Origin of the sequence: Pseudarthrobacter sp. SSS035, assembly GCF_023273875.1 — a bacterium.
Lineage (GTDB): Bacteria > Actinomycetota > Actinomycetes > Actinomycetales > Micrococcaceae > Arthrobacter.
The window spans coordinates 288358-344574 of sequence record NZ_CP096882.1 but is presented as its reverse complement, the minus strand read 5'-3'; the positions used below and the strand labels follow the sequence as shown (position 1 = coordinate 344574).

Annotated in this window: 59 protein-coding genes (1 of these 59 only partly in view); 48 read left to right on the top strand and 11 right to left on the bottom strand. The window is 65.5% G+C overall.

What is annotated here, in order from left to right; translation table 11 throughout:
- Nucleotides 1–100 precede the first annotated feature (100 nt).
- Nucleotides 101–586 (top strand): nucleoside deaminase, encoded by a 486-nt coding sequence (locus tag MUN23_RS01605; protein WP_248761784.1) that lies wholly within the window; start codon nt 101–103, stop codon nt 584–586.
- Nucleotides 587–601: 15 nt separating this feature from the next.
- Here the strand turns inward: MUN23_RS01605 and MUN23_RS01600 are convergent, their stop codons facing one another.
- Nucleotides 602–1759 (bottom strand): pyridoxal phosphate-dependent aminotransferase, encoded by a 1158-nt coding sequence (locus tag MUN23_RS01600; RefSeq protein WP_248761783.1) that lies wholly within the window; start codon nt 1757–1759, stop codon nt 602–604.
- Nucleotides 1760–1850: 91 nt separating this feature from the next.
- On the opposite strand from MUN23_RS01600, the gene truB reads away from it, so the two are divergent.
- The 10 genes from truB to MUN23_RS01550 all read left to right on the top strand — a co-directional run bounded on the left by truB (nt 1851) and on the right by MUN23_RS01550 (nt 11943).
- Nucleotides 1851–2834, top strand: coding sequence for a tRNA pseudouridine(55) synthase TruB (gene truB, locus MUN23_RS01595; RefSeq protein WP_248761781.1), 984 nt, complete (start codon nt 1851–1853; stop codon nt 2832–2834).
- Nucleotides 2835–2836: 2 nt separating this feature from the next.
- A complete protein-coding gene (locus MUN23_RS01590; RefSeq protein ID WP_248761780.1) occupies nt 2837–3190 on the top strand; it encodes a hypothetical protein in 354 nt (117 codons plus the stop codon).
- Nucleotide 3191: 1 nt separating this feature from the next.
- On the top strand, nt 3192–3662 hold the full coding sequence (locus MUN23_RS01585) for a hypothetical protein (RefSeq protein ID WP_248761779.1): 471 nt from the start codon (nt 3192–3194) through the stop codon (nt 3660–3662).
- Between the two features lie 185 nt (nt 3663–3847).
- On the top strand, nt 3848–4831 hold the full coding sequence (locus MUN23_RS01580; protein WP_248761778.1) for a bifunctional riboflavin kinase/FAD synthetase: 984 nt from the start codon (nt 3848–3850) through the stop codon (nt 4829–4831).
- Nucleotides 4832–4871: 40 nt separating this feature from the next.
- Complete coding sequence (gene kynA / locus MUN23_RS01575; protein ID WP_248761777.1) at nt 4872–5726, top strand: tryptophan 2,3-dioxygenase; 855 nt, start codon at nt 4872–4874, stop codon at nt 5724–5726.
- 20 nt (nt 5727–5746) lie between these two features.
- Nucleotides 5747–6982, top strand: coding sequence for a kynureninase (gene kynU / locus MUN23_RS01570; protein ID WP_248763956.1), 1236 nt, complete (start codon nt 5747–5749; stop codon nt 6980–6982).
- Between the two features lie 229 nt (nt 6983–7211).
- Nucleotides 7212–7481, top strand: a complete 270-nt coding sequence (rpsO, locus tag MUN23_RS01565; RefSeq protein ID WP_056348417.1) for a 30S ribosomal protein S15 — start codon at nt 7212–7214, stop codon at nt 7479–7481.
- A 248-nt stretch (nt 7482–7729) separates the two neighbouring features.
- Nucleotides 7730–9982, top strand: a complete 2253-nt coding sequence (locus MUN23_RS01560; protein WP_248763955.1) for a polyribonucleotide nucleotidyltransferase — start codon at nt 7730–7732, stop codon at nt 9980–9982.
- Nucleotides 9983–10106: 124 nt separating this feature from the next.
- Nucleotides 10107–11450, top strand: coding sequence for a pitrilysin family protein (locus tag MUN23_RS01555; protein ID WP_056348420.1), 1344 nt, complete (start codon nt 10107–10109; stop codon nt 11448–11450).
- Nucleotides 11451–11481: 31 nt separating this feature from the next.
- Nucleotides 11482–11943 carry a DUF1579 domain-containing protein gene (locus MUN23_RS01550; RefSeq protein WP_248761776.1) on the top strand — a complete coding sequence of 154 codons (462 nt, stop codon included), beginning with the start codon at nt 11482–11484 and terminating at the stop codon, nt 11941–11943.
- Nucleotides 11944–12030: 87 nt separating this feature from the next.
- Here the strand turns inward: MUN23_RS01550 and MUN23_RS01545 are convergent, their stop codons facing one another.
- Nucleotides 12031–12312, bottom strand: a complete 282-nt coding sequence (locus tag MUN23_RS01545; protein WP_248761775.1) for a hypothetical protein — start codon at nt 12310–12312, stop codon at nt 12031–12033.
- A gap of 431 nt (nt 12313–12743) precedes the next feature.
- Here MUN23_RS01545 and MUN23_RS01540 point away from each other — a divergent pair, with 431 nt between their 5' ends.
- Nucleotides 12744–13688, top strand: coding sequence for a helix-turn-helix transcriptional regulator (locus MUN23_RS01540; RefSeq protein WP_248761774.1), 945 nt, complete (start codon nt 12744–12746; stop codon nt 13686–13688).
- A 12-nt stretch (nt 13689–13700) separates the two neighbouring features.
- Here MUN23_RS01540 and MUN23_RS01535 read toward each other — a convergent pair whose 3' ends face one another.
- The 3 genes from MUN23_RS01535 to moaA all read right to left on the bottom strand — a co-directional run bounded on the left by MUN23_RS01535 (nt 13701) and on the right by moaA (nt 16866).
- Entirely contained in the window at nt 13701–15236 is a 1536-nt protein-coding gene (locus tag MUN23_RS01535; protein ID WP_248761773.1) for an HNH endonuclease signature motif containing protein, read from the bottom strand.
- Between the two features lie 156 nt (nt 15237–15392).
- Complete coding sequence (locus MUN23_RS01530) at nt 15393–15659, bottom strand: MoaD/ThiS family protein (protein WP_248761771.1); 267 nt, start codon at nt 15657–15659, stop codon at nt 15393–15395.
- Between the two features lie 4 nt (nt 15660–15663).
- Nucleotides 15664–16866 carry a GTP 3',8-cyclase MoaA gene (gene moaA, locus MUN23_RS01525; RefSeq protein WP_248761770.1) on the bottom strand — a complete coding sequence of 401 codons (1203 nt, stop codon included), beginning with the start codon at nt 16864–16866 and terminating at the stop codon, nt 15664–15666.
- A gap of 131 nt (nt 16867–16997) precedes the next feature.
- Between moaA and MUN23_RS01520 the strand changes: the two genes are divergently transcribed.
- The 7 genes from MUN23_RS01520 (at nt 16998) to MUN23_RS01490 (ending at nt 22852) form a co-directional block, all read left to right on the top strand.
- Nucleotides 16998–18695, top strand: coding sequence for a molybdopterin-dependent oxidoreductase (locus MUN23_RS01520; RefSeq protein WP_371875961.1), 1698 nt, complete (start codon nt 16998–17000; stop codon nt 18693–18695).
- 23 nt (nt 18696–18718) lie between these two features.
- Entirely contained in the window at nt 18719–20005 is a 1287-nt protein-coding gene (gene glp / locus MUN23_RS01515) for a gephyrin-like molybdotransferase Glp (protein ID WP_248761769.1), read from the top strand.
- Nucleotides 19993–20487 (top strand): cyclic pyranopterin monophosphate synthase MoaC, encoded by a 495-nt coding sequence (moaC, locus tag MUN23_RS01510; protein ID WP_058929482.1) that lies wholly within the window; start codon nt 19993–19995, stop codon nt 20485–20487. Before glp ends, moaC begins: the two co-directional genes overlap by 13 nt.
- Entirely contained in the window at nt 20484–21053 is a 570-nt protein-coding gene (locus tag MUN23_RS01505; RefSeq protein ID WP_248761768.1) for a molybdenum cofactor biosynthesis protein B, read from the top strand. Before moaC ends, MUN23_RS01505 begins: the two co-directional genes overlap by 4 nt.
- Entirely contained in the window at nt 21043–21504 is a 462-nt protein-coding gene (locus MUN23_RS01500; RefSeq protein WP_248761767.1) for a molybdenum cofactor biosynthesis protein MoaE, read from the top strand. Before MUN23_RS01505 ends, MUN23_RS01500 begins: the two co-directional genes overlap by 11 nt.
- Nucleotides 21505–21598: 94 nt before the next feature.
- Nucleotides 21599–22369 carry a 4-hydroxy-tetrahydrodipicolinate reductase gene (gene dapB, locus MUN23_RS01495; RefSeq protein WP_248761766.1) on the top strand — a complete coding sequence of 257 codons (771 nt, stop codon included), beginning with the start codon at nt 21599–21601 and terminating at the stop codon, nt 22367–22369.
- Between the two features lie 3 nt (nt 22370–22372).
- On the top strand, nt 22373–22852 hold the full coding sequence (locus tag MUN23_RS01490) for a hypothetical protein (protein WP_058929479.1): 480 nt from the start codon (nt 22373–22375) through the stop codon (nt 22850–22852).
- 66 nt (nt 22853–22918) lie between these two features.
- Here the strand turns inward: MUN23_RS01490 and MUN23_RS01485 are convergent, their stop codons facing one another.
- A complete protein-coding gene (locus MUN23_RS01485; protein ID WP_248761765.1) occupies nt 22919–24154 on the bottom strand; it encodes a heparan-alpha-glucosaminide N-acetyltransferase domain-containing protein in 1236 nt (411 codons plus the stop codon).
- Nucleotides 24155–24380: 226 nt separating this feature from the next.
- Between MUN23_RS01485 and MUN23_RS01480 the strand changes: the two genes are divergently transcribed.
- From MUN23_RS01480 to MUN23_RS01445, 8 genes are all read left to right on the top strand, one after another.
- On the top strand, nt 24381–24689 hold the full coding sequence (locus tag MUN23_RS01480) for a hypothetical protein (RefSeq protein WP_058929477.1): 309 nt from the start codon (nt 24381–24383) through the stop codon (nt 24687–24689).
- Between the two features lie 4 nt (nt 24690–24693).
- The gene (locus MUN23_RS01475) at nt 24694–25440 is read left to right on the top strand and encodes a carbon-nitrogen hydrolase family protein (RefSeq protein WP_248761763.1); all 747 of its coding nucleotides are present in this window, start codon (nt 24694–24696) and stop codon (nt 25438–25440) included.
- 121 nt (nt 25441–25561) lie between these two features.
- Nucleotides 25562–26470 carry a 4-hydroxy-tetrahydrodipicolinate synthase gene (gene dapA / locus MUN23_RS01470; RefSeq protein WP_248761762.1) on the top strand — a complete coding sequence of 303 codons (909 nt, stop codon included), beginning with the start codon at nt 25562–25564 and terminating at the stop codon, nt 26468–26470.
- A 41-nt stretch (nt 26471–26511) separates the two neighbouring features.
- Nucleotides 26512–28203 (top strand): ribonuclease J, encoded by a 1692-nt coding sequence (locus MUN23_RS01465; protein WP_056342897.1) that lies wholly within the window; start codon nt 26512–26514, stop codon nt 28201–28203.
- Between the two features lie 130 nt (nt 28204–28333).
- Nucleotides 28334–31255, top strand: coding sequence for a DNA translocase FtsK (locus tag MUN23_RS01460; RefSeq protein ID WP_248761761.1), 2922 nt, complete (start codon nt 28334–28336; stop codon nt 31253–31255).
- 9 nt (nt 31256–31264) lie between these two features.
- Nucleotides 31265–31900 carry a CDP-diacylglycerol--glycerol-3-phosphate 3-phosphatidyltransferase gene (gene pgsA / locus MUN23_RS01455; RefSeq protein ID WP_248761760.1) on the top strand — a complete coding sequence of 212 codons (636 nt, stop codon included), beginning with the start codon at nt 31265–31267 and terminating at the stop codon, nt 31898–31900.
- Between the two features lie 9 nt (nt 31901–31909).
- The gene (locus MUN23_RS01450; RefSeq protein ID WP_248761759.1) at nt 31910–32389 is read left to right on the top strand and encodes a CinA family protein; all 480 of its coding nucleotides are present in this window, start codon (nt 31910–31912) and stop codon (nt 32387–32389) included.
- 152 nt (nt 32390–32541) lie between these two features.
- Entirely contained in the window at nt 32542–32994 is a 453-nt protein-coding gene (locus MUN23_RS01445; protein WP_056342905.1) for a helix-turn-helix domain-containing protein, read from the top strand.
- Nucleotides 32995–33069: 75 nt separating this feature from the next.
- Here the strand turns inward: MUN23_RS01445 and MUN23_RS01440 are convergent, their stop codons facing one another.
- On the bottom strand, nt 33070–33639 hold the full coding sequence (locus MUN23_RS01440) for a MarR family winged helix-turn-helix transcriptional regulator (protein ID WP_248761757.1): 570 nt from the start codon (nt 33637–33639) through the stop codon (nt 33070–33072).
- 41 nt (nt 33640–33680) lie between these two features.
- Here MUN23_RS01440 and MUN23_RS01435 point away from each other — a divergent pair, with 41 nt between their 5' ends.
- The 6 genes from MUN23_RS01435 to dapF all read left to right on the top strand — a co-directional run bounded on the left by MUN23_RS01435 (nt 33681) and on the right by dapF (nt 39358).
- A complete protein-coding gene (locus MUN23_RS01435; protein ID WP_056343046.1) occupies nt 33681–33905 on the top strand; it encodes a DUF3046 domain-containing protein in 225 nt (74 codons plus the stop codon).
- 233 nt (nt 33906–34138) lie between these two features.
- A complete protein-coding gene (recA, locus tag MUN23_RS01430) occupies nt 34139–35197 on the top strand; it encodes a recombinase RecA (RefSeq protein WP_248761756.1) in 1059 nt (352 codons plus the stop codon).
- A gap of 181 nt (nt 35198–35378) precedes the next feature.
- Nucleotides 35379–35882, top strand: coding sequence for a regulatory protein RecX (locus tag MUN23_RS01425; RefSeq protein WP_371876025.1), 504 nt, complete (start codon nt 35379–35381; stop codon nt 35880–35882).
- Nucleotides 35883–35959: 77 nt separating this feature from the next.
- A complete protein-coding gene (gene miaB, locus MUN23_RS01420) occupies nt 35960–37504 on the top strand; it encodes a tRNA (N6-isopentenyl adenosine(37)-C2)-methylthiotransferase MiaB (protein WP_248761755.1) in 1545 nt (514 codons plus the stop codon).
- A gap of 3 nt (nt 37505–37507) precedes the next feature.
- Nucleotides 37508–38404: a tRNA (adenosine(37)-N6)-dimethylallyltransferase MiaA gene (gene miaA, locus MUN23_RS01415; protein WP_248761754.1), complete on the top strand. Its 897-nt coding sequence runs from the start codon at nt 37508–37510 to the stop codon at nt 38402–38404.
- Between the two features lie 9 nt (nt 38405–38413).
- Nucleotides 38414–39358 (top strand): diaminopimelate epimerase, encoded by a 945-nt coding sequence (gene dapF, locus MUN23_RS01410; RefSeq protein ID WP_248761753.1) that lies wholly within the window; start codon nt 38414–38416, stop codon nt 39356–39358.
- Here dapF and MUN23_RS01405 read toward each other — a convergent pair.
- Nucleotides 39339–39953 (bottom strand): class I SAM-dependent methyltransferase, encoded by a 615-nt coding sequence (locus MUN23_RS01405; protein WP_248761752.1) that lies wholly within the window; start codon nt 39951–39953, stop codon nt 39339–39341. The genes dapF and MUN23_RS01405 overlap by 20 nt on opposite strands.
- A gap of 440 nt (nt 39954–40393) precedes the next feature.
- On the opposite strand from MUN23_RS01405, the gene hflX reads away from it, so the two are divergent.
- Together hflX and MUN23_RS01395 are read left to right on the top strand one after the other, a co-directional pair.
- A complete protein-coding gene (gene hflX / locus MUN23_RS01400) occupies nt 40394–41959 on the top strand; it encodes a GTPase HflX (RefSeq protein ID WP_248761751.1) in 1566 nt (521 codons plus the stop codon).
- Nucleotides 41952–44009, top strand: coding sequence for an ATP-dependent DNA helicase (locus tag MUN23_RS01395; RefSeq protein WP_248761750.1), 2058 nt, complete (start codon nt 41952–41954; stop codon nt 44007–44009). Before hflX ends, MUN23_RS01395 begins: the two co-directional genes overlap by 8 nt.
- 74 nt (nt 44010–44083) lie before the next feature.
- Here the strand turns inward: MUN23_RS01395 and lexA are convergent, their stop codons facing one another.
- Nucleotides 44084–44830: a transcriptional repressor LexA gene (gene lexA / locus MUN23_RS01390; protein WP_248761748.1), complete on the bottom strand. Its 747-nt coding sequence runs from the start codon at nt 44828–44830 to the stop codon at nt 44084–44086.
- A gap of 358 nt (nt 44831–45188) precedes the next feature.
- On the opposite strand from lexA, the gene MUN23_RS01385 reads away from it, so the two are divergent.
- From MUN23_RS01385 to MUN23_RS01350, 8 genes are all read left to right on the top strand, one after another.
- A complete protein-coding gene (locus MUN23_RS01385; protein ID WP_371876024.1) occupies nt 45189–45629 on the top strand; it encodes a LysM peptidoglycan-binding domain-containing protein in 441 nt (146 codons plus the stop codon).
- A gap of 78 nt (nt 45630–45707) precedes the next feature.
- Nucleotides 45708–46826 (top strand): histidinol-phosphate transaminase, encoded by a 1119-nt coding sequence (locus tag MUN23_RS01380; protein ID WP_248761745.1) that lies wholly within the window; start codon nt 45708–45710, stop codon nt 46824–46826.
- Between the two features lie 79 nt (nt 46827–46905).
- A complete protein-coding gene (gene hisB / locus MUN23_RS01375; RefSeq protein WP_058932709.1) occupies nt 46906–47532 on the top strand; it encodes an imidazoleglycerol-phosphate dehydratase HisB in 627 nt (208 codons plus the stop codon).
- Entirely contained in the window at nt 47529–48260 is a 732-nt protein-coding gene (gene hisH / locus MUN23_RS01370; protein ID WP_248761744.1) for an imidazole glycerol phosphate synthase subunit HisH, read from the top strand. The genes hisB and hisH overlap by 4 nt, the downstream gene beginning before the upstream one ends.
- Nucleotides 48261–48419: a hypothetical protein gene (locus MUN23_RS01365; protein ID WP_248761743.1), complete on the top strand. Its 159-nt coding sequence runs from the start codon at nt 48261–48263 to the stop codon at nt 48417–48419.
- A 58-nt stretch (nt 48420–48477) separates the two neighbouring features.
- Nucleotides 48478–49224 carry a bifunctional 1-(5-phosphoribosyl)-5-((5-phosphoribosylamino)methylideneamino)imidazole-4-carboxamide isomerase/phosphoribosylanthranilate isomerase PriA gene (gene priA / locus MUN23_RS01360; RefSeq protein ID WP_058929461.1) on the top strand — a complete coding sequence of 249 codons (747 nt, stop codon included), beginning with the start codon at nt 48478–48480 and terminating at the stop codon, nt 49222–49224.
- Between the two features lie 9 nt (nt 49225–49233).
- Entirely contained in the window at nt 49234–50130 is an 897-nt protein-coding gene (locus MUN23_RS01355) for an SseB family protein (protein WP_248761742.1), read from the top strand.
- Nucleotides 50131–50185: 55 nt separating this feature from the next.
- Nucleotides 50186–51490 (top strand): MFS transporter, encoded by a 1305-nt coding sequence (locus MUN23_RS01350; protein WP_248761741.1) that lies wholly within the window; start codon nt 50186–50188, stop codon nt 51488–51490.
- 157 nt (nt 51491–51647) lie between these two features.
- Here the strand turns inward: MUN23_RS01350 and MUN23_RS01345 are convergent, their stop codons facing one another.
- Nucleotides 51648–52034 (bottom strand): DUF1844 domain-containing protein, encoded by a 387-nt coding sequence (locus MUN23_RS01345; protein ID WP_056342948.1) that lies wholly within the window; start codon nt 52032–52034, stop codon nt 51648–51650.
- A gap of 312 nt (nt 52035–52346) precedes the next feature.
- On the opposite strand from MUN23_RS01345, the gene infC reads away from it, so the two are divergent.
- The 4 genes from infC to MUN23_RS01325 all read left to right on the top strand — a co-directional run bounded on the left by infC (nt 52347) and on the right by MUN23_RS01325 (nt 55312).
- Complete coding sequence (infC, locus tag MUN23_RS01340) at nt 52347–53483, top strand: translation initiation factor IF-3 (protein ID WP_256468682.1); 1137 nt, start codon at nt 52347–52349, stop codon at nt 53481–53483.
- A gap of 116 nt (nt 53484–53599) precedes the next feature.
- Nucleotides 53600–53794 (top strand): 50S ribosomal protein L35, encoded by a 195-nt coding sequence (gene rpmI, locus MUN23_RS01335; protein ID WP_009358635.1) that lies wholly within the window; start codon nt 53600–53602, stop codon nt 53792–53794.
- A 119-nt stretch (nt 53795–53913) separates the two neighbouring features.
- Nucleotides 53914–54369: a 50S ribosomal protein L20 gene (gene rplT / locus MUN23_RS01330; RefSeq protein WP_056342954.1), complete on the top strand. Its 456-nt coding sequence runs from the start codon at nt 53914–53916 to the stop codon at nt 54367–54369.
- Between the two features lie 49 nt (nt 54370–54418).
- Complete coding sequence (locus tag MUN23_RS01325) at nt 54419–55312, top strand: RNA methyltransferase (RefSeq protein WP_058929456.1); 894 nt, start codon at nt 54419–54421, stop codon at nt 55310–55312.
- 78 nt (nt 55313–55390) lie between these two features.
- On the opposite strand, the gene MUN23_RS01320 is transcribed toward MUN23_RS01325, so the two are convergent.
- Complete coding sequence (locus MUN23_RS01320) at nt 55391–55666, bottom strand: GlsB/YeaQ/YmgE family stress response membrane protein (RefSeq protein WP_056342958.1); 276 nt, start codon at nt 55664–55666, stop codon at nt 55391–55393.
- Nucleotides 55667–55869: 203 nt separating this feature from the next.
- Here MUN23_RS01320 and MUN23_RS01315 point away from each other — a divergent pair, with 203 nt between their 5' ends.
- On the top strand, nt 55870–56217 hold the 5' end (the start) of the coding sequence (locus tag MUN23_RS01315) for a cation diffusion facilitator family transporter (protein ID WP_248761739.1). Its footprint extends 657 nt past the window's final position; 348 of the gene's 1005 nt are visible here — the first part of the coding sequence; the start codon lies at nt 55870–55872; its stop codon lies beyond the right edge, outside the window.

Genomic DNA, 56217 nt, shown 5'->3' with positions numbered 1-56217 from the left:
CGCCAGACTAGTCCTCCGGGCGGGCTACGTCGACGGAAATTTCCCTTTGTGAGCCCCCTATTTTGAACCGGAAAACCTGGGTCATGGCTAGGATCAAGTTATGACGCAGGCGAGCGACAACCACGAGGCCACCCGATACCTGGAACAGGCCATTGAGCTGGCTATCCGGAACGTCTCCGACGGTGGCGGCCCGTTCGGTGCGCTGGTAGTGACCCCGGATGGGCGGGTCCATGAAGGCATCAATCGGGTCACCCGGGACAACGACCCCACCGCGCATGCCGAAGTGGTGGCAATCCGCGCTGCGGCAGCCGCAGGCGCTACGTTCGACCTGAGCGGCGCCGTGCTCTACACCAGCTGCGAGCCGTGCCCGCTGTGCCTGTCAGCCGCGCTGTGGGCGCGGATTGATCGCGTCTATTTTGCGGCCGACCGCCATGGTGCAGCCGCGGCCGGTTTCGACGACGCCGTGTTCTACGAGTATTTCAACGGCACGCGTCCGGAACTTCTGCCGGTCGCCCAAACCGCCATTCCGGCGTCGGACGCTCCGTTTGACGCGTGGCGCCGCAACACGAAACGCAAGGATTACTAACCAGGTGCCGGGTCATTAATCCTGGCGTTCAGGCAGCCTGCCGACACCCTCCACCAAGTCGTTGCGGGTACCGCACAGCGCGATCCGCACCCAGCCCTCGCCGATCGAGCCAAAGGCAGTTCCCGGCGCAAGCGCAACGCCGGAATCGGCCAGGAACCTGCGGGCCCAGCTGCGGACGTCCCCGTCGCTGACATGGGAGACGTTGGCCCAAAGATAGAAGGCTCCCTGCGCACTCAGGTACGGAATTCCCTTGGCCTCCAGCACTGCTGAGGCCGCGTCCCGGTTGGCCCGGTAGTGGTCATGGGCGTGACGGACGTAGTTCTGCGGGCCTGTCAGTGCCGCGAGCGCTGCATACTGCGACGGCGAGGCAACGCAGGAGACAATCGCTTCCATCACGTTGTTCATCTTCTGCTCCAGCCCCGGCGGACAAACCAGGGCACCGATCCTCAGGCCTGTGAGGCCGTACGTCTTCGAGAGAGTCAGCGACGTGAACACGCGCGCCTCGCCGGGCACGTCGCTGTCGAACCGGGCCGGGCTGACGTGGGGAACGTCGTAAGTGAAGGCCTCGTAGCATTCGTCGGAAATGATCCAGAGATCGCGCTTGCGGGCCAGGTCCACAAGTTGCCGGGTCAGGTCCTCGCCGAGGACGGCGCCCAGTGGGTTGGACGGGGAATTCAGGATGAGCACCCGGGTCCGGTCCGTGATGAGCGCTTCAATGTCCTGGATCCGAGGCTGGAAGTCATGCTCGGGATACAGCGGGTAGCCCACCGGCACGGCATTCAGGAGCCGGCTGGTCATGGCGAATGTGGGGTAGCCGGGGTTCGGGATCAGGATCTCGTCGCCGGGGGAGAGCAGGAGGCTCATGGCGAAGTGCAAGCCCTGCTGAGCGCCGTCCACCACGTACACGCGCTCGGCAGCGAGGCTGGTGCCGGTACGTTCCCTGAACCGCGCGGCGAACGCTTCACGGAGGGCCGGGATGCCGGCGTTGGGGGTGTAATTCGTTTCGTCCCGGTCGAGGCACGCCATGCCGGCTTCCAGGATGTGGCGGGGGAGCGCGAAGCCCGGCTCGCCGATGCTCAGGACGATGGCCCCGGGAGTATGCCAGGCGGCCTCGGTGATTTCGCGGATCTGGTTGACGGGGACGTCGCGCGCGTGCGCCGCAAGCTCAGGCATGGATGCCATCCTAGCCGCCACCCGCGCACCGGGGCGGGGGCTGAGGGCGGCGTGGGCAAGGGCCGCGGCCAGCGCCGATATACTGGGAAGCGTGCTTTCTGGACTGGTGATAGTGGACAAACCGCAGGGATGGACCAGCCATGATGTGGTTGGTCGGATGCGGCGTCTCGCCGGGACCCGGAAAGTGGGGCACGCCGGCACCCTTGATCCCATGGCTACCGGCGTCCTGGTGGTCGGCATCAACAAGGCCACCCGGCTTCTGACCTACATCGTGGGGACGTCCAAGACGTACACGGCAACCATCCGGTTGGGCCAGTCCACCATCACGGACGACGCCGAAGGTGACGTGATTGCCGCCGTCAGTGCCGCCGGCGTCGCCGATGAAGCAATCCACGACGGCGTTGCCGCCCTCACGGGTGAAATCCAGCAGGTGCCCAGCAGCGTCAGCGCCATTAAAGTCAACGGTGAACGCGCCTACGCCCGGGTCCGCTCCGGTGAAGAGGTAAAGCTCGCGGCGCGCCCGGTCACCATCCACCGTTTCGAAGTCCACGCCATCAACCGGGAAGCGGGCGGCGACGTTGTGGACATTGATGTCACCGTTGAGTGCTCATCCGGTACCTATATCCGCGCCCTCGCCCGTGACCTCGGCGACGGGCTGGGAGTGGGCGGCCACCTGACCGCCCTCCGCCGGACCCACGTTGGCCCGTACTCGTTGGACCAGGCCCGGACGTTGGAACAGCTGGCCGAGGAGCTGAATGTCCTGGAGATGTCCCAGGCTGCCCGGGCACTGATGCCTAACCGCGAACTCACAGCGGAGGAGGCCACCGAGATTTCCTTCGGACGCCGGATAGCAGCAGGATCGGAAGCAGGAGATCCCGCGGCTGCCACCACTGAGCACCCCGCCGCAGCGTTCGCGCCGGACGGCAGCCTCGTGGCGCTCCTGGCGGACTCCGGAAACTTTGCCAAGCCTGTCCTGGTATTCGCGCCGGGCAACGGTGCGTCCGAAAAAACTGCCCCCCGGAATGCTGCGCCCGAGAACGTTGTGCCTGAGGATGCTGCGGGCGGGGATGCCTAGGCATGGACGCCTATTTCTACATCATCCTGGTGGTCGGCCTGCTCTCCAGCGGAATCTGCCTCGGTGCCGGCATCCTGAAAAAAGCCCCCAACGACCTCACCATCCTGTCCGTTGCCGCCGTCGAGCTGGCACTGCTGGTTTACCTGGTGGGTTCGATCGTGCGGGTGATCGCGGGCGAACCGATTGCCGGGGAAGCCTGGGAATTCTGGGGATACCTGGCCACAGCGATGCTCCTGCCGCCGGCAGCCGTGTACTGGTCCATCCTGGAGCGGACCCGCTGGAGCAACTTTGTCCTCGCCGCCGTCGGTGTCACGGCCTTGGTGATGGCCGCCCGCATGAACCAGATCTGGTACTGAAATGGAAGAAGTACGCAACGTGAAAGCACCCCGTTCCGAAGCCGCCCGTGCCAAGGCAGATGCCAAGGCCGGCGTCAAGGACACTCGGAACACCGGCCCCGGACGCCTGCTTATCGCCGTCTATGCAGTGTTTGCCATTTCGGCCACCGCACGCGCCGGTTACCAGATCCTGACTAAGTTCTCCGAAGCCCCGCTCGCCTACCTGCTTTCCGCGTTCGCGGCGCTGGTCTACGTTGTGGCAACGGTGTCCCTGGCCAAGCCCGGCCGCACCTGGTTCAAGATCTCGCTGGCCGCCGTCCTGGTGGAGCTCGTCGGAGTGCTGGTGGTGGGAGCGTTGAGCGTGTTTGATTCTGTGGCGTTCCCGCATGAGACCGTCTGGTCCCTTTTTGGCCGGGGGTACGCGTTCATTCCGCTGCTGCTGCCTGTCCTGGGTCTGGTGTGGCTGTACCGGCGCCGGCCGAACCAGCAGTAGACCGCACCAGCAGCAAACAGCACCAGCGATCGGCCGCCGCGGTCAGGCCTCCGGACATGTCCGCGCGTGCCATCCAGTTGGCCCGGCGCCGTCCGGCAGCAGTACTGAATGCGGGTAATCTTAGAGAGTTCCGGCGCCGGTGCGTTCGGAGAGATGTCAGTTTTAGGCAGTAAAAGGCGAGGGTGATGGTCTACATCTGGAACGATCCGTCCGAGGTCCCGGCGGACTTTGGTCCCTCCGTTGTCACTTTTGGCAACTTCGACGGCGTCCATCGCGGGCACCAGCAAGTGCTTTCCGAGCTAATCCGCTCGGCCCGCTTCAACGGGACGAAGGCCGTTGCCGTCACCTTTGACCCGCACCCGGCCCTGATCCACCGCCCCGAGTCCGCGCCCGAAATGATCATGGGCCTGCAGGACAAACTGGTGGCGCTGGGGGAGCTGGGCCTGGATGCCATTCTGGTGATGAAGTACTCGCTGAACCTGGCCAGCCTGACCCCTGAGGAATTTGTGGGCCAGATCCTGGTGGACAGCCTGCATGCCAGCCATGTGGTGATCGGTCACGATTCCCGGTTCGGCCGCGGCAACTCCGGTGACCTTGACACCATGAAGCAGCTGGGCGAAAAGTTCGACTTCGATGTCCAGGTCATCAGCGAGTTCGGTTCGGAAGGCTACCCGCTGCATGACGACGACGGCACCGACCGCCGCTGCTCCTCCACCTGGGTGCGTGAAGCATTGCAGGAGGGCGACGTCGCCACCGCCGCCGCGGTGCTGGGACGACCACACCGCATGCGCGGCGAAGTCGTACACGGTGCTGCCCGCGGCCGCGTGCTCGGGTTCCCCACCGCTAACCTTGCCCACGAGGCCACCGGGTTCATCCCGGCGGACGGCATCTACGCCGGCTGGCTGGTGGACCAGGCGGGCACTCGCTGGCCGGCGGCCATCTCGGTGGGGTCCAATCCCACCTTCGATGGCGTCAGCCGCCAGGTCGAAGCCCATGTGATTGACCGTCCGCACGAGGCCGTGGAGGATTTCGATCTGTACGGCCAGACAGTAGTGGTCGAATTTGTGGCGCGGCTCCGCGGCATGGTGGCATACCGTGGGCCGGAGGCGCTTGTTGACCAGATGCGTCTGGACGTTATTCAGGCCCACGATCTCCTGGTGCGGCGCTGACCGGGTCCTACCCGCACCGAACACCCAGAGAGGCAGCACAGTGGCCGTCGAGAAGAACACCCGCAAACTGGACAAAGGCATAGTCCGCGATTTCAGTTCCCGGATGAGCTACGCGTCCTACCTCCAGCTGCCCACCCTGCTCAGCGCACAGCAACCTGTCAGCACGCCCGAACACCACGACGAACTGCTGTTCATCATCCAGCACCAGACCACCGAGCTGTGGCTCAAGCTGGTACTGCACGAGCTCCGCAGCGCCGCGGCCTGGCTGCGTGCCGACGATCTCGGCTCCGCCCTCAAGGGCATCGCCCGGGTCAAGCACATCCAAAAAACCCTGACGGAGCAGTGGTCGGTCCTGGCCACGCTGACGCCCACGGAGTACTCCCAGTTCCGCGGGTTCCTCGGTAACTCCTCCGGATTCCAGTCCAGCCAATACCGGGCCGTGGAGTTTATCCTCGGCAACAAAAACCGAAAAATGCTGCCGGTCTTCGAATCTGACCCGGAAGCGCACGCCATGCTGGAGGACGTGCTTAAGGCGCCCAGCATCTACGACGAGTTCCTGGCCTACCTGGCCCGTCAGGGCTTCGACGTGCCACAGTCCGTCCTCGAGCGGGACGTCACGCGTGCCCACGAGTTCTGCCCTGAGCTGGTGCCGCTTTTCAAGCACATCTACGAAAACGCCGCCGCTAACTGGGGTGCCTACGAGGCGTGCGAGGAACTGGTGGACCTTGAGGATAATTTCCAGCTCTGGCGGTTCCGGCACCTGCGAACCGTCCAGCGGACCATCGGAATGAAATCGGGAACCGGGGGATCCAGCGGCGCTGCCTTCCTGCAAAAGGCCCTTGAGCTCACCTTCTTCCCGGAACTGTTCGCGGTACGGACGGAGATCGGCCAGTGAGCAGCGCAACGGACGCGAACATGGAGAATCACGACGCCGCGGCTCTCCTTGAGCAGGCCGCGCAACTGGATGCAGGCGACCCGTTGGCGCGCTACCGCGGCCTCTTCATCGGGACGGACACGGAGCTTTCCTACCTCGACGGCAATTCCCTGGGCCGCCCGCTGAAGCGGACACAACGGGACATCAGCACGTTTATCGAGGAAGGCTGGGGCGGCCGGCTCATCCGTGGCTGGGATGAGGAATGGCTGGACCTGCCCCAGACCATCGGCGATCAGCTGGGCCGCGCTGTCCTCGGCGCAGCCCCGGGCCAGACCGTCATCGCCGACTCAACCACGGTGGTGCTCTACAAACTGATCCGCGCCGCGCTGGCCACCGTGGCCGACCCCGCCCGCACAGAGATCGTCCTGGACACGGATAACTTCCCCACGGACCGCTACCTGGTCGAGGGCATCGCCCGCGAGGAAGGACTCACCCTGCGGTGGATCGAAGCCGATCCTGCGTCCGGAGTCACCGTCGAACAGGTGCGGCACGCAACCGGCCCGGCCACCGCCGTCGTACTTTTGAGCCACGTGGCCTACCGCTCAGGCTTCCTGGCCGACCTTCCGGGCATCACGGAAGTTGCACACAGTGCGGGGGCGCTGGTGGTCTGGGACCTGTGCCACTCCGCCGGATCTGTGGAGCTGGACCTGGACGGGGCAAACGTGGATTTTGCCGCGGGCTGCACCTATAAGTACCTCAACGGGGGACCGGGCTCGCCGGCGTTCGCCTACGTCAATCGCAGGCACCTGCCCGGTCTGAAACAGCCGATCTGGGGCTGGATGGGACGCAAGGACGCGTTCGAGATGGCTGCAGGCTACGAGCCGGCGCCCGGTATCCGGAGTTTCCTCAGCGGCACTCCGGCCATCTTCGGGATGTTGGCCATGCGCGGGACCCTGGACCTCATCGAAGAGGCCGGCATGGCTGCCATCCGGGAGAAGTCCCTGAAACTCACGGCCTACGCCGTGCAGCTGTTTGAGGCGTGGCTGGAACCGGCGGGCGTGGAGCTGGCGTCGCCGCGTGAGCCGGAGCTTCGCGGGAGCCACATCACCCTGGATCATCCGGCGTTCCGGAACGTGACGGCGGCGCTGTGGGAACAGGACGTCATCCCGGACTTCCGCGCACCACACGGCATCCGCGTGGGGTTGTCCCCCCTGAGTACCAGCTTCGCGGAGCTGTTCCGGGGGATGGCCGCCATCCGGGATCAGCTCCGTCGCTGAGCCACGGGCATTTGGTGATGGCCTTTGGGGGCGGCCGCGGCTGACGGCGGCGGCTGTTTCGACAAGATTGCGGCGAGGCCGGTAAACTAGCAGATGGATCCGGCTGCAGTCCGTGGCGGCTGGTTCCTGCCATGTGTGGAAATTCCCTGGTTTCCGGGGGATTCCCGCGCGGGCAGACCCGGCAGTGAAGTACTGAATCGGGCCTCACGGCACATCTCTAGGAGTTATTGTGGCACTTGACGCCGCTGTAAAGCAGTCCATCATCCAGGATTTCGCAACGTCCGAGGGCGACACCGGTTCGCCGGAAGTCCAGGTTGCAGTCCTGACTCAGCGGATCAAGGATCTGACTGAGCACATGAAGGTGCACAAGCACGATTACCACACCCAGCGCGGTCTGCTGGCCATGGTTGGTCGTCGCAAGCGTATGCTCACCTACCTCAAGAACACTGACATCACCCGCTACCGTGCGCTCATCGAGCGTCTCGGCCTGCGCCGCTAGTCAGCTTTAAGGGGCGGCCCCTTCCGTGACGGAAAGGGCCGCCTTCTTCAGAAGAAAACTAAACAGGAGGATCAACCGCATCACGCATTCGCGGTCCTCGGTAGTGATCCCCGGGAACGGCTTCGAAGAATGAAGCCCTCGGCCCGTGGGTCTCGATCGATGACCGGGTGCAGTGCAGGCCAGTAGACAGATGCTGGCCTGGGTTGATGCGGCTGGACTCCGTGAAACAAGAAACGGAGGTGACTCTCTTGGAGGGTCCCGAAATCCAGTTCTCAGAAGCAGTCATTGACAATGGCCGCTTTGGCAAGCGTGTAATCCGCTTTGAAACCGGCCGTCTCGCCAAGCAGGCAGCCGGCGCAGCCATGGTGTACATCGACGAAGACACCGCGCTGCTGTCCGCCACCACCGCAGGCAAGCACCCGCGCGAAGGCTTCGACTTCTTCCCGCTGACGGTTGACGTTGAAGAGCGCATGTACGCCGCCGGCCGTATCCCGGGCTCGTTCTTCCGCCGTGAAGGCCGCCCGTCCACCGAGGCCATCCTGGCCTGCCGCCTTATGGACCGCCCGCTGCGTCCGGCCTTCGTCAAGGGCCTGCGCAACGAGGTCCAGATCGTGGTGACCGTCCTGGCCATCAACCCTGACGAGCTCTACGACGTGGTGGCCATCAACGCCTCCTCCATGTCCACCCAGCTCTCGGGCCTGCCGTTCTCCGGCCCGATCGGCGGCGTCCGCGTTGCCCTCGTCGCTGACGAGCACGGTTCACAGTGGGTTGCTTTCCCCAAGCACTCCCAGCTCGAGAACTCCGTGTTCAACATGGTTGTAGCCGGCCGTGTTGCCGGTGACGACGTCGCCATCATGATGGTCGAAGCCGAAGCAACCGACAATTCCTGGAACCTCATCAAGGAACAGGGCGCAACCGCTCCCACCGAAGAGGTTGTCTCCGAGGGCCTCGAGGCTGCCAAGCCGTTCATCAAGGCACTCTGCGAAGCCCAGGCGGACCTGGCTGCACGCGCGGCCAAGCCCACCGTTGAGTTCCCGGTATTCCTGGACTACCAGGATGACGTCTACGCCGCTGTTGAGTCCGCTGCCGCTGAGAAGCTGGCAGCTGTCTTCCAGATCGCCGACAAGCAGGAACGCGATACTGCAACGGATTCACTCAAGGACGAAGTCACGTCTTCCCTGGCCGGCCAGTTCGAAGGCCGCGACAAGGAGCTGTCCGCCGCATTCCGCTCGGTCACCAAGCACGTTGTGCGCCAGCGCATCCTCAAGGACCAGATCCGCATCGACGGCCGTGGCCTGACGGACATCCGCCAGCTCACCGCCGAGGTTGAGGTTCTGCCCCGCGTGCACGGCTCGGCAATCTTCGAGCGCGGCGAAACCCAGATCATGGGTGTCACCACGCTGAACATGCTCAAGATGGAACAGCAGATCGATTCGCTGTCGCCCGTCACGCGCAAGCGCTACATGCACAACTACAACTTCCCGCCGTACTCCACCGGCGAGACCGGCCGCGTGGGTTCGCCCAAGCGCCGCGAAATCGGCCACGGCGCCCTCGCCGAGCGCGCCATCATGCCGGTGCTGCCGTCCCGCGAGGAATTCCCCTACGCGATCCGCCAGGTGTCTGAGGCTCTCAGCTCCAACGGTTCGACGTCGATGGGTTCCGTCTGCGCTTCGACGCTGTCCCTGCTCAACGCAGGTGTGCCGCTGAAGGCAGCTGTTGCAGGTATCGCCATGGGCCTGGTCTCCGACCAGGTTGACGGCCAGACCCGTTACGCAGCCCTGACCGATATCCTCGGCGCCGAAGATGCTTTCGGCGACATGGACTTCAAGGTTGCCGGCACGGCCGAATTCGTTACGGCCATCCAGCTGGACACGAAGCTCGACGGCATCCCCGCTTCCGTGCTGGCAGCAGCGCTGAAGCAGGCCCGCGAAGCCCGCCTGCACATCCTGGACGTCCTGAACTCCGCGATCGACACCCCGGATGAGCTCTCCGAGTTCGCGCCGCGCGTCATCGCGGTCAAGATCCCGGTTGACAAGATCGGCGAGGTCATTGGGCCCAAGGGCAAGATGATCAACCAGATCCAGGAAGACACCGGCGCCGACATCTCCATCGAGGACGACGGCACGGTCTACATTGGCGCCACCAACGGTCCGTCTGCCGACGCAGCACGCTCCGCCATCAACGCCATTGCCAACCCGCAGATCCCGGAAATCGGCGAGCGTTACCTGGGTACGGTTGTCAAGACCACCACCTTCGGTGCCTTCATTTCCCTGACTCCGGGCAAGGACGGCCTGCTGCACATCTCCGAGCTGCGCAAGCTGGCCAACGGCAAGCGCGTGGACAACGTTGATGACGTGGTTTCCGTCGGCCAGAAGATCCAGGTGGAAATCACCAAGATCGATGACCGTGGAAAGCTGTCGCTGTCCCCCGTAGTGGCTGAAGAAGAAGGCGCCGAGAGCGTTGACGCTTCCGCCGCAGAGGGCGCTGCCGAAGCGGAGTAGTCCACTGACGCGGAGTAGCATCCTGCTCCACACAGCATGAATCGGCGGGGCCGGTGGATGATCCACCGGCCCCGCCGCTGTTACGATGGCAGCCAGATCCGGCTGCCGCTCCTGAAAGGCTTCAATGACTGTTGTACCCCTGCCGCTTGAGCAGAACCAGCCCGGCGACACCCTGGTCCACGGCTCCGACGGCGGCTCCGTTGTCCGGCGTTCGGTGCTGCCGGGCGGCGTGCGGGTGCTCACCGAAGCGATGCCGGGCCAGCGTTCGGCGACCATCGGTTTCTGGGTGGGCGTCGGGTCACGCGATGAAGCCCCGGGCCAGCACGGCTCCACGCACTTCTTGGAGCACCTCCTGTTCAAGGGGACCAAACGCCGCACCGCCCTGGAGATCGCCTCGGCCTTTGACGAGGTGGGCGGGGAGTCCAACGCCGCCACGGCCAAGGAGAGCACGTGCTATTTCGCGCGGGTGCTGGACACGGACCTGCCCATGGCCATCGACGTCATTGCCGACATGATCACTGGTGCCGTCCTGGATCCGGCCGAGATGGAGCAGGAGCGCGACGTCATCCTGGAGGAAATCGCCATGGACAGCGATGACCCCACGGACGTTGCACATGAAAACTTTGTGGCTGCCGTCCTGGGCACCCACCCGCTGGGCCGCCCTATCGGCGGCACGCCCGCCGCGATCCGCGCCGTCGCCCGCGACTCGGTCTGGGAGCACTACCGCCGTTACTACCGCCCGGATGAGCTGGTCATCACCGCCGCCGGGGGCTTGGAGCACGACGTCGTCTGCAGCCTTGTGGTGGATGCCCTCCACACTGCCGGGTGGTCACTTGAGCCGGACGCCGCCCCGGTGGATCGCCGCTCCACTGAGCGCGCGGACATCACCGGCACTGCAGGGCTGCATGTGGTCAAGCGTGCGGTGGAGCAGGCGAATATCATCATGGGCTGCCCCACGATTGTGGCTACCGATGAACGTCGCTACGTCATGAGCGTCCTCAACGCCGTCCTGGGCGGCGGGATGTCCTCGCGGCTGTTCCAGGAAATCCGCGAAAAGCGTGGCCTGGTGTACTCCACATACTCCTTTGCCTCCTCCTACGCGGATGCCGGCTACTTCGGGATGTACGCAGGGTGCACTCCGTCCAAGGTCCGCCAGGTGCTGGACCTGCTGGGGCTTGAGCTGGACAAGCTTGCCGAAGGCGGCATCTCCGACGACGAACTGCGCAAGGCCGTGGGCCAGCTGTGCGGTGGAATTGTCCTAGCACTGGAGGACACGGGTTCCCGCATGTCCCGACTTGGCCGCGCTGAACTCGTGTCCGGTGAATACCAGGACATCGACGAGACCCTGCGCCAGATCAAGGCGGTCACTGCGCAGGAGGTCCAGGAGCTTGCCAGGGAACTGGCAGCGGCGCCGCGGACTGTCACCGTGGTGGGCCCATTCGAGGAGACCGAAACCTTCGGTCTCTGACCGGCAGGCCCGCGCCCGCCATAATGAACCTATGAACCTTCCGCAGCAAGGCACGGTGCACGCCGTCCTGGAGAACTTCCTGGGCCATTGGCGCGGCACCACCTGGCTGGACGCGTCGGCCTGGGGGCCCAAGCGCACGGCCTCGGCGGAAATCAATTACACCAGGGCTGCCGGGGGCTACGCCGTCGTGCAAAGTTACAGACACACCGAAGCTGATGGCACGCACTTTGAAGGCCACGGCGTTTTTACTGTCGACCGTGACCACAACGACATCCTCTGGTACCACGTGGACAGCATGGGCCTGCCGCCGGGAGTCCCGGCCCGCTGCACGTGGGTGGACGGTGTGCTGCGCGTCGAGCGCCACAGCGACCGGGGGACTGCCCGCCATACTTTCCGGGTGGACAACGACGTGCTGATCCACACCGCCGAGTTGCGCCTCGGCGACGGCCAGGACTTTGTCCCGTTCATGACCTCCGAGTGCCGCCGCGTCTGACCCCATCCCGACTCCTGCGTCCCACCTGCCGCGCGGTCCCACCTGCCGCGCGAACGGACACTTGGGGCCCTTGCAGAGTTCGGACCGTCAGCCGGCTGACTCCAGAATCCTTGTCCGCGGAGCGCCGTTCAAGGCTGGCGCTGCGGAAGATGAATTCCACACCCTACTTTTCAGGTTCGCCAGCAATTGCTCCGCCTGGCCGCGTTCGTTGAAGTCGAGTTCCACCACCACGTAGTGGGCGTCATCCACGGGCTGGGAAATCCGGTGGCCGACGACTCCGGAGGCCGCGCGGTCCACCGGATCCCGGTCGAAGGCTTCTTTCCACATGCCAAAGTCCTTAATGCCATGTTCGATTTGCAGTGTGTACATTGCTGATTCTCCTTAGCTCATCGTGTTAGTTGAACGCACCTATTTGCCTCCGTGCTGTCCAACCCATGGCTCCTGTCCTGGGACAGCCGCACGGTTCCGCTGCGTCGCGTACTGTCACGTTAACTGCCGGCCGATGTGGCCGGTATCCCAGAAATCTGGGGTCTTGGTAGAAAACCCCGGCGCTGTCCACGGAGGGCATACTGGGGGAATGACCCTCGGCAGGCCCTGGAACAGGAGCCTTGAACGGATCCGGCGCATCGGCGACTCCGCCCCGGATCACCACTCGTTACGCACTGCCGTGCTCGCTGAGTTGGGCCGGGTGCTTCCGTTCAGTGCTTTCGTGTGGCCGCTCTCAGATCCGCTGACGGCGACGGGCATGTCGCCCATGGCCCGGATTCCGTGCCCGGATTCCGTGCCCGGACGAACTGCCGTTGCTGATCAGGCTCAAGTATCTGACGCTGGCAGGTCGGTGGACGCAGTTGGCGATCAGCCCGTCGCCGGTGACGACGCTGCTGCGCGAAACTGCCGGCAATCCATCATGGAGCCTGGTATGGGATGGCCTGATGAAGCGCTACGGAGTGACCGATGTCCTGTTCGCAGTGCTGGCGGACAAGCACGGCTGCTGGGGCTGGATTGACCTCTGGCGAACGGCGCAGGAAAGTCCCTTTACTGCCGACGAAGTGGGATACATCGCTGCCGTGACGCGTGATGTCACGCCCGCCCTGCGTCGTTCGATAGCCCGGCAGTTTGTCATGGATGTGCCTGTCGGACGCGACCCCGTTGGACGCGACGCCGTTGGACGCGAGGCTGTCCGTGCGGGGGCGTCAGCCTTCGGCGGAGGTCCGAGGCCGGAGTTGCCTCAGCAGGCAGTGCTGACTCTGGATGCAGATATGGCGGTGGTGGGTGGAACGGCCTCCGTGGAGGAGTGGCTTGGACTGCTTCAGCCTGGCCCGCGTCCCTTTCAACGCGTACCGGCCGAGGTCCTCAACGTCGCTGCCCAGTTGCTGGCGCGTGAGGCGGGCGTGGATCGTCATCCTGCGTCCGCCCGTGTGCACATAGGGTCAGGCCAGTGGGCCCTCCTCGAGGCCAGCCGGATGGACTCCACCGGCATGGCGGCCATTCCGCCACTGGCCGTCACCATCCAGGCCTGCCCTCCGGCGGCGAGGATTGATATGTTCGCCCGGAGCTTCGGGCTGACAACACGGCAGCGGGAATTGTTTGAGCTTGCCGCCAGCGGCGCCGACACCAACGCCATGGCTGACGCCCTGGGGATCGGGGCCTACACCGTCCAGGATCAGTTCAAGCAGATTTTCGAGACATGCGGCGTCCATAGCCGCGCGACGTTGTTGGCCCTGGCGATGGGAACGGCCCAGTAACCGAACCGGCCTTCACCTCAGTGCCGGTGGCAGGCTTGTGTCCAGGTCCAGGTCCAGGTCCATGCCGAGTTCCACGTCCAAGACCGAACCGGTGTTGGAGCCGGTGGCGGGCATGGGGATGTTTGCTGGCCAGCGTGGTGGTTCCCAGTCTGGGTGTTCGCTGGCGTAATGCCGTCCGGTCGGTGAGATCCAGCCGGGTGGTTCGTTCTTGGTGGCGCCTATTGGTTTCCAGCCTGTGGTGTGTCTTAGTCTGTGGTGTTTGTGGCAGGGCTGGCCGAGATTGCTGATGCCGGTGCTGCCGCCTTTGGCCCAGGCGAGGATATGGTCGGCTTCGGTGTCGAGGGAGTGGTTGCTGCAGCCTGGGAACGGGCATTTCCCGTCCCGTAGTCGTAGCCATTGGCGTTGGGCTTTGGTGAGCCGGTAGCTGGTCCGCCCGATCTCGAGCGGTGCACCGTCCCGTGGGTCGATCAGGACGCGGTGGAAGGATTCGGCACCGTCGGCGATCAGGTGGCGGGCCATGGACGGCGGGATCGGCCCGTATCCGTCGAGCATGGCGGGTTCGTCGGTCTGGCCCAGCAGCGCCATGACCGGGACCGTGATCAACACCTGCGCCCGCGGGGATGGGGCACCGCCGCTCACGGCGATGCCCCCGGTCTCTTCGTGGCTCGTTTCGCCGGTCGCGCCGCCGCTCTTTTCCCTACCCTCGTCACCGGTTCCGCTGCCTGCACTGTTGTTGGTGAGGAGCCAGGTGGCGACGGTGTCGGCGCGGAGCTGGCTGAGGTTCCGGTCCTCATGAGGTCCCTGCAACGCCCTGGCCGCAGAGGTGGCGCGGTTCCAGATCCCCGCGGCGGTGTCCGCAGGGAGGTAGGCGGAGAGCCAGGCCATGCCGTCGCGGTCCGGGGCATATTCGAGGCGTCGGTCGGCTGCGCTCTTGATGTGGCGTTTTTCAATGCTGACCGGGTGGTGGCGTTCCCGCCAGGTGCGGGCCTTGTGCCGGAACCTTCCGGGGATGAGCCCACCGGCGAAGCCACGTGCCGGATTCACCGCGTGAGGGTCCAGGAAATGTGCCTCCAACGCCGCCGCTCCCGGCCTGTCGAGGTTGGTGGTTTCGTCGACCATGATCCGGGCGTGCTGCCACGAGATCGTCCCGGCCTGCAGCGCGGACAACGTCAAAGGCAGGGCAGTGGTCAGGGAGTGCGCCTCGGCAAGCAGGGCGCCGGCACTGCGTTCGCTGACAGTCAGGGCACACGCGACTTCCGCGACCATGGCCATCTCCTGCCCGGTGTTGTCCTCGGGCGACGTTGCAGGGCCAGCCAGAGCCTCGGCAGCTGCGGTGTAACCGGCAGCCAGCCAGGCCTTCAGGGCGGCACTTTTCGCGTCCAGCCGTGAGATCTCGGCCAGCCCGTCTAGGAGTGCATCTGCTCTCCGACGCATCGGATCAGCGTCCCCGGAGCAATTGGAATCAGGCCCGTCCCGGAGCACCACAGCAAGCTCAGCGAAGGACACCGAAAGGGCCTCCGCCGTCGCCACAGCTGCTCTGCTATCCATACTCAAATCATCCCCGGAGGGTGTGACAATAACGGCGAGGCTGAAGGGCTATGTGCATAACTCCGCGAAGCAACTGTAAGTGCCTGCATCCGTGGGCGGTTTCAAGGTGTCGTTGCAGGGGCCTCAACTGTCCGTTCGCGCCGTCTGCGAGGGTTCCTACCCGCCGGCAAACGGAGGCAGCACGTCAACCACATCGCCAGGATTTAACACAGTCGTGCGGTCCCGGACGGCCACCTCGTTGAGCAGGAAACTGCTCCGGGACAGGATGCGTTGCAGGGGAGGAGTGCCGACGGGAGGCTCGGCTCGGTCCACAGCAAGGACTGCCTGCAGCAAACCGGCCACTGTAGTCCCGGACGCGAGATCGAAGGACTCCTCGTCCACACCCGCGGCGGCGCGTGCGGCAGCGAAGTAACGTACGTTCAAGAATTCAGCCTCCGATGGCGCTCATGCTGCGGTCCGGCTGGACAAAGTCCGCTGCGCCGAGACCTGTGTGGTCCATGCCGTGGGCCTTTGGCTTGACCCACATGGCGTCCTGCCATCGTTCGGCCAGGGCCTGATCGCTGGCGCCATCGCGCAGCAAGCCCAAGAGATCAAACTCCTCACGGGAGAACAGGCAGCTCATGATCTTGCCCTCGGCTGTGATCCGTGTGCGACGGCAGTCGGAACAGAACGGCTCCGTGACGGACGCGATGATGCCCACCGTGCCCAGCACCGGCCCGTGGGCTTCCGGCGTCGCCTCCACGCCTTCCCGCCAATGCACGTCAGCGGCAGACACTAGTCCCTCAGTACCCAGCACCGGACCATCCGGCCCCGCGGTCCCGGCCGCCCGGCGTCGTACTTCAAAGCGTTCCGCAGGGGCACCGTCGCGGGCGCGCGGATCGGGACTCAACACAAAGTCGTGCGAGAGCAGAGTGCGAATCTCGGCCGCGGTGATCATGTTCCGGCGGGTCCAGCCGTGGTCCGCGTCAAGGGGCATCTGCTCGATGAAGCGCAGTTCGTAGCCGCGGTCCAGCGCCCAGGCGAGCAGGGACGGCGACTCGGTGTCGTTGATGCCCCGCATCAGGACGGCGTTGAGCTTGACGGGGCCCAGTCCCGCGGCCCAGGCGGCATCGACGCCGGCCAGGACGCGGTCCAGGAACGGGCGCCGGGTCAGCTTGGTGAAAGTTTCTTCGTGCAGCGAATCCAGAGAGACGTTGATGCGGGTCAGGCCCGCAGCCTTAAGCGCGGCGGCCTTTTTGTCCAGGCCCACGCCGTTGGTGGTCATGGAGATGGGCAGGTCCGGATGGTTGCTGCGCAGGGCCGCAATGATGTCAATCAGGTCCGCCCGGACCAGTGGCTCCCCGCCGGTCAGGCGCAGTTCGCGAACACCGAGCAGTTCCACGCCGATCCGGACAATCCGCACGATCTCCTCGGCGGACATCACGGCCTGCTTGGAAAGCCATTCAAGCCCCTCGGCCGGCATGCAGTAGGTGCAGCGCAGGTTGCATTTGTCCGTCAGCGACAGCCGCATGTCCGTGGCCCGGCGGCCGTACTGGTCCAGCAGCCCCGGCGCTGTGCCGGCCGGCCGGGCAGGCGGCAGCCCCAGCCCTGCATCATCCCGGGGTTGTGGCATGCCTAGCTGAACAGTCATGAATTCAGGCTACGCCACCTTTACCCCCGGGATCACGCTCATGACGCCCGGGATCCCGTCCATCGCCGGAAGTCCCTCCAACCGTGGCGAAGTCCGGCGCTGCCGGGGCCCGGCGAACCTATGCTGGAGAGGTGAACAGCTTCCAGCCCCTGCAGGGAACGGCCGACGACGGCACCACCTCTCCAGGGCGCTCGGGAACCGACGGTGCCGCTCGAGGCAGCCGCCGCTGGGCCGCCGCGTCGGGGGCCGTGGCCGCCGGCGCCGCCGTCGTCATAGGGGAGCTGCTGGCAGGTCTGTTCAGTCCGTCCCTCTCGCCTCTGACGGCAGTAGGCGGAGCCGTGATCGATGCTGTTCCGCCGGGTGTGAAGGACTGGGCCATCTCCCTTTTCGGCACGGCCGACAAAGCGGTGTTCGTGGCCGGGATGCTGCTGGTTATCGCTGCCGTCGGGGCATTGGCGGGGATCCTGGAACAGCGCAGGCGGTTTGCCGGTGCAGCGGTGATTGCGGTCTTTGGGCTCGTCGGGCTTGGTGGGGTCCTCACGCGTGCCCAGATGACCCCGGCCGCGGCTGTAGTGGCACTGGCCGCAGCCCTGTCCGGTGCGCTCCTGCTGGGATGGCTGATCCGCCGGCTCCACGAAGGGCTCCCGGCCGGCGCAGCGGGGATAGCAGCCGGGACAGCATCCGGGACAGACGCGGGGACAGGCCCGTCCGGGACAGACGCCGCGAACGCGCAAGTTCCTGCGAGGACAGCAACAACCGCCGGGCGGCGCACGTTCCTGCAGGTCTTGGCTGCGAGCGCCGGGGCCACCGCCGTTGGCGGGGTTGTGGCCGCGGTCTGGCGAGGTGCAGCCTCCGGCATCAGTACCGCCCGCGAGATGCTGCAACTGCCTGCCGCAGTCTCCGCAGCGCCCGCCATCCCGGCCGGCGCCGAGGTCGGCCTGGAAGGAATGCAGCCGCTGGTCACGCCGAACCGTGACTTCTACCGGATCGACACCGCCCTGATTGTCCCGTCCCTCGACCCCGAATCCTGGGTACTCCGCGTCACGGGAATGGTGGAACAGGAGATTGAGCTGAACCTGGCGGATCTGCTGGCCAAACCCCTGATGGAACGGCACGTGACCATCGCCTGCGTCTCCAACGAAGTGGGCGGGGACCTGATCGGCAATGCACGCTGGCTCGGCTGGCCGGTGCGGGAACTCCTGGCCCTTGCCCGGCCGCAATCCGGCGCCGACATGGTGCTGTCCCGGAGCTCCGACGGCTGGACGGCGGGCACACCGCTGGAGGTCCTCACTGACCAGCGCGACGCCTTGCTTGCGGTGGGGATGAACGGCGAACCGTTGCCGCTGGAACACGGCTTCCCAGTCCGGTTGATCGTGCCGGGCCTCTACGGCTACGTTTCCGCGACCAAATGGCTCACGGAACTCCGCGTCACCAGGTTCGCGGACGACGTCGGCTATTGGACGCCGCGCGGCTGGTCCGACCGCGGCCCCATCAAAACGTCCTCGCGGATCGACGTGCCCCGCACCGGCCGGCGGGTGGGGGCCGGAACGGTCATGTTCGGTGGTGTGGCCTGGGCCCAGCACACCGGGATCGGCAAGGTGGAACTCCGCGTCAACCGCGGTCCGTGGCAGGAAGCCCGCCTCGCGCCCGGGATTTCGCTGGACACGTGGTACCAGTGGCAGCTGGGCATTGAGCTGACTCCCGGCCAGTACGAGGTCCAGGTCCGCGCCACGGACCTCAACGGCGAGCCGCAGGTGGAGGAACGCCGACCGGTTGCTCCCGACGGGGCCACCGGCTTCCACACGATTAGAGTTGACGTGAATCCATGACGGCCCGGACCGAAGGCAGGACCATGCACAGCCCTCCGCACCAGCACGGCCACACCCCGAGCAGCAGCGAGCACGTCCACTTCGGGCACAGCCACACGCCCCACCAGGCACGGTCCGTGGCCCTGCACCGCGCCGCCGTCACCGAACTGCTGGCGCCCCTGCTGGCCCAGGAACGGACGGAAACGCTGGCACTTCGCGACGCGCTGGGCAAGGGCCTGGCCCAGGACGTGATGGCCGCCCTGAACCTCCCGCCGTTCGCCAACTCCCAAATGGACGGCTTTGCCATCAACAGCCTGGACGTGCCCGACGGCGGTGCGGAGCTGCCTGTGGTTGTCCCCGTTCCGGCAGGTGCCGTGCCGGCGGCCCTGGACCGCGGCACTGCCGCCCCCATCATGACGGGAGCCATGATTCCCGCCGGTGCTGACGCCGTCGTGCCCGTGGAACGTGCCGTTCCGGACCGGTTCCCTGCCCCGGGGGAAACAACCACTGTGTGGCTCCCGGCGACGGCGGCCGGCACCTTCGTGCGGTCGGCCGGCAGTGATATTGCGGCGGGGGAGCGGGCGCTGACCTCGGGAACCTTCCTTGGCCCGGCGCAACTGGGGCTGCTGGCGGCCCTGGGGATCGCTGAAGTTACTGTGCGCAGGCCGGTGACCGTCCTGCTGGCCACCACGGGCGACGAAGTGGTGGAACCCGGCCAGCCCCTGCCGGCCGGCAAGATCTACGATTCCAACGGAACCCTCCTCGAAAGCGCCATGCAGCAAGCGGGGCTGGCCGTGGTGCGCACGGCCATTGCCTCGGACCACCCTGACGAATTCCGGGCACTGCTGCGCCGCCACGCCGGCACGGTGGACCTGATCGTCACCACGGGCGGGGTCAGCAAAGGAGCCTACGAAGTGGTCCGCCAGGCCATGGAGGGCCAGGCCACCGAGTTCCTGCATGTGGCCATGCAGCCCGGCGGCCCGCAGGGCATCGGGACGTTCGACGGTGTGCCCTTCCTCGGATTCCCGGGAAACCCTGTTAGCTGCCTGGTTTCCTTCGAAATGTTCCTGCGGCCTGTGCTGGCTGAACTGTTCGGAGCGCCGTCGCCGCGGATCCCTGTACACGCACGGCTGGGCCACAGCCTTTCGTCGCCTGAACACAAGCATCAGGTCCGGCGCGGAACCCTCCAGGGGGACGGAACCGTCCGCCTGGAAGGGGGCGAAAGCTCCCACCTTATGCACGCCCTCGCCGGCTCCAACGCGCTGGTGCACGTACCCGTTGGAGTCTCGGCGCTCGCCGAGGGTGACGAGGTGGAAGTATGGATGCTGTGAATCCAGAACATAGCCCGTCCGCGCTGACCCACCTGCGCCAGGACGGAAGCGCCCAGATGGTGGACGTGTCAGGCAAAACCGAAACCACGCGGGAAGCCACCGCCACTGCCACCGTCCGCACCACTGACGAAGTGTTGGGCCTGCTCGGATCCGGCGGCCTGCCCAAGGGTGATGCCCTGGCCGTCGCGCGGGTTGCCGGCATCATGGCAGCAAAAAAGACCCCCGAACTCATCCCGCTCTGCCATCCGTTGCCGCTCTCGAAAGTCACCGTGGACTTCGAGCTCGGAACCGATTCCGTGGCGATCCTGGCCACGGTCAAGACCCGCGGGGTTACCGGGGTGGAGATGGAAGCGCTCACGGCGGCTTCCGTGGCTGCCCTCAGTGTGTACGACATGATCAAGGCCGTCGACAAGCACGCCGTGCTGACCGACATCAAAGTGCTGGCGAAAAGCGGCGGCAAGAGCGGGGACTGGACACTATGAGCACCGAGAGCACTTACCCGGCTGAGCCAAACACGGAGCCGCACACGCCGCAACCTCACCTGCCGGAGCCGCACACGCACGGCGAGGTGCAGGGCCGCAAGGCCGGGGTTGTTATTGCCTCCACCCGGGCCGCCGCAGGCATCTATGAGGACGAAACCGGGCCCGTCATCATCGACTGGCTCACCGAGCACGGCTTCGAGGCTTACCCCGCCATGGTGGTGCCGGACGGCGCGCCCGTCGGTGCGGCCATCCGCGCCCTCCTCACCCAGCATCCCGCCGTCGTGATCACAAGCGGCGGCACCGGGCTCAGCCCGGACGACCGTACACCCGACGTAACCCTGCCCCTTCTGGACCGTGAAATCCCCGGCATCATGGAGGCCATCCGGCGCGAAGGCGCAACCAAAACGCCGCTGGCGGCCCTCAGCCGCGGCCACGCCGGAGCTGCCGGGCAGACGTTCATCATTAACCTGCCCGGCTCACCCAAGGGCGTTATGGACGGCCTGACGGTGCTGGACCCGTTGATCGGGCACCTGTGCGACCAGCTGGAGGGCGGCCATGGGCACTGAACCGGTTTTCGAAGTGGTCCACGCCGTGCTGAGCGCCGAACCCATCTCCGTCGACCAGGCGATCGCTGCGGTGGAATCTGACACCGCAGGGGCCGTGGTCAGCTTCAGCGGCGTAGTGCGGAATCACGACGTCGGCAAGGCAGTGGAGCGGCTCAGTTACAGTGCGCACCCCACGGCCCACCAGGTCATGGCCGACGTCGTCGCCCGCCTGGCCGCCGAACATGCCGGCGACGGGACCGCCACGCAGCCCGTGCGGATCTGGGCCGCCCACCGCATCGGCATGCTCGACATCGGAGATCCGGCGCTGGTCTGTGCGGTCTCCGCGGCGCACCGCGGACAGGCCTTTGCCGTGTGTTCCGAACTCGTGGACCGCATCAAGGAGCAGGTTCCCATCTGGAAGGAACAGTTCTTCGCCGACGGCACGGTGGAGTGGGTGGGCGCAGGCAGCTAAGCACCACTGGCGTCCCTTCGCCTGCCGGTGGCTGCGAGGTAACGCACAGCATCCGGTTCAAACCCGCACCCGACCCGACGGTAGGGTTAACGGCATGACCGAACAACTCTCCGTGCCCACCCGCGTGGCTGTCCTGGGCGCCAACGGGCGCATGGGCGCCGAAGCCGTAAAGGCCGTTGAAGCTGCCTCCGACCTGATGCTCGTAGCCGCCCTGGGACGCGGCGACTCGCTGGACCAGCTCGCCACTTCGGGTGCCGACATCGTGGTGGACCTCACCGTCCCCGGGAGCACGGAAGCGAACGTGCGCTACGCCGTCGAGCATGGCATGCACGCCGTCGTGGGAACCACCGGCTGGGACTCCACACGGCTCGCCGCCCTGGAAGCACTGCTCGCGGAGCACCCGGAAACCGGAGTGCTGATCGCCCCCAACTTTGCCCTCGGCTCCGTGCTGGCCTCGGCCTTTGCCGCCAAGGCTTCCAAGTATTTCGAGTCCGTGGAAATCATCGAACTGCACCACCCGGAAAAGGTTGATGCGCCGTCCGGGACCGCTGTCCGCACCGCCCAGCTCATCGCAGTCGAGCGCAAGGCTGCGGACGTTCCGCCCAGTCCTGACGCGACCACCAGCGAACTCGCCGGCGCGCGGGGTTGCGACGTTGAAGGAGTCCGCGTTCACAGCGTGCGGCTGCGCGGGCTGGTGGCCCACCAGGAGGTGCTGCTTGGCGGTCCGGGGGAGCAGTTGACCTTCCGCCATGATTCCTTTGACCGTGCTTCCTTTATGCCCGGAGTGCTGCTTGGCGTGCGCAACGTCGCCGCGCATCCGGGACTGACGGTGGGCCTGGACGGCTACCTGGACCTGGGGCTCTAGGCCGTGGGCGAGTTCCTGGCGGCGTTCCGGAAGAACCGCACCAAGATCTGGGTGGGTGCCGTCACGCTCCTGCTGGTCTTCTACCTGGTGGTGTCGTTCCAGCGCTCCGTGCTCCTGCTGCTGGACAGCAACCCCGCCGCCAAGGCCATCGGAGCGGCCTACCTGGTCCTCCCGGCCATCGGCGCCTGGGCCATGATCCGTGAACTGCTGTTCGGCGCACGCACGGAACAGATGGCCAAGGTCCTCGAGGCCGAAGGCGGGCTCCCGGTAGACGAACTGCCGCGCACACCCGCCGGCCGGATCGTCCGCTCCGCGGCGGATCTGGAATTCGAAAAGTACAAGGCCGAAGCTGAAGCGGCGCCCGGCGACTGGCGTTCGTGGTTCCGGCTCAGCTGCGCGTATGACGCTGCCGGGGACCGCAAGCGCGCCCGCGCCTCCATGCGCGACGCCGTGAAGCTGTTCCGCGGGCAGGTTCCGGCGTAGGAGCCTGCTCTCCGCGACTGCTCTCGGCGGGGCAGGTGTCAGTGGCGGCAGGTCAGCGGCGGCAGGCTAGCGCAGGCCGGCCCGTCCGCCGCGCCCCAGCTGGTTGGCCGCATGGCCCACCAGCTCCAACGGGCCCCGCCATTTCAGGAGCACAAACACAATACCCACGGCGATGGCCGTGGCGGCATGCGCCCAGTACATCCCCGCCTCGGTCCAGCCCGCGGGCAGCGGCTTCAGGTAGAACGCCGAAACCACCCACACATGCACTGAGTAGAGCGTGAGCGTCATGGCACCCGCGCCGCGCAGCGGCAGCAACAAGTCCAGGTCCAGCCAGTCAGCCAGCCTGCCGAGCAGGAGGAACACACCCACGACGGCGGCCGCCACGCCGCAGGTGTGGAGCAGGTCCAGCGTGGTGGCCGAATGCGGTGCCGCGGCCGCCAGCCACCACCAGGATCCTTCCTGCCGGATTCCCGTGAGGTTGACCTGCAGGACGCTGTCCAGCGGGTATCCGGGGGCGTTCAGGACTGCCTCCAGCGCGGCACGGCCGCCCCAGTTCTCCATCGCGGCGGTGCCCAAAGCCTTGGCCAGTGCGGCCACCGCAGTCCCGCCGGCAAGCAGCAGGACAGGAACCATCGCCTTGGTAAGGGCCAGCCGGCCAAGGACCAGGCCCACTAGCAGGTACGACAGCCACTGAAACACCGGGTAGTAGCCGGTCAGGAACAGGTCTCCCAGCAGAGGGAAGGGCGTCGAGAGGTCTTCCCAGGACGGGTTGTGCCCCAGATTCAGGGGCGGATTGGCTGCCATAAGCCAGGGGCGGAGCAGATATGCGAGGACCGGGGAAACCACGATCCAGCCGGCGGCCCAGGCACACAGGGCTTTGAGCTTCAGGCCCAGGAACGGCAGGATGCACAGGAACAGCATGGCGTAGTGGACCAGGATGATCGCAAGGTTCACTTCCAGCCCGCCCAATGAGAGCCCGACGGCGGCAATCACCAGGGCGCGCAGTGCGATGCCGCGGCGGGCTGCGTTCAGGGCAACACCTTCCGGAGGTACCTGTTTTCCGGTGGACAGCGCCAGGCCCACCCCCGCCAACACGGCGAAGAGGGCTGCCGCGCGGCCGGAGAAGGTCAGGCCGATCCACGTGGGAGTGAGCTCGGCGTTTGCCTCGAAGGTGGGGAGCAGATGTGTGGCCATCATGCCAAGGAGCGCCAGCCCCCTGGCTGCGTCAATACCGCGGAGGCGGCCCACGGCCTGTGAGGTTCGAGGCACCCGCGAGGGTCTTGCCGGGGCACGGGACGTCATGAGGCGATGTTCTCACATCAACCTTTGTGGCAGCAGTCAAGAGCCAGCCGGAAACACGGACTTGTAGACCTTGTGTTCGAATATATGTTCGAATAATATGGACACCATGCAAACCCCATCCCAGCCGCGACCCTTTCCGGAATCCCCACCCGCCGGCGGATCGGTGCGCCCCGCCCGGGACGCCCAGGACCCCGGCTCGGCACAGCCTGTTGGACTGATGAAAGCGATGAGCCCGGGAGTGGTGGACTTCCTCTTCCGCCAGCTCGTGGCAGGTCGGCCTCCCGTGGACATCCAGTGGCAGGACGAAGGCGTCACACTGACCGCCCAGCCGGCGGGGGCAGAGCTGGCCCGCAGGCTGGACGAAACCGACCTCGATGCCTTGACGCCCACGGAACTGTTCCATTACGTCCGGGCGGCCCAGCGGCTCGCGGCCTGGGCTGAGGGGCTGCGGGAGGCTGCGGTGGACCGGTACTGCCAGCCAGGGAAGCCGCAGGATGGCGTAGTTCCCTCGGGTAGGCGCGCATCCCTAGGATAAAGGGGTGACTGATGCCCTGACCGTCTCTGCCGTGCAGTACCAGGCGCTGGAAGGCGGGATTATCCCGAACGTACAAGAACACGTCCGGCTGATCGAGGACGCCGAATCCCACGGTGCCCGGCTGGTGGTGTTTCCTGAGCTGTCGTTGACGGGGTACAACCTGGCGCTACTGGCTGCTGACGACTCGTGGCTTCAACGCGATGACCCACGCCTGGCCGATCTCCACGAAATCTGCCGCCGGACCGGGATCACTGTGGTGGCAGGTGCTGCCTATCGGGAACCTGACGGCACGCCGCGGCTCGCCAGCCTCGTGATCCACCCCGACGGAACCACCGAATTCGGCTTCAAAACCCACCTCCACGGCCAGGAGCGGGAGGTCTTCGCCGCGGGCGACGGTGCCGTTGTGATCGAGTTGGATGGCTGGAAGATCGCGCTGGCCGTCTGCTTTGATGCCGCTGTTCCGGCCCACTCCACCGGGGCAGCCCAGGCCGGCGCGGATATCTATGCCGTTTCGGCCCTGTATACGCAGGCGGACGAACGGCGGCTTGGCCTGCATCTCGGAGCCAGGGCCATGGACAACCGGATGTTCGCCATTCTGGCAAACCTGGGCGGATCCACTTCGCTGGGCCCCTCCTGCGGCCTCAGCGGGTTCTGGGGACCGGACGGGTTCGAAGTGAAAAAGGCTGCCGGAACCGGCACCGAAGTAGTCACCGCCATCCTGCAACGGAGTGCCTTGCGGAAATTCCGCTGACCCTGCGGGAGTCTGCGGTGCGTGCTGACCGAATTCCCCAGGGCATCGCGGGCCGCTAGTTGACGCGGATCACGCCGTCCCCATTGTCCTAACCAGCCGCCGACAGGGTAACGTTTTTTCCATGCCTCACAAATCCGCCACCGCTCCTGCCCTTGGCACGCTCCTGACCGCCATGGTCACGCCCTTCACCAAGGATGGCGCCGTGGACTACAAGCAGGCAGCCGAACTGGCCACCAAGCTTGTGGACGATGGCTGCGACGGCCTGGTCGTCACCGGGACCACCGGCGAAACGTCCACCCTCTCGGATGAAGAGAACCTTGGCATGTTCCGCGCTGTCAAAGAGGCAGTGGGGGACCGCGCCGCCATCATCGCCGGCACCGGGACGAACGACACCGCACATTCGGTGCACCTCTCCGAGCAGGCGGCAGCGCTCGGCGTCGACGGCCTGCTGCTCGTCACGCCGTACTACAACAAGCCCAGCCAGGCCGGCGTCCGCGCACACTTCGAAGCCGTCGCGTCCGCAACCGACGTGCCCGTTATGCTCTATGACATTCCGGGCCGCTCCTCCATCGCGATCGAGCCCGAAACCATGATCCGCCTGGCGCAGCACCCGAACATCATCGCCGTCAAGGATGCCAAGGCCGATTTCATGGCAGCCAGCCGCGTGATGGCAGAGACTGACCTGTACTTCTACTCCGGCGACGACGGACTGACCCTTCCGTGGATGTCCTTGGGCGCCGTCGGACTCGTGGGTGTCACAACCCACGTCGCAACGCGCCGCTTCCGCGAAATGATCGACGCCATCAACGCGAACGACCTCGAAACCGCGCGTAAGATCAACTTCGAGCTGCTGCCCGTGATCAGGGCAACGATGACCCGTGTCCAGGGAGCCGTTGCAGCCAAACAAATTCTTAAATGGCAGGGAGTCCTGCCCAACTCGATTGTCCGTTTGCCCCTCGTGGAGCCGGACGAAGCCGAGATCGTAACCATCCGCGAGGATTTGGCGGAAGCGGGGCTGGTCTTTCCCTGAGGGCTAAGACCGGCACCCTTCCGCCTGGAAAGTAGTGCACTATGACCCAAACCGCCCTTCCCGGCCTTGTCACGCCCCCACGCCTGCCGCAAGGCACCCTCCGGATCGTTCCGCTGGGCGGACTGGGGGAGATCGGCCGGAACATGGCCGTGTTCGAAATCGACGGAAAACTGCTCATCGTGGACTGTGGTGTCCTCTTCCCGGAGGAGACCCAGCCCGGCGTTGACCTGATCCTGCCCGATTTCTCCTACATCGAGAACCGTCTGGACGACATCGTGGCCGTTGTCCTGACCCACGGCCACGAGGACCACATCGGCGCCGTTCCCTACCTCCTGCGGCTGCGCGCCGACATCCCCCTGGTGGGCTCACAGCTGACGCTGGCGCTCATCGAGGCCAAGCTGCAGGAACACCGGATCCGTCCGTACACGATGACCGTTGAAGAGGGCCAGGTCGAAAAGTTTGGCCCCTTCGAGTGCGAGTTTGTCGCGGTCAACCACTCCATCCCCGATGCTTTGGCTGTGTTCATCCGCACGGCCGGAGGCACTGTCCTGCACACGGGCGACTTCAAGATGGACCAGCTGCCCCTGGACGGCCGGATCACCGACCTCCGGCACTTCGCCAAGCTGGGTGAAGAGGGCGTTGACCTCTTTATGTCCGACTCCACCAACGCTGACGTGCCGGGCTTCACCACCGCCGAAAAGGAAATCGGTCCCACACTGGAACGGCTCTTCGGCCAGGCCACCAAGCGCATCATCGTGGCGTCCTTCTCCTCGCATGTCCACCGCGTCCAGCAGGTGCTGGACGCCGCCGCCAAGCACAACCGCAAGGTGGCCTTTGTGGGCCGCTCCATGGTCCGGAACATGGCCATCGCCGCCAAGCTCGGCTACCTCGACGTTCCCGACGGCCTCCTCGTGGACATCAAGAACATCGACAACATGCCGGACAACCGCGTGGTCCTGATGTCCACAGGTTCCCAGGGCGAACCGATGGCCGCGCTGTCCCGCATGGCCAACGGCGACCACCGCGTCGTGGTGGGCGACGGCGACACCGTGATCCTGGCCTCCAGCCTCATCCCGGGCAACGAAAACGCCGTCTTCCGCATCATCAACGGCCTGCTCAAGCTCGGCGCGGACGTCATCCACAAGGGCAACGCCAAGGTGCACGTCTCCGGACACGCGGCCGCCGGCGAGCTGCTCTACTGCTACAACATCCTTGAGCCGCTCAACGCCATGCCCGTGCACGGCGAGACCCGCCACCTGATCGCCAACGGCAAGATCGCCATCGAGTCCGGCGTCCCCACCGCCAGCGTCATCCTTGCCGACAACGGCACCGTCATCGACCTCAAGGACCACCGCGCAGACGTCGTGGGCCAGGTTGAAGTGGGCTTTGTCTACGTGGACGGCTCCAGCGTCGGCGAAGTCACGGAAGCGGACCTCAAGGACCGCCAGACGCTTGGCGATGAAGGCTTCATCTCCATCATCACCGTCATCAACCGCACCACCGGCAAGGTGGTCTCCGGACCCGAGATCCACGCCCGCGGCGTGGCCGAGGACGATTCGGTCTTCGACGAGATCATCCCGAAGATCAACGCCGCCCTGGAAGAAGCCGTGCTCAACCGCACGGACCACACCACGCACCAGCTCCAGCAGGTTGTCCGCCGAGTTGTCGGCACCTGGGTCAACCGCAAGCTGCGCCGCAAGCCCATGATCATCCCGGTGGTCCTCGAGGCGTAACAGCCCCGAAGGCAAGCGGAATGGCAAAGGCCCGGTTCTTGTAGAACCGGGCCTTTCCCATCCGCAACATGAGGCCGGGAACAGCCGGAAATCCGCGGAAAACCGCCCCAGTTCCGGTACCGTGGCACGTATGGCCACTCGTACCACTCCCGCGCCCCGAGGCACCGCTGGCGGCAAATCCAGCGCCAAATCCGGCAGCTCGGCGGGCCGCGGTGCAGGCGCCACAGCGTCCAGCCGCACCGGCAGCCGGGCCGGCTCTTCGGCCGGCACCGCACGCACCCGCCAGCTTCCCGCCGTCGAACAGCGGCAGCCCTGGCTGCTGCGCGTTGTGGGCGGCGCCTGGCTGGCCGTGGGCCATCTGGTCGGCGGCGGAGTCCGCAGGATCGGCTCCGATGTCAGCGACCTGCCGGCGGAGGAACGCCGAGACGGCGCGGCACTGTTCAACCTTGCCCTGGGCGTCTTCATCGCCACCTTCGCCTGGTGGGGAATGACCGGCTGGTTCCCCGACGCCGTCTACGGCGTGGTCAACGGCACCTTCGGCTGGATGTCTCTGCTTTTGCCGCTGATGCTTTTTGTGTGTGCCTTCCGGCTCTTCCGGCAGCCCGACGACGGCCGCGGAAACAACCGGGTGGGAATCGGTTTCCTCATCATGACGTTTGCGGGCTGCGGCCTTGCCCACGTGGTGGGAGGGCAGCCCACCGTTGCCGAAGGCTTCGACGGCCTCCGGCAGGCCGGCGGGATGCTCGGCTTCCTGGCCGCCTCACCCCTCGCGGCCATCCACGCGGCGGTGCCCGTGGTGGTCTACGGCCTGCTGGCCTTCATCTCGCTGCTCATCATTACCGCCACCCCTTTCGGGGCGATTCCACGCCGCCTGCGGGGTGCCTATGAGCATCTGATGGGCCTGGACCTGCAGGAACCCGGAGACGACGGGGACAGCCACGACCGTAGCTACCTCGAGGAATCGAAGGCAACCCCTGCGCCGCGGAAGAAGAAGCGGCGTTTCTTCGGCAAGGACGACGAGTCCGACGCCGGGCTGGAAGGCTACGTGGGCGACGAAGCCTTCGAGCACGCCGTCATTGACGACGACGAGGCCGACGCAAAATCCGGCAGTGGATCGCGCCCCGCTCCCGGCGTGCGCCGCCCCACGAAGGCGGAGATCGCCGTCGAGAAAATCAAAGCCGCCCAGGGCATCGGCACTGCAGGGAGGGCTCCGGCAGAGGACAATGCCACCGAGGCCATCCCGCTGGTCACACCCGGGATGGTGGCCGCCGGCTCACTCAACGCGGCAGCCGCCGCCGTTGCGCAGGTGCCGGCCAAGCCAGTCACTCCCATGCCCCTTCCGGCTCCCATTCCGCAGCGGACCGAGCAACTCTCACTGGCGGGCGACGTCACCTACACCCTGCCGCCGTCGGACGTTCTGACCCCGGGCTCCATCCCCAAGGAGCGCACCGAAGCCAACGACGCGATCGTTGCTTCCCTGACCGAGACCCTCAACCAGTTCAACGTGGAAGCGCAGGTCACCGGCTTCAGCCGCGGGCCCACCGTCACGCGGTACGAGATTGAGCTGTCCCCGGGGACCAAGGTGGAGCGCGTCACCGCCCTGTCCAAGAACATCTCCTACGCAGTGGCTTCCAGCGACGTCCGGATCCTCAGCCCCATCCCGGGCAAGTCCGCCATCGGTATCGAGATCCCCAATACGGACCGCGAAACCGTCTCCCTCGGTGACGTCCTCCGCAGCCAGAACGCGCGCCGGACCGACCACCCCATGGTGATGGGCGTCGGCAAGGACGTCGAAGGCGGTTATGTCGTGGCGAACCTCGCCAAAATGCCCCACCTGCTCGTCGCAGGTGCCACCGGCGCCGGTAAGTCCTCGTTCGTGAACTCCATGATCACGTCGATCCTCATGCGGGCCACGCCGGACGAGGTCCGCATGGTGATGGTGGACCCCAAGCGTGTGGAACTGACCGCCTACGAAGGCGTCCCGCACCTCATCACGCCCATCATCACCAACCCGAAGAAGGCCGCCGAGGCCCTGCAGTGGGTGGTCCGCGAGATGGACGCCCGCTACGACGACCTCGCCAACTACGGTTTCAAACACATCGATGACTTCAACAAGGCAGTCCGCGCCGGCAAGGTCCAGCCTCCCGTGGACTCCAAGCGCGTCATCCGGCCCTACCCGTACCTGCTGGTGATTGTTGACGAGCTCGCCGACCTGATGATGGTGGCCCCGCGCGACGTCGAAGACTCCATCGTCCGCATCACCCAGCTGGCCCGTGCCGCCGGCATCCACCTGGTCCTGGCAACCCAGCGGCCCTCCGTGGACGTCGTCACCGGCCTGATCAAGGCCAACGTGCCTTCGCGGATGGCCTTCGCCACGTCCTCCGTCACGGACTCCCGCGTGGTCCTTGACCAGCCCGGGGCCGAAAAACTCATCGGCCAGGGCGATGCGCTGTTCCTGCCGATGGGTGCCTCCAAGGCCATGCGTGTTCAGGGCGCCTGGGTCACGGAGTCTGAAATCCACAAGGTCGTGGAACACGTCAAGGGCCAGCTCAAAGTCGACTACCGCCACGATGTCGCCCCCGAAGCGCCAAAAAAGCAGATCGACGACGACATCGGGGACGACCTCGAAGTGCTGCTTTCGGCCACCGAACTGGTGGTCACCACACAGTTCGGCTCGACGTCGATGCTCCAGCGCAAGCTCCGGGTGGGCTTCGCCAAGGCCGGACGGCTAATGGACCTCCTGGAGTCCAGGGGAGTGGTTGGCCCCTCCGAAGGGTCCAAGGCACGCGACGTCCTGGTGAAGCCGGACGACCTCGCGTCGGTGCTGGCAGCCATGAAGGGCCAGGACGCGCCGGCCGTTGCTGATTCACAGACGGCAGCGCTCAGCGACAACGCCAACTCGAACATTGCCCAAGGCGGGTATGCGGAGGACCTCGTGCAGGCGGACCTGGACCAGCGCAGCCAGAAGGTTGAGTACTTCGACGGCGCCGAGGGCACCTCGGGCGACGACGAGGACGGTTCCGAAGACGCGTGGTCACTCACCGGACGGTAGCCTAGGAGTGTGACTAGCACCGAAGCAACTGCCGCCGGCTCCAGCAGCCCAGGAATCTGGAATCTTCCCAACATCCTGACCATGCTGCGCATCGCCCTGGTGCCGTTCTTCGTCTGGTTCCTCCTCGCCGATGCCCCCGGGCCAAGCAGCGAGTCAGGGCCCTGGCGCTGGGCCGCGGTGGTGGCGTTCGCCGTCGCCATCTACACCGACAAGCTCGACGGCGACATCGCCAGGAGCCGCGGCCTCGTCACCAATTTCGGCAAGATAGCAGACCCCATCGCCGACAAGCTCCTCATAGGCTCAGCCCTGGTGATGCTGTCCATCCTGAATGAACTGCCGTGGTGGGTCACCATCGTCATCCTGGTCAGGGAATGGGGCATCACCGCCCTTCGTTTCTTTGTCATCCGGTACGGTGTCATCCCGGCCTCGCGCGGGGGCAAGCTCAAGACGGTCGTTCAGACGGCCGCGATCTTCCTGTATCTCCTGCCGTTCGGCGCGCTGGCGCCGTGGCTTGTCTGGGTGGCTTTCGCCGTCATGATGGTGGCTGTGCTGATCACGGTATGGACCGGCGTCGAATACGTCATTGAAGCCCTGCGCATCCGGTCACAGGGCAAACGGGCGGGAACAACTACAGCTGGAAACTAGGGAGCCGACGTGACCAACCTTCACCACCTGGCGGAACAGACAGTCAAAATGGCCCTGGAAAGCGGCCGCACCGTCGCGACCGCGGAGTCGCTCACCGCGGGAATGGTCAGCGCCGTCCTCGCCGACACAGCCGGAGCCTCAGGCATGCTCCAAGGCGGTGTGGTGGCCTACCAGAACTCCGTCAAAGTGGACGTACTGGGTGTTCCGGCAGAGCTGCTGGCCGCCGCCGGATCCGTTGACGGTGCTGTCGCAGCGGCCATGGCGGCCGGGGCCAGGGCTGCGCTGCATGCTGACATCGGCGTTGCCACCACAGGAGTAGCCGGCCCGGAGGAACATGATGGCAAAGCGGTGGGGGCAGTGTTCATCGGGGTTGCCACAGCGGCGGGTGCGTCCTTCGTGGAGTACGGCTTCGCGGGTAATCGGGCAGAGATCCGCGGACAGGCTTGTGGTGCCGCGCTGGAAAGCCTGATCGTGGCCCTATCTTCCTGAAGCTACCGGGCGTAAAGTTGCCGGGAACAAATCCCGGCGTCCATTAGTTATTACATTGTGTCGCTTCCGGAGAGCGGAGGCGCCTAGGATGAATAAACCACCACGGTTCGCTCCACGGCGGACCGCACTTATGAGGGAGCAAGGCGATACAGATGGTAAAGCAGCCCGTATCCATAAACGGCGTTGTCCGCTGGAAGGATGTGGGCCTCGCCGATCAGGCCAAGAGCGAACAGAAGGAGCGCAAGATGGTTGTACTTCGTCACGAAATCGGTGATGTCCTGCGCGATGTACGCCAGCGCCAGGGACGCACGCTCCGCGAAGTTTCGCACAGTGCCCGTGTTTCCTTGGGCTACCTCAGCGAAGTAGAGCGCGGCCAGAAGGAAGCTTCATCAGAGCTCCTCTCCTCAATCTGCTCAGCCCTGGACGTGCCGCTGTCCAGCATGCTCAGGGAAGTCAGCGACCGTGTCGCCGTCGCCGAGGGCGTTGCCGTTCCGGACACCGTTCCCCAGGAATTCTCACAGCGCTACGGCCGCGACCTTGATCGCGATCTGAACGCTGAACTCAATAACGAACTGTCCAAGGGCCTGCTTTCCGGCGCACGGTAAGCCGTCCGCAGGGGCCAGACAGGAAGTAAAGCAAAGCCTCCGGCCGTGGGCCGGAGGCTTTGCTGCGTGTGGCGGCTATTTTGCCGTGTCGCCAGCGGACGGGTCCTTCGCGAAACCGTCGAGTTCAAAGAGGGAGTTGAGCTTTGCCATGTATTCGGCGAGGGTCTGCAGTTCCCCGACCGGCCACTCACCGAGCCGCTCACGGAAATCCTGACGGCGCGCATCCTGGACCTGATGCATCTTTTCCTCGCCCTTTTCGGTGAGGCGGATCGACTGCGCCCTTCCGTCCAGGGGGTCAGCTTCCTTGAACACCAGCCCGATGCTTTCCAGGAAAGCGATCTGGCGGCTGACGGATGGCTTGCCTACTCCGATGTTCAGGGCAAGGTCCGTCAACCGGATGGGTCCCTCGCGCCGGATGACCGAAAGCAGGCCGTAGGCGGCCGGTTCCATGTCCGGGTGCACCTGCCGCGAGAGCTGATGGGACACCGACCGGGCGCGCCGCCAAAAGAGACTGATTTGGTGTTCCACGGTGTTCAGGGCTTCATCGACGGTGTCCTTGTCGGTACCTGTCTCCTCAGGGGACGTCGCCGGAAGGCCGGTTTCGGGAAGGCCTGTCGCAGGAGGGCCGTCGGCAGGGTTGCTCATGGCAACAATTCTAGGGTCCGGGACCGTGAGAGACTCTATTGGTGCGGATCAGTGACTATTGGCGGCTTATGGACGACGAATTCGGGGCTGGCTACTCCCGGGTCTTGAGCAGCACCCTGGTCCTGGCCGGGGCCGGCGGGCGAACCGCCGACCAGGCCCTCGCGGCCGGAATGAGCCCCCGGCAGGTGTGGCTGGCCATCTGCGATGTCCAGGATGTGCCGCCGGAGCGGCGCCTGGGACGCGACGTCAAACCCCTGCGCGACTGACGCCGCCACCCACGCGTCCGCGTTCGCCAGGCTCATGGGCGCCCCTTCTGCGCTGACACGCCGCCGGATCTGTTCGAATATCTGTTCGGGTAAAGCTATGCTTTTCGTAGTGGGTTATCCACATAGGCGATGTCATCCGGCCAGAATGTCAGCGGGTGCCATTAGCGTCAGAGATGACCAAGAAATGGCCGCTGAGGCCACTCCAAAGCGAGAAAGCATTAGAGGTGTGAACCATGGCGGCAGCCCCGGATCGTCAAAAGGCGCTCGACGCAGCGCTGGCACAGATTGACAAGCAGTTCGGCAAGGGCTCGGTCATGCGACTGGGCGATGAAGTCCGTGCCCCCATCGAGGTCATCCCCACCGGATCCATCGCGTTGGACGTGGCCTTGGGAATTGGCGGCCTGCCACGCGGCCGCGTCGTGGAGATCTACGGCCCGGAATCTTCGGGTAAGACCACCGTGGCCCTGCACGCCGTTGCCAGCGCGCAGCGCCTGGGCGGCATTGCCGCCTTCATCGATGCCGAGCACGCCCTGGACCCCGAGTACGCCGCCAGGCTGGGCGTGGATACGGACGCCCTCCTGGTCTCGCAGCCTGACACAGGCGAGCAGGCCCTGGAAATCATGGACATGCTGATCGGCTCCGGTTCGCTGGACGTCATCGTCATCGACTCCGTTGCTGCCCTGGTGCCGCGCGCGGAAATCGAGGGCGACATGGGCGACAGCCACGTGGGTCTGCAGGCCCGCCTCATGAGCCAGGCGCTGCGTAAGATCACCGGCCGCCTGAGCCAGACCAAAACCACTGCCATCTTCATCAACCAGCTCCGTGAAAAGATCGGCGTGTTCTTCGGCTCCCCGGAGACCACCACCGGCGGTAAGGCCCTGAAGTTCTACGCGTCCATCCGCATCGACGTCCGTCGGATCCAGACGCTCAAGGAAGGTGCCGACTCCGTCGGTAACCGCACCAAGGCCAAGATCGTCAAGAACAAGATGGCCCCGCCCTTCAAGATCGCCGAATTCGACATCATCTATGGCCAGGGCATTTCCCGCGAGGGCGGCATCATCGACATGGGCGTTGAGCACGGCATCATCAAGAAGTCGGGCTCGTGGTTCACGTACGACGGCGACCAGCTGGGCCAAGGCATGGAGAACTCCCGCCGGTTCCTGCGCGACAACCCCGAACTGGCGACCGAACTGGAGCGCCTGATCAAGGAGAAGCTTGGTGTCGGGGTAGTCAAGCCCGCCGAAGCCGATGCCAAAGACACACCGAAGCTGAAGGCTGTTGACGGCTTCTAGGGACGCCCCTGACCTGACGGCCGGGCAAAGCGCCGGATGGCGTGCGGCCGGGCAGGACGCCGGGCAGGGCGCCGGATCGGGGCGACGGCAGCGAAGACGGGGCGGACGCCCCGGCTTCGGGCCGGACGGACCCGATCCGGATGCTGCCATCGCAGCAGACGCCGAACCGGATCCAGCGTCCGTGGCGCGGGCCATCGTGCTCCGGCAGTTGACCAGTTCGGCCAAGAGCCGGCTGCAGCTGGCTAGGAAACTGGCCGAGCGGAACATTCCGGAGGGTGTGGCGGAAGCCGTCCTGGACCGCTTCCAGGAGGTCCGCCTCATTGACGACGCCGAGTTCGCCGACATGTGGGTCCGCAGCAGGTCGCAGTCGCGGAAGCTCGCCAAGGGGGCCCTCCGGCGCGAGCTGGCGGACAAGGGGATTGACGCAGACACCGCTGCCGCCGCGCTGGAACAGCTTTCCGACGCGGACGAGGAAGTGTCTGCCCGGCTCCTGGTGGAACGCAAGCTCCGGGCAGGCACGGATTTGTCGGACCGCGCCGAGCGGGACAAGATCACGCGGCGGCTGGCGTCAATGCTTGCCCGCAAGGGCTACCAGCCGTCGCAGGCGTTCCGGATCGTCGGCGAGGTGCTCGACGCTCATGCGGAGACCCAGACAGACGCACCGGACAGCCTGCCGGATCTGTAGGCCCGGGGAAGCGGTGCCCCCGCCGATACGGCAACCTGGGCGATCCCGCAACCGTAGCGACCCGGTACCCTTAACAGGTGAGTTTGACCATTCCTTCCCCCGCATCCGGTACCGTCCCGTCAGCCGGCCCTGCCCTCCAGCAGCCCCGTACCTATCAGGTGCGCACGTTCGGCTGCCAGATGAACGTGCATGATTCGGAGCGGATGGCCGGCATGCTCGAAGCCGCTGGGTACGTGCCGGCGAGCGGTGAGCAGGCCGACGTCGTGGTGTTCAACACCTGCGCGGTCCGGGAAAACGCGGACAACAAGCTCTACGGCAACCTGGGCATGCTGGCGCCCGTCAAGGCCGCCAACCCGGGTATGCAGATCGCCGTGGGAGGCTGCCTGGCCCAGAAGGACCGCGAGACCATCCTGAAGAAGGCTCCGTGGGTGGATGCTGTCTTCGGCACCCACAACGTCGGAGCCCTCCCGGCACTGTTGGACCGGGCCCGGCACAACAACGAAGCCCAGCTGGAGATCCTCGAATCCCTGGACGTCTTCCCCTCCACGCTGCCTACCAAGCGTGACTCGGTCTATTCCGGCTGGGTTTCCATCTCGGTCGGCTGCAACAACACCTGCACGTTCTGCATCGTCCCGGCCCTGCGAGGGAAGGAAAAGGACCGCCGCCCGGGCGACATCCTGGCTGAAATCCAGGCCCTGGTGGATGACGGCGCCATCGAAGTCACCCTGCTGGGTCAGAACGTGAACTCTTACGGCGTGGAGTTCGGTGACCGGCAGGCGTTCTCCAAACTCCTGCGCGCGTGCGGCGAAATCAAAGGCCTGGAGCGGGTCCGCTTCACCAGTCCCCACCCCGCCGCCTTCACCGACGATGTCATTGACGCCATGGCCGAAACCCCCAACGTGATGCCGCAGCTGCACATGCCACTGCAGTCGGGGTCTGACAAAGTGCTGAAGGACATGAAACGGTCCTACCGCTCCACCAAGTTTTTAGGCATCTTGGACAAGGTCCGCGAGAAGATCCCGCACGCCGCCATCTCCACTGACATCATTGTCGGCTTCCCCGGCGAAACCGAGGAAGACTTCCAGGCCACCCTTGACGTTGTGGAGCAGTCGCGCTTCGCCACGGCTTTCACCTTCCAGTACTCGAAGCGTCCGGGTACTCCCGCCGCAGACTTGCCGGACCAGCTTCCGAAGGCCGTGGTCCAGGAGCGGTTTGAACGCCTGACCGCACTGCAGGATAGGATCGCCGCCGAGGAAAACGCCACGCAGCTTGGCCGCCGGGTAGAGGTGATGGTCACCGCCCACTCAGGGCGCAAGTCCGAAGAAACCCACAGGCTGTCGGGCCGGTCCCAGGACCAGCGGCTGGTGCACTTCTCCGTTCCCGAGGGGGCAGAGGTGCCGCGTCCGGGGGACCTGGTCACCGTCACAATCACTGAAGCCGCAGCCTTCCACCTCGTGGCCGACCCGTCGTTGCAGGACTACAGCCTTCGGCGTTCCCGCGCGGGGGACGCCTGGGACAGGTCCCAGGCAGATTCGTGCGGCGCTCCCGTGCCGGCTGCCGCAGGCGGCGCCGGCCGCGCTGTCTCGCTGGGGATGCCGACGCTGCCGGTGCGGAGCCGCTGACCGGTGGTCCAGCCTCCGGTTATTGCCGTTGTTGGTCCCACAGGGTCAGGTAAGTCCGATCTAGCCGTGAACCTTGCCCTGGAGCTGGACGGCGAGGTCATCAATTCCGATGCCATGCAGTTCTATCGCGGGATGGACATAGGCACCGCCAAGATCACGCCGGCAGAGCGCAAGGGCGTTCCCCACCACCTTCTGGACATCCTGGACGTCACGGAGGAGGCCAGCGTTTCAGACTTCCAACAGCACGCCCGGAGCATCGTCAGCGATATCCACGCGCGCGGCAAACGCGCCATTCTGGCGGGCGGTTCGGGTCTCTACGTGCGGGCTGCCCTCGACGTCCTCGAATTCCCCGGCACGGATCCTGTCCTCCGGCAGCGGCTCGAGGCTGAGCTCGCTGAAGCCGGCCAGGATGCGCTCCTGGCGCGGCTCCGGGAGGTGGATCCGGTGTCCGCTGGCCGTGTCTCCGATGCGCGCCGGATCATCAGGGCGCTCGAAGTCCATGAGCTCACCGGCCGGCCCTTCAGTTCCTTTATGCCCCAGCGGGAGTATTTCCAGCCTGCCGTCCAGATCGGCCTGTCCGTGGACCGCGATGTCCTCCGTGAACGGCTGGCCCAGCGCGTCCACAACATGGTGGACCAGGGGCTGTTGGGGGAAGTGCGCCGGCTGGACACGGCCGGTCTCCGCGGCGGCAAAACTGCGCCGCGGGCCCTGGGCTATGCACAGTTCCTGAAAGTGCTCGACGGCGGCTCAACAGTTGCCGAGGCAGCCGAGGACACCATTGTGGCCACCCGGCAGTTCGCCCGGCGCCAGCTCACGTGGTTCCGCGCCGATCCCCGCATCACCTGGCTGGACTGGCAGGCGCCGGACCTTGCGGCCCAGGCCGTGGCTGTCAGCCGGTAATCTAGGACCATGGACGCAACTCCCGCAGAGACCACAGAGCCCGCCTTCCGCACCTTGGGCGGACTCCGCTTCTCCAAGGGACACGGCACCGGCAACGACTTTGTGCTGGTCGCCGACCCCGACGGCGTCCACACCATCGACGCCGGACAGGTAGCCGCGCTCTGCGATCGTCACCGCGGGATCGGCGGCGACGGACTGATCCGGGCCGTCCCCTCCCGGTATCTCTCCGAAGGCCGCGAGCTGTTGCTGAGCAGCCCCGAGGCCGAATGGTTCATGGACTACCGCAACGGCGACGGGTCGCTCTCGGAAATGTGCGGCAACGGGGTCCGCGTATTTGTGCGCTTCCTGCGTGCCGAGGGCTTGGTTGACCTGCCCGACGGCGGCGCGCTCACCATCGGGACTCGCGGCGGCGTCAAGACCGTGGTCCGGACAGGGGACAGCTATGCGGTGGACATGGGGCCGTGGGAGTTCATTTTCCCCGGCGACGCGACGGCGAAAGCCATGGACTCGCTGGTAACCGCAGACGGCCTGGAAGTGCCCCGCCCGGCCCTGTCAGTGAGCATGGGCAACCCGCACACCGTGGTGGCACTGGCTGAACTGTCCGAATTGGAAGCCACCAGGCTCTACACTGCTCCGAAGGTCGATCCGGTGCCGGCCAATGGAACCAACGTTGAATTCGTCGTGCCTGCCGAACCGCTGGTCCACAACGGGATCGGCACCATCACCATGCGCGTCCATGAGCGGGGTGTGGGCGAGACCCAGTCCTGTGGAACAGGCGCGTGCGCCGCCGCAGTGGCCATCCGGCACTGGGCCGGGGCGGAAGCGCCGGACTCCTGGCAGGTCAACGTGCCGGGCGGCGTCGTCGGGGTCAAGTTCTTTGCCGGGGCGGGCGGGCACGAGCACGTCGAGCTCAGCGGGCCCGCCGTAATTGTGGCTACTGGGACGCTTTCCTGACCTGAAGGATCCGGAAGGACTTGGACGTGGACTCCCGGCTCACGGCGAAGGATGCATCCAGTTCCGTCGCGAGCCAGCGCTGAAGCGAATCCGAGCCCAGGTTTTTTTGGACCACCAGCCACGCGGAGCCGCCCGGCGCCAGCCGGGGCAGCCACAGCTTCAGGAGGCTGTGGAGTTCATCCTTGCCGATCCGGATTGGCGGATTGGACCAGATCGTGTCAAAGCGCAGGTCCGGGTCCACCGCCTCCGGTGTGCTGGCCAGCACGTTGCCCAGGCCCAGCAGGGCCGCATTCTCGTTGGTCAGCGTGATGCAGCGTTCATTGACGTCCACGGCGTAGACCTTGGCGTGTGGCGCCCGCAATGCGAGCGTGAGGGCAATGGGCCCCCAGCCGCAGCCTATGTCAAGGAGGTTGCCGGTGGGGTCCGGGGCCGGGACCTCGGCCAGGAGCACCGCCGTCCCCTTGTCGATGCCGTCGGGGCTGAAGATGCCGCCGGACGTCTGCAGCGTGCGCGTCTCGCCGGCCAGTTCCACCGTGAGCGGCTTGCGGGTGAACGGCCCGGCGGGCGATGCGCTGAAATAGTGTGCGGACTCCATAACTGGCCAGATTAGTTGGCCGGGGTGGACAATGCGAAACCGCGGGCACCGCTTCTGCTAATCTTGAACCCATGTTCTTGATCTTCGAGTAGCCGGCACGGCCGGTGTCCCTCCCGGACGCCGCCTGTTCCGAAGCCGTGCCCCGCAGCGATGCAGGTATTAACCTTCCGCAAGTGCGCCACATACCAGGTCTTCCGTATCTGGTATGCCGCCGGGCAATACTCGAGCGATCTGCCGCCGCCGGTCCTTGCTGTTTTGCCCGCGCTTTCCACCATTCCACGCATCCCCGGATGCGAAGACACCCTGCGCGGCCCGGTCCCGACCGGCGCGCAGCAGACCAGGAGGCCCGGATGACTGCAAGCCGTCAGCCCAGCGCGAATACTTCACCACTGAACGACGATCGGCACTATTCTGAAAATGCCGAAACTTCAAAGGAGACCATGACCAGCCAGCCCAACACCGGTTCAGATCCAGCAGCCCAGGACATGAGTCCCGAGGAGATCCAAGCTGTCATCGACCGGATTCTCGCCAAGGACGTACCGGCCAGGAACGTCACCGCCGCAGACGGTGACAAGGGCGTGTTCGGCAGGGCCCAGGCGATCTCCCGCTTGGACGACGAACACACCAGCTACGACGGCGACCAGCAGGACCGGGAGGAACGCCGGGCACTGAAGCGCGTGGCCGGGCTGTCCACCGAACTCGAAGACGTCACCGAGGTCGAATACCGGCAACTGCGGCTCGAACGTGTGGTGCTGGCCGGGCTATGGTCCGAAGGCACCTTGGCGGACGCGGAGAATTCACTGCGTGAGCTCGCCGCCCTCGCCGAAACAGCAGGCTCGGAAGTCCTGGACGGGATGGTGCAGCGCCGTGCCAAACCGGACCCGGGCACGTTCCTGGGTTCCGGAAAGGCCCTTGAGCTCAAGGAAATCGTGATGGCCACCGGGGCTGACACCGTTGTGGTGGATGCCGAACTGGCACCGTCCCAGAGGCGTAGCCTCGAGGACATCGTCAAGGTCAAAGTCATTGACCGCACGGCCCTGATCCTGGACATCTTTGCCCAGCACGCCAAGAGCCGTGAAGGCAAAGCCCAAGTGGAACTGGCGCAGCTCGAATACCTCCTGCCACGCCTGCGTGGCTGGGGTGAATCGATGTCCCGTCAGGCAGGTGGCCAGGTGGGCGGCGCTGGCGCCGGCATGGGTTCGCGCGGACCGGGTGAAACAAAAATCGAACTGGACCGTCGTCGGATCCGGACCCGCATGGCCAAGCTACGGCGCGAGATCGCGGCAATGAAGCCGGCACGGGAAACCAAGCGGGCCAACCGCCGTCGTAATTCAGTGCCTTCCGTTGCGATTGCCGGGTACACCAACGCCGGGAAGTCATCGCTGCTGAACAGGCTGACCGACGCCGGCGTGCTGGTGGAGAACGCACTGTTCGCCACCCTGGATCCCACCGTGCGAAAGGCCGAGACCTCCGACGGCCTTGGATACACCCTCGCGGACACCGTGGGTTTCGTCCGGTCGCTGCCCACGCAGTTGGTGGAGGCCTTCCGCTCTACCTTGGAAGAAGTGGCTGACGCGGATCTGATCCTGCACGTGGTGGACGTGTCCCATCCGGACCCCGAGGGCCAGATTGCTGCTGTCCGGAAGGTCTTCAGCGAAGTGGATGCCCGCAAGGTGCCCGAGATCATTGTCCTGAACAAGGCCGATGCCGCGGATCCGTTCGTGGTGGAGCGCCTCAAGCAGCGCGAATCGCGCCACGTAGTGGTCTCGGCCCGCACCGGCCAGGGGATCGCCGAACTGCTGCGGGCCATCAGTGACGGGATTCCGCGGCCCGGCGTGAAGCTGGAGCTCCTTATTCCCTACGACCGCGGTGACCTGATCAGCAAACTGCACGAGACCGATGCCGAGATCCTGAGCCTGGATCATGGCGAGCACGGTACCCGCGCTTTGGTGATGGTGCGTGAGGGCCTTGCGGCTGAACTGGAATCCTTCATCAACCATGACTGAGGTTGCGGCGGGGGAAGTCAAAGGTACGGCCGGCGAGCAGTTCGTGATCGAACTGCTCGACCGCGCCGTGGCCGGCATGGGCGGTCAAAGCCGCAGCGGGCAGCACGAGATGGCCAGGCAGGTGGCCAAGGCCATCGAAACCGGCGACCACCTCCTGGTTCAGGCCGGAACGGGGACCGGAAAGTCGCTGGCCTACCTTATTCCGCTCATTGCGCACTCGCTCGTGAGTAACAAGCCCACCCTGGTGTCAACGGCCACGCTTGCGCTGCAGACCCAGATTGTGGGCCGCGACCTTCCCCGGCTGCTGAAGACCATCACCCCTGCCCTGGACCGTCTTGTCAAGGTGGCCCTGGTCAAGGGCCGGTCCAACTATGTCTGTCAGCACAAGCTCGCAGGCGGGTTCCCCTCCGAGGAACCCGCCGAGGGCCAGCTGTTCTCCCTCGGCGAAGACACCAGCGTCCCGCATTTCGCCGCCGCATTGGGCGGGCCGTCGTCCCAGCTGGGCAAGGAAGTGGTGCGCCTGCGAGAGTGGGCGGAGAAGACCACCACGGGCGACCGTGACGAACTGCTTCCCGGCGTTACTGACCGGGCCTGGCGGCAGGTTTCGGTGACGTCCATGGAATGCCTGGGTGCCCAAAAATGCCCCATGGCAGCCGAATGCTTCAGTGAACTGGCGCGCCACAACGCCGCCGAGGCCGACGTTGTGGTCACCAACCATGCCATGCTCGCCGTCAGCGCCTTTGAGGGCCTGGCAGTGCTTCCCGAATACGACGTTGTGGTGGTGGACGAGGCGCACGAACTGCAGGACCGGGTCACCGGGGCGGTGTCGGGGCAACTTTCCGTGGCAATGGTCCATGCTGCCGCGTCGGGCGCACGGAAACACACGGCCATCACCGTGGATGCCCTCAACGCAGCTGCCGCCAACCTGGAACTCGCCCTGGCCGACGTGCCCAACGGGCTGCTCCCGAACGGCCTCAACGATGAACAGCTGGACTGTGTGGACCAGTTGCGTGAGGCCTGCCGCGCTGCACTGTCCGATTCCAAGGGGGACGGCAGCCAAACGGCCGACGGCGGGCGGCAGCTCGCGCGGTCACGCCTGATGCTGATCCTCGAACTTTGCGAACGGCTGATTGTTGCCCGGGAAAACCGGGAAGTGGTGTGGTTTTCCCGCGCAAGTTCCTTCGATCCGCAGCAGGGCTATGCGCAGCCAGACGAGTCCGCGCCGGTCCTGGTCAACATCGCGCCGCTCAGCGTTGCCGGCAAGCTCCGCGAGGGGCTTTTCGCCGGCCACACCGTGGTGCTGACCTCTGCAACGCTTGCCATCGGCTCAGCCTTTGAACCGGCTGCCGGCGGCCTGGGACTGGTGGGGGAGGGCGCGCCCAGCTGGACCGGGATCGACGTCGGATCGCCCTTTGACTATCCGAAACAGGGGATCCTCTACGTCGCGGGGCACCTCCCCAGGCCAGGCCGCGGGGCGTCGCCGGAGGCCCTCGATGAACTTGAGGCGCTGATCCGCGCGTCCGGCGGCGGTGCCCTGTGCCTGTTTTCGTCCCGGCGTGCAGCCGAGGAGGCCGCTGAAGCGATGCGTCCCCGGCTTGGCCTCAGCATTCTCTGCCAGGGCGACTCCACCATGACGGCCCTCGTGAAGCAGTTCGCCGACGAGCCCGATACCTGTCTGTTCGGCACCATGTCCCTGTGGCAGGGCGTAGATGTTCCGGGCGGATCATGCCGGCTGGTGGTGATCGACCGCATCCCGTTCCCGCGGCCGGATGACCCGCTGATGACCGCACGGTCCCGCGCCGTTGCGCAGGCCGGCGGAAACGGCTTTATGGCCGTATCGGCGACCCACGCGGCCATCCGCCTGGCCCAGGGCGCGGGCAGGCTGATCCGTTCCACCGGCGACAAAGGCGTGGTGGCGGTGCTTGATTCCCGCCTTGCCACCGAGCGCTACGCCGGATTCCTCCGCGCCGCGCTGCCGCCGTTCTGGCCCACCACGGACCGCAAAACGGCGTTCGCAGCCCTGGAAAGGCTGGCCGGGAAGGGCGCCTGACTGCGCGCGGATCCTGCGAGGGTCCGACAAGCCAGGGCCCGTCCTAGCCAGCGCGTGCAGCGCCGGCTGGCGTCCTATAGCGACCGCAGGACCGAGACGACCTTGCCCATGATTGTGGCGTGATCGCCCAGGATGGGCTCGTACTGGGTGTTCTGCGGCAACAGCCACGTGTGGCCATCGCGCTGGCGGAAGGTCTTGACAGTGGCTTCGTCGTCCAACAGGGCTGCGACAATATCGCCGTTGGAGGCGTCTGCCTGCCGTCGGACCACTACCCAGTCGCCGTCGCAGATGGCAGCGTCCACCATGGAGTCGCCGGCCACGCGCAGCATAAACAGCTCACCCTGGCCCACGAGCTGCCGGGGCAGGGGCATCACGTCTTCCACCACCTGATCAGCAAGAATAGGCCCGCCAGCCGCGATCCGGCCCACCAACGGCACCATGGCGGTGTCCATGGCAGAGGGCAGTTCGGTGACCGTTCCGCCGATCCCGTGCAGCACTGAGGGCTTGGTTGTCCCATTGGACTTTGTGGACCCGCCGTCCAGCGTCAACGGCATCAGGACTTCCATGGCGCGCGGACGCTTGGGGTCCCGGCGAAGGTATCCCAGCTTCTCCAGTTGCGAGAGCTGGTGGGTCACGCTCGACAAACTCGCCAGGCCCACGGTGTCACCGATTTCACGCATCGACGGCGGATAGCCGTTGTCATTCACCGAGCGCTGGATGGTTTCAAGGATCTTCTTTTGGCGGGCGGTGAGCCCCTTGGGGGTCCGTTGGGGCTGGCGGCGCTGCGGTGTCGCCTTGCCCTCGGCGGCTGGTGCTGCCATGTTCGCCAATGCCTTTCGGTTGCCCGGCTCCGCTCCGGCCGCTGGTGCCTGGAACGCCCCGGGGCTGGTGTCGGAGTTGATTGTCAGACCCTGCTGATCAACTACAGAGGTGGTTGTTCTTTGATCCAAACGTAGGCCAGCCACGTGCCTTTTTCAAACATTTGTTCTAGCGAGTCTCGACAATATTCGTTGATAAGTGCTAAAAATGAAGAAGCAAAGTTAGAACATGTGTTCTACTCGTTGCTTGCGGATTCGAATATTCGAATCTATGGACGGCTCAGGCTGGTACCGGCAAGTGGACGCGGAGGGCGCGCCGGGCAGCACAGTATGGTCCAGGAGGGCTCATTTCATGTCAGCTATATCTGCTATCTCTGCTTCGCAGGACTCGCGTCCGCAGTTCATTTCCGTGCAGGACCTCACCTCGCGGCAGTGGTCCGCACCCGTTTCGACGTCGGGTTCGGCGCCAAGGCAGCGCAGGGAATCGTTGCCGCCGCTGCGCCTGACCCGCAGGGGCCGGATTGTCCTCATCGGCATCCCGCTGGTGATCCTTGCGGCAATCCTGCTTTCCCTGGCTGGTTTCCTCAACGCCCCGGCAAAGGCCGCCGATTCTGCCGCCGACCTGTCACTGACGCCAACAGTCTCGGTCACGGTGCAGGCCGGCCAGTCACTCTGGGCGATTGCCAGTGCGGTGGCGCCCGAGCGTGATCCCCGTGATGTCATCGCGGATATTGCCCAGTTGAACAACCTTTCCGCCGGGGGCGTTGTCCCCGGACAGCAACTCTTCGTCCCCACCAGGTAAAGAGCCTGCAGGCTCGGGCGTGTGCCGCCGCAGGCCGTCACATTTTCCGGCCGTCCGCTTCGGACCTAAACTGTTCAGGTGAATGACCAGCTAGAGCGTCTGAACAGACTTCCCCTCCGGACCAACCTCCGTGGGCTGACCCCGTACGGTGCCCCGCAGCTGGATGTCCCTATCCTGCTGAACGTCAACGAAAACACGCATGGCGTCCCGGCGGACGTACGAGCCGCGATCAGCGTGGCCGTGACGGAAGCCGCGGCAGGCCTCAACCGCTACCCGGACCGTGAATTCACCGAACTCCGGGAAGCGCTGGCCGAGTATCTCGGCCACAGCCTGGATGCCACAAACATCTGGGCGGCCAACGGGTCCAACGAGGTCCTCCAGCAGATTCTCCAGGCTTTCGGCGGGCCCGGGCGCACGGCCCTGGGATTCCCGCCCACGTACTCCATGTATCCGCTCCTGGCCAGCGGCACGGACACCGGGTACATCGTCGGGCAGCGGGCCGACGACTACGGGCTCAGTGCTGAGTCGGCCGCGTTGCAGGTCAAAGAGCTTCAGCCCAACATCGTTTTCCTCTGCTCGCCGAACAATCCCACCGGCACGGGCCTGGGCCTGGACGTTGTGGAGGCCGTGTACGAGGCCGGCGAGGCCAGCCAGACCATCGTCATCGTTGACGAGGCCTACCACGAGTTCGCCCACGACGGAACGCCGAGCGCCCTTACGTTGCTGCCCGGCCGGGAGCGCCTCATTGTGTCCCGCACCATGAGCAAGGCGTTCGCCCTCGCGGGCGCCCGCCTGGGCTACATGGCGGCCGCTCCTGAAGTCACGGACGCACTCCGCCTGGTCCGGCTGCCCTACCACCTTTCGGCCATCACCCAGGCAACGGCCCTCGCCGCCCTGCAGCACCGCACTGCGCTGATGGCCGACGTCGAGGACATCAAGGAGCAACGCGACCGCATCGTCTCGGAGCTCACCCGGATGGGCCTCAAGCCTGCCGCCTCCGATTCGAACTATGTCTTCTTCGGCGGCCTCGACAGCCCCCACGACGTCTGGCAGCAGCTGCTGGACGACGGCGTGCTCATCCGCGACGTCGGCATCCCCGGCCACCTGCGTGTCACGGCGGGAACTGAGACGGAGACCACAGCCTTCCTGACGTCGCTGGAACGCATCCTGGCCAGCCAGGCCGGGCTGCCCGCCTAAACTTGAAGTATCGGCGCCGCCGCGCCGGCACATCTCCTTCGCTTTCGCACCACTGACTTCGCCTAAAGGACATATGACCATGAGCTTCACCGGATCGAACGCTGCCGCGCCCCGGACCGCACGCATGGAGCGTGCCACCAGTGAATCGTCAGTGCTCGTGGAGATTAACCTCGACGGTACGGGCGTTTCGGACATCGACACATCTGTCCCGTTCTACGACCACATGCTGACGGCGCTCTGCAAGCACTCGCTCATTGACATGACGGTCAAAGCCACCGGTGACACCCACATTGACGTCCACCACACGGTGGAGGACGTCGCCATCACGTTCGGTGAAGTTCTGCGCACGGCCCTGGGCAACAAGGCCGGGATCCGCAGGTTCGGCGAGGCCACTGTGCCCCTCGACGAAGCCCTGGCGCACGCCGTTGTCGACGTATCCGGCCGCCCCTACCTGGTGCACGGCGGAGAGCCTGCCGGGCAGGAGTACCACTTGATCGGCGGCCACTTCACGGGGTCATTGACCCGCCACGTCTTTGAGGCCATCACGCTTCATGCCGGCATCTGCCTCCACATGAACGTCATCGCGGGCCGCGACCCGCACCACATTGTGGAAGCGCAGTTCAAGGCCTTCGCCCGCGCCCTGCGTGCTGCGGTCGAGCCCGATCCCCGCGTGGAGGGAATCCCCTCCACCAAGGGTGCCCTGTGAGCGGCCAAATCCTCCGGGACGGCGCCGTCATCGATCCGGCCGCCGGTAAAAAGCCCGTCTCGCCCGAAGGCAAGCCCACGGTCACTGTCCTGGATTACGGTTCCGGAAACGTCCGGTCCGCAGTGCGCGCCCTTGAGCGGGCCGGGGCCGAGGTCATCCTCAGCTCCAAGCCCGAGGACGTGCTTAATGCCGACGGCCTGGTGGTACCCGGCGTCGGCGCGTTCGAGACTGTGATGCGCGAGCTCAAGGCCGTGGACGGCATCCGGCTGATTGGCCGGCGCGTGGCCGGTGGCAGGCCGGTCCTGGCAATCTGCGTGGGTCTGCAGGTCCTGTTCGAGGCCGGGGTGGAGCACGGGACAGAAGCTGAAGGCATGGGGGAGTGGCCGGGCAAGGTGGAACTCCTTCCCGCTGAGGTGGTGCCACACATGGGCTGGAACACGGTTGACGTTCCGGAAGGATCCAAACTCTTCGCCGGTGTCGCGGACCAGCGCTTCTACTTCGTCCACTCCTATGGTGTCCAGGACTGGAACTTCGACGTGATCCAGCCTCGGATGACCGCGCCTCTGGTGACCTGGTCAGAGCACGGCGCGCGCTTTATCGCCGCTGTGGAAAACGGACCGCTCTGCGCTACCCAGTTCCACCCCGAAAAATCCGGCGACGCCGGTGCACGGCTGCTGCGCAACTGGGTAGACGGCCTTCGCAAGCCAGCTGCCACGGAGGCCGCCTAGATGTGGTCGATTGTCCTGATGGGCCTGGCTGGCATCCTGGTGGGCGGCGCCCTGTCCTTCAGGCAGCAGCACAAACCGCTGTGGACCCAGGTGGGCTTCTACATCCTGGCCGGCATGGCGCTGCTGGCCGCCTACCTGCTGACGCTTCCTGGAACCTAGCCCCACGCATTCACCAGTTCCGCCTCCACGAGCAACCCAACACCCAAGAGGATTTGAGATGACCACCGCAACCGATCTGCCGGTTCTTGAACTGCTGCCCGCCGTCGACGTCGTAAACGGACAGGCCGTGCGGCTGGTCCAGGGGGAGGCCGGTAGCGAGACGAGCTACGGCACGCCATTGGAGGCAGCCCTCAACTGGCAGGAGCAGGGCGCCGAATGGGTACATCTGGTGGACCTTGACGCCGCGTTCGGCCGGGGCTCGAACGCTGAGCTGCTCCGTGAAGTGGTGGGCCGGCTCGACATCAAGGTGGAGCTGTCCGGCGGACTCCGGGACGACGAATCCCTCGAGGCGGCGCTGGCCCTCGGCGTTGCCCGCGTCAACCTCGGCACAGCGGCGCTGGAAAACCCCGAGTGGACCCGCAGTGCCATCGACCGCTTTGGCGACAGGATCGCCGTCGGCCTCGATGTCCGCGGAACCACGCTGGCAGGCCGCGGCTGGACCAAAGAAGGCGGCGACCTCTGGGAGGTCCTGGGCCGGCTCGAAGAAGCCGGGTGCTCCCGGTACGTTGTCACTGACGTTACAAAAGACGGCACACTGCAGGGTCCCAACGTTGAACTCCTGCGCCAGATGGTGGAGAAGACCGGCAAACCGGTGGTCGCCTCCGGCGGCATCTCCAGCCTGGACGACTTGAAAGTGCTGCGCTCCCTGGTGCCGCTGGGTGTGGAAGGCGCGATTGTTGGCAAGGCGCTGTACGCCGGTGCCTTCACACTCCCCGAAGCCCTCGACGTCGCCGGACGCCGCTAGGCAGTTTCCGTGGACAGCACGCACAACGCCGATCCGGCAGCGGAATCGCCGCCGCCGCGCCATCTGCCGGGACATATTGCGGCGGCTTTGGCGGGCGCGGGCGGCCGTACTGACTCGGCCGGCCAGCCGTGGGAAGGCCGGAGCCTCGCCGGGGACGACGCCAGGATCCACAACTTCGAGGACGACGACGGAACGGCCGACGCCGGCTACCTCGCCGCCGTCGCGGCCCTGGTTGACGGCAACGGCGACGAAGCGGCTGTGGTGGCCTCGCTGGCCACCGCCCGGGTCTTTATCCCGATCATCGCCCAGCTCGGCGAGGAAGCGGCCGGCGTCGACGGCCTGGCCGCGGACAAGCAGGCGGACATGGCGATGGTCACCCTGAAGGCCGCCGACGGCCGGACGGCCATGCCGGCCTTCAGCTCGGCGAATGCCTTGGCTGCCTGGCACCCAGAAGCCCGGCCGGTCGCGGTGTACGCCGCCAGGGCCGCACTCTCAGCCGTGGCCGAGGGTGCCGAGTTGCTGGTGCTCGATCCGGGCTCGGAGGTCACGTTCGTGGTCCGGCGGCCCGCCGTCTGGGCGCTGGCCCAACAGCGGGAGTGGATCCCTTCCTACACAGATGCGGCGTTGGCAGCCGAGATGGCTGAGGCAACGGCCGCCTTCCCTGCGGTACGCAAGCTTGCCCTCCTCCCGGGTTCCGGCGTCGCTGTCCTCTCCGGTACGGGTGCCAGGCTCTCCGGGGGCGGTGCCGGGCCGGAACTCCAGGTGCTGCTCCACCTTGAGGATGGGTTGGACGCTCCGGCAGTCCAGGACCTGGTGTCCGGCCTCCAACAGGCATGGTCCCGGAATGTATTGTTTGGAGAGCGTGTTGACTCGATCGAAATCAAGTTGCGGCGCGCAGCACAATAGCTGACGGTTGGCGCGGAGATCCCGGGCTGCCGCGGGCAGACCCAAAGGATTTTCCGTGAACTTCGCTCTTTACCGGGAGCTGCTGGCCCACCGGCCCATCCGGCGGCTGCTGCTGGTCGGCATGATCGCCCGCATCCCCCACTCGGCGGCAGGTATGCTGCTGACCCTGCACATCGTGCTGACCCTGGACCAGGGCTACGCAGCGGCCGGTGCCGCAGCGGCTGTAATGACCATCGGCATTGCCGTTGGCGCACCATGGCGCGGCCGGCGCGTGGACACTGTTGGCCTGCGCCGGGCGCTGATTCCGTCTGTCGTGTCAGAGGCCCTCATCTGGTCCGTGGTGCCTCACGTGTCCTACCAGTGGCTGCTTCCGCTGGTGTTCGTCGGCGGCCTGCTGACGTTGCCGATCTTCAGTGTGATCCGCCAGTCCCTGGGCGTCCTCGCGGACGGCGACCAGCGGCGGACCGCTTTTGCGCTGGACTCGATCGCCACGGAGATGGTGTTTATGATCGGGCCTGCCGCCGGAGCTGTTGTGGCCACCAGCGGCTTCACCGTTCTGGGACTCACCGTGGTGGGCGTTTCCACGTCACTGGCCGGATTGTTCCTCATGTGGTTTAACCCGCCTACCCGAAGTGCCACGCAGACTGAGGAGTGCCAGGCAGACCAGCGCCACGCCGCGGAAGTGGCTGTGGTTTCCGCCGCACCGGCACACCTCCAGGAAGCAGCGGCAGACCTCGTCCCGGCAGGGGCAGAACGCACCCGCAGCGGGCCGGCGGGGCTGCGCGGCAAGGTGGCCCACAACTTCGCCTGGCTCACGGCCACTGTAGCGGCCGTATTCGCAGTGGCAGCTGGAACCGGCATGGTGCTCAGCGGCACGGACGTTGGCATTGTTGCTGCCCTGGAAACAGGCGGGCACCAGGGCGAAATCGGCATTGTGTTCCTCTTTTGGTGCGCCGCATCGGTGGTCGGCGGACTGGTCTACGGGGCCATGCACCGTCCAGTTTCGCCGATCCTGCTGCTGCTGGGGATGGCGGCCCTGACTATCCCGATGGGCTTCGCCCAGGACACCTGGACGCTGGCCTTCGTCTCGATCCTTCCGGGCCTGTTGTGCGCCCCTGTCCTGTCGGCCGCCTCAGAACACGTGGCAGACCTGGTGGCGGAGGACCGCCGCGGCGAGGCGATGGGCTGGTACGGCTCTGCGCTGACTGCCGGGGTGGCGCTCGGGGCGCCCCTTGCCGGAATTTTCATCGACGGGGTGGGACCATCCGGCGGATTTGTCTCCGTGGGCGTGGCCGGCGTTCTGTTCTGCCTGGTGGGACTGCTGCTCCAGGCCCACCGCCGCCGGCGCGCCGCCGTCTGACGCTGGCCTCCAGAGTTTTTTGTCCAGATATTCCGCCTTTTCAGGTGAGGAAGTCCCGTTATCTGGACAAAAACTAAGTGAAACACGACGGCGGCGGAGGGTCCGTGTGGACCGTCCGCCGCCGTCGTCGTACTTTGTGAAGTTTGCTGTTTTGGGTCTAGTTGACGGCGCCGGTGTACTTCTCGCCCGGGCCCTTGCCCGGGGCATCCGGGATGATGGACTCCTCGCGGAACGCGAGCTGCAGGGAACGGAGGCCATCGCGCAACGGGCCGGCGTGCTGGGATCCGATTTCGGGGGCCGCTGAGGTCACCAGTCCGGCAAGGGCGGTGATGAGCTTGCGGGCCTCGTCCAGGTCCTTGAGTTCCTCCGCATTGTCCTCGGCGGCGAGGCCCAGCTTGACGGCGGCTGCGCTCATCAGGTGCACTGCGGCCGTGGTGATGACTTCGATGGCCGGCACCTCCGAGATATCGCGGATTTGCTGGGTCACGTCAGCCTTGGCGGCCGGGGCCTCGAAAACGTGTGAATTACTGTCTGGGGTGCTCATACTGGTAAGCTTGTCACAGACCGACTGGATGTCGTTATTTCGCTATGGAAGGTCCCACCAACGCTTAGCTGCGTTAGGCGGGATTTGTTCTGTAGAATGACATGCAGTTTGCAAGCGGAGTACTCTCCCACCCGCGTCAGCCGTTTTCCCGTTGGAAGTAATTCCTGAGGAAGCAAGGTTGCCGGGTACCGGTCGGACAGTTCTTTCAGGCGTTGAGCCTGGGGAAGTGCGCACTGCCTCTGCTGAGGTCGGTGCATCCGATCATCGAGGCCTTCGATTGCTCCGGCAGTTGGGGGCCTTCTCTATTTGCCGGTGGATTACCACATCAATCACAGGAGCTTTAACATTAGCGAGCCAAGAATCAATGAGCGTATCCGCGTCCCCGAGGTGCGGTTGGTCGGTCCTGCAGGTGAACAGGTAGGAATCGTCCGTATTGACGATGCCCTGCGTTTGGCTGCCGAGTCCGATCTTGATCTCGTTGAAGTTGCACCGCAGGCCAAGCCTCCGGTGTGCAAGCTGATGGACTTCGGCAAGTACAAGTACGAGGCCGCCGTCAAGGCACGTGAAGCACGGAAGAACCAGACCAACACTGTTCTGAAGGAAATCCGCTTCCGCCTCAAGATTGACACCCACGACTACGAAACCAAGCGCGGCCATGCACTGCGCTTCCTCGGTGCCGGTGACAAGGTCAAGGCCATGATCCAGTTCCGCGGCCGTGAGCAGCAGCGTCCGGAAATGGGCATCCGCCTGCTCCAGCGCTTCGCTGACGATGTCGCCGAAGTGGGCGTTGTGGAGTCCAGCCCCCGTATCGATGGCCGCAACATGGTCATGGTTGTGGGCCCGCTGAAGAACAAGGCCGAAGCCAAGGCTGAGGCACGCCGCGCATCGCAGCGTGCAGAGGCCAAGGCGCAGAACGAAGCGAAAGCTACGGGTGGCGGCCGCATCGACGTCTCTGGCGACGACCAGGCACCGCTCACGCAGTCGCTGGCTGACCTTCTGCCGGAAGGTTTCGCCATCACCACTGAGCCGGAAATCGAAGCTCCGGCACAGTCTGAAGCACCTGAGGCGCCTGCAGAAGCCGCTCCGGAAGCCGAAGCCCCTGTCAAGGAAGCGCCGGCGAAGGAAGCTCCCGTCAAGGAAACCGCCGCGAAGGCAGCTCCTGCAAAGGAAACCGCCGCCAAGGCAGCACCCGTGAAGGAAGCCGCCGTCCAGGAGGCGCCCAAGCAGGCTGCCCCGAGGGCCGCTGCTCCCAAGCGTGAGGCTCCCAAGGCTGCCCCGGCACCCGTCAAGGCTCCTGTCGCTGCCAAGCCCGCCGAAGCTGCGGCTCCGGCAGCTCCGAGGCCGCCGGTGCCGATGCCTAAGCCGATCGCCCGGCCGGCAGCGCCGAAGCCTGCTGCAAGGCCTGCCCCCAAGGCAGCTCCGAAGCCGGCTGGCAAGAAGACTACCTAGTTCAAAGCTGCGGGAGGTTATCCTCCCGCAGTACGCAACCAGCATGCCGCCTGCAGGGGCGGCTGCTCGAAAGAACTGCAGACAATGTCTGTGGACACGTAAGGAGATCGGTTCCCATGCCGAAGATGAAGACCCACAGTGGTGCTAAGAAGCGCTTCAAGCTGACCGGCAGCGGCAAGCTGCGCCGCCAGCAGGCCAACCGCCGCCACTACCTTGAGCACAAGTCCTCCAGGCTGACTCGTCGCCTCGCCGGCGACAAGATTGTCTTCAAGGGTGACGCTAAGGTCATCCGGAAGATGCTCGGCATCTAAGTTCCAAGTTCTCTGACTGATGCCACCTGGCAGCAGTCAACTACCAAAAAGGCTTCTCAGGCCAGCCGGTTGTTCCGGCAGTAGATGCTTGGGATCAGAATTTTCGAAGGAGTACGCACGTGGCACGTGTGAAGAGGGCGGTCAACGCCCACAAGAAGCGCCGGGTTATCCTTGAACGCGCAAAGGGCTACCGTGGACAGCGTTCACGCCTGTACCGCAAGGCTAAAGAGCAGCTGCTGCACTCGTTTGTGTACAGCTACGGCGACCGCAAGAAGAAGAAGGGCGACTTCCGCCGCCTGTGGATCCAGCGCATCAATGCTGCATCCCGCGCCAACGGCCTGACTTACAACCGTCTGATCCAGGGCCTGAAGGCCGCTGAGGTCGAGGTTGACCGCCGTATGCTTGCTGAGCTGGCCGTTTCGGATGCGAACGCATTCGCCGCGCTGGTGAAGATCGCCAAGGATTCCCTGCCTGCCGACACGTCCGCTCCGGCCGTCGAAGCCGCAGCCCCCAAGGCTGCCAAGGCACCCAAGGCCAAGGCTGCAAAGCCTGCCGCTGACGTGGCTGCCAAGTAGCACTCACGCCAGTTCGGGGACTGGTGGCTGAAGCCACTAAGGTTCTTATATGAACGAAACCGGGCGCCCGCAAGACTTTCCACTCTCCAACCCCCGAGCTGATCGGGTGAGGAAGGTGGCACAGCTTGCCGGGCGCCCGGCCCGTTTAAAGCGCAGCGAGTTTCTGGCGGAGGGTCCCCAAGCTGTCCGTGAGGCCCTCACCCTGCACCAGAAAAGGATTGCAGCGGGCGAGCCCGGCGTCGTCTATGAGGTGTACGCGAGCGAGGCCTGCCTCGACCGGCACCCGGACCTGGAGGCTCTCGCGGAGGGCATTGACGCATACCTCACTACCGACGAAGTGCTGGCCGCGATGGCGGACACGGTTACCCCGCAGGGCATTCTCGCGGTCTGCGGTTTCCTGGACGTGAGCCTTGAGCAGGTCCTCGACGCCGGCCCGCGGCTGCTTGCAGTGCTGTGTCAGGTCCGGGACCCCGGCAACGCCGGCACTGTACTCCGGGCTGCTGACGCGGCCGGGGCGGACGCCGTCATCCTGACCTCGTCCAGCGTTGATATCTATAACCCCAAGGCCGTCCGTTCCACTGCCGGTTCCCTGTTCCATCTGCCCGTGGTCCTGGGCGCCGATATCGCGGAAGTGGCAGCCGCCTGCCGTGCGCGGGGGATTGGCATACTGGCCGCTGACGGTGACGGTGACGTCAACCTGGATACGCTCCAGGACGAAAACGCCGCCCGCCGGATCGCAGGCCCTGGCGTCGAATCGCTGTTTGCCCTGGAGGGTCCCACAGCGTGGCTGTTCGGAAACGAAGCCCAGGGGCTCGCCGAAGATGAACTGGCCTTGGCCGATCACCGGGTGGCCGTGCCCGTATACGGCGCAGCCGAAAGCTTGAACCTCGGCACGGCGGCCACGGTGTGCCTCTACGCGAGTGCCAGGTCCCAGAAAGCGTGACTGAATACGTGACTTAAAGGCAAGGGCCCCGGAAGTTCTCCGGGGCCCTTGCTGTATGAATCAGATGAGGTAGGGGTATCAGGGCGCCCGTGTGCTCTTGCTACGTCCTGTGATGGCGCCGTAGACGCCGGCAACTACCAGGCCGCCTACGATTGCCAGGATCCAGGTACCCAGATCAAAGAAGGCAAGATCACCCTTGCCGAACAGGAGACTGCCAATCCAGCCGCCTACAATCGCGCCGACAACGCCGAGCACGAGACTCGTCACCCAGCCGCCGCCGACTTTGCCCGGCATAACGGCTTTAACGATGGCCCCTACGATGAGGCCGAGAATAATCCAAGCAAGAAAACCCATGTCTCCTCCTTCATATTCGTCGGGATTAAACGTCCCGATTAGTGTTCAAGCTAACATACGGCCCCTCCGATGTCAGCAGGCTTAGTGCATGTCAGAAGTGCGTCTTCTGCACCCGAAAAGGTACGGTATTCGTGGGCGGAGCCGACTGCGGCGCCGCGAATATCCCTGCTTGTTCTTGAAACCTGTGAAGAGGAGAAGCCTCCGTGGCTGCAAATGGCGGTACCAAGGCGATCGTCGCGGCCCTAGCCGCAAACCTGACCATCGCCGTCCTGAAATTCGTGGCCTTTTTTCTGACGGCTTCCTCGTCGATGCTGGCCGAAGCCATCCACTCGATTGCCGACTCCGGCAATCAACTGCTGCTCCTGATCGGCGGCAAGCGCGCCAGGAAGGCAGCCAGCCCGGAGCACCCGTTCGGGTATGGCCGTGAACGCTACATTTACGCCTTTATCGTCTCGATCGTGCTCTTCAGCGTGGGCGGGCTTTTTGCACTGTTCGAAGCGTGGGAGAAGCTGCAGCACCCGCACGCCATCGAAGGGGACTTCTGGTGGGTT

Bases quoted from the DNA above. Each gene is read 5' to 3' on its own strand.
- MUN23_RS01605 (WP_248761784.1), top strand. From the start codon at position 101: ATGACGCAGGCGAGCGACAACCACGAGGCCACCCGATACCTGGAACAG.
- MUN23_RS01600 (WP_248761783.1), bottom strand. From the start codon at position 1,759: ATGCCTGAGCTTGCGGCGCACGCGCGCGACGTCCCCGTCAACCAGATC.
- MUN23_RS01590 (WP_248761780.1), top strand. From the start codon at position 2,837: ATGGACGCCTATTTCTACATCATCCTGGTGGTCGGCCTGCTCTCCAGC.
- MUN23_RS01585 (WP_248761779.1), top strand. From the start codon at position 3,192: ATGGAAGAAGTACGCAACGTGAAAGCACCCCGTTCCGAAGCCGCCCGT.
- MUN23_RS01580 (WP_248761778.1), top strand. From the start codon at position 3,848: ATGGTCTACATCTGGAACGATCCGTCCGAGGTCCCGGCGGACTTTGGT.
- kynU (WP_248763956.1), top strand. From the start codon at position 5,747: ATGGAGAATCACGACGCCGCGGCTCTCCTTGAGCAGGCCGCGCAACTG.
- MUN23_RS01555 (WP_056348420.1), top strand. From the start codon at position 10,107: ATGACTGTTGTACCCCTGCCGCTTGAGCAGAACCAGCCCGGCGACACC.
- MUN23_RS01550 (WP_248761776.1), top strand. From the start codon at position 11,482: ATGAACCTTCCGCAGCAAGGCACGGTGCACGCCGTCCTGGAGAACTTC.
- MUN23_RS01545 (WP_248761775.1), bottom strand. From the start codon at position 12,312: ATGTACACACTGCAAATCGAACATGGCATTAAGGACTTTGGCATGTGG.
- MUN23_RS01535 (WP_248761773.1), bottom strand. From the start codon at position 15,236: ATGGATAGCAGAGCAGCTGTGGCGACGGCGGAGGCCCTTTCGGTGTCC.
- moaA (WP_248761770.1), bottom strand. From the start codon at position 16,866: ATGACTGTTCAGCTAGGCATGCCACAACCCCGGGATGATGCAGGGCTG.
- glp (WP_248761769.1), top strand. From the start codon at position 18,719: ATGCACAGCCCTCCGCACCAGCACGGCCACACCCCGAGCAGCAGCGAG.
- moaC (WP_058929482.1), top strand. From the start codon at position 19,993: ATGGATGCTGTGAATCCAGAACATAGCCCGTCCGCGCTGACCCACCTG.
- MUN23_RS01505 (WP_248761768.1), top strand. From the start codon at position 20,484: ATGAGCACCGAGAGCACTTACCCGGCTGAGCCAAACACGGAGCCGCAC.
- MUN23_RS01500 (WP_248761767.1), top strand. From the start codon at position 21,043: ATGGGCACTGAACCGGTTTTCGAAGTGGTCCACGCCGTGCTGAGCGCC.
- dapB (WP_248761766.1), top strand. From the start codon at position 21,599: ATGACCGAACAACTCTCCGTGCCCACCCGCGTGGCTGTCCTGGGCGCC.
- MUN23_RS01485 (WP_248761765.1), bottom strand. From the start codon at position 24,154: ATGACGTCCCGTGCCCCGGCAAGACCCTCGCGGGTGCCTCGAACCTCA.
- MUN23_RS01480 (WP_058929477.1), top strand. From the start codon at position 24,381: ATGAGCCCGGGAGTGGTGGACTTCCTCTTCCGCCAGCTCGTGGCAGGT.
- dapA (WP_248761762.1), top strand. From the start codon at position 25,562: ATGCCTCACAAATCCGCCACCGCTCCTGCCCTTGGCACGCTCCTGACC.
- MUN23_RS01465 (WP_056342897.1), top strand. From the start codon at position 26,512: ATGACCCAAACCGCCCTTCCCGGCCTTGTCACGCCCCCACGCCTGCCG.
- MUN23_RS01460 (WP_248761761.1), top strand. From the start codon at position 28,334: ATGGCCACTCGTACCACTCCCGCGCCCCGAGGCACCGCTGGCGGCAAA.
- MUN23_RS01445 (WP_056342905.1), top strand. From the start codon at position 32,542: ATGGTAAAGCAGCCCGTATCCATAAACGGCGTTGTCCGCTGGAAGGAT.
- MUN23_RS01440 (WP_248761757.1), bottom strand. From the start codon at position 33,639: ATGAGCAACCCTGCCGACGGCCCTCCTGCGACAGGCCTTCCCGAAACC.
- recA (WP_248761756.1), top strand. From the start codon at position 34,139: ATGGCGGCAGCCCCGGATCGTCAAAAGGCGCTCGACGCAGCGCTGGCA.
- dapF (WP_248761753.1), top strand. From the start codon at position 38,414: ATGGACGCAACTCCCGCAGAGACCACAGAGCCCGCCTTCCGCACCTTG.
- MUN23_RS01405 (WP_248761752.1), bottom strand. From the start codon at position 39,953: ATGGAGTCCGCACACTATTTCAGCGCATCGCCCGCCGGGCCGTTCACC.
- hflX (WP_248761751.1), top strand. From the start codon at position 40,394: ATGACCAGCCAGCCCAACACCGGTTCAGATCCAGCAGCCCAGGACATG.
- MUN23_RS01395 (WP_248761750.1), top strand. From the start codon at position 41,952: ATGACTGAGGTTGCGGCGGGGGAAGTCAAAGGTACGGCCGGCGAGCAG.
- lexA (WP_248761748.1), bottom strand. From the start codon at position 44,830: ATGGCAGCACCAGCCGCCGAGGGCAAGGCGACACCGCAGCGCCGCCAG.
- hisB (WP_058932709.1), top strand. From the start codon at position 46,906: ATGAGCTTCACCGGATCGAACGCTGCCGCGCCCCGGACCGCACGCATG.
- MUN23_RS01365 (WP_248761743.1), top strand. From the start codon at position 48,261: ATGTGGTCGATTGTCCTGATGGGCCTGGCTGGCATCCTGGTGGGCGGC.
- priA (WP_058929461.1), top strand. From the start codon at position 48,478: ATGACCACCGCAACCGATCTGCCGGTTCTTGAACTGCTGCCCGCCGTC.
- MUN23_RS01345 (WP_056342948.1), bottom strand. From the start codon at position 52,034: ATGAGCACCCCAGACAGTAATTCACACGTTTTCGAGGCCCCGGCCGCC.
- rpmI (WP_009358635.1), top strand. From the start codon at position 53,600: ATGCCGAAGATGAAGACCCACAGTGGTGCTAAGAAGCGCTTCAAGCTG.
- MUN23_RS01325 (WP_058929456.1), top strand. From the start codon at position 54,419: ATGAACGAAACCGGGCGCCCGCAAGACTTTCCACTCTCCAACCCCCGA.
- MUN23_RS01320 (WP_056342958.1), bottom strand. From the start codon at position 55,666: ATGGGTTTTCTTGCTTGGATTATTCTCGGCCTCATCGTAGGGGCCATC.